The sequence below is a fragment of the Paractinoplanes ferrugineus genome (genome assembly GCF_016862195.1).
Taxonomy (GTDB): Bacteria; Actinomycetota; Actinomycetes; order Mycobacteriales; family Micromonosporaceae; genus Actinoplanes; species Actinoplanes ferrugineus.
Map to the genome: position 1 here is coordinate 1 of NZ_BOMM01000015.1, position 40,738 is coordinate 40,738.

37 protein-coding genes are annotated in these 40,738 nt (G+C 73.3%); 19 read left to right on the forward strand and 18 right to left on the reverse strand.

The features are described 5' to 3' along the window. From Afe05nite_RS10590 to Afe05nite_RS10600, 3 genes are all read right to left on the reverse strand, one after another. Window positions 1-2,073: serine/threonine-protein kinase (locus Afe05nite_RS10590; RefSeq protein WP_203816839.1), on the reverse strand; the 2,073-nt coding region annotated here is incomplete at its 3' end. 41 nt (window positions 2,074-2,114) lie between these two features. Next, window positions 2,115-2,858, reverse strand: a complete 744-nt coding sequence (locus Afe05nite_RS10595; RefSeq protein WP_203816840.1) for a sulfite exporter TauE/SafE family protein — start codon at window positions 2,856-2,858, stop codon at window positions 2,115-2,117. Between the two features lie 68 nt (window positions 2,859-2,926). After that, entirely contained in the window at window positions 2,927-4,219 is a 1,293-nt protein-coding gene (locus Afe05nite_RS10600) for a cytochrome P450 (RefSeq protein WP_203816841.1), read from the reverse strand. A gap of 292 nt (window positions 4,220-4,511) precedes the next feature. On the opposite strand from Afe05nite_RS10600, the gene Afe05nite_RS10605 reads away from it, so the two are divergent. Further along, complete coding sequence (locus tag Afe05nite_RS10605; protein ID WP_203816871.1) at window positions 4,512-5,909, forward strand: OFA family MFS transporter; 1,398 nt, start codon at window positions 4,512-4,514, stop codon at window positions 5,907-5,909. Next, a complete protein-coding gene (locus Afe05nite_RS45065; protein WP_438867919.1) occupies window positions 5,906-6,013 on the forward strand; it encodes an MFS transporter small subunit in 108 nt (35 codons plus the stop codon). The genes Afe05nite_RS10605 and Afe05nite_RS45065 overlap by 4 nt, the downstream gene beginning before the upstream one ends. Before the next feature lies 1 nt (window position 6,014). Here Afe05nite_RS45065 and Afe05nite_RS10610 read toward each other — a convergent pair whose 3' ends face one another. The 5 genes from Afe05nite_RS10610 to Afe05nite_RS44500 are packed head-to-tail and all read right to left on the reverse strand — an operon-like array spanning window position 6,015 to window position 8,276. After that, on the reverse strand, window positions 6,015-6,437 hold the full coding sequence (locus tag Afe05nite_RS10610) for a hypothetical protein (protein WP_203816842.1): 423 nt from the start codon (window positions 6,435-6,437) through the stop codon (window positions 6,015-6,017). Continuing rightward, window positions 6,434-7,279 (reverse strand): hypothetical protein, encoded by an 846-nt coding sequence (locus Afe05nite_RS10615; RefSeq protein WP_203816843.1) that lies wholly within the window; start codon window positions 7,277-7,279, stop codon window positions 6,434-6,436. Before Afe05nite_RS10615 ends, Afe05nite_RS10610 begins: the two co-directional genes overlap by 4 nt. Before the next feature lie 31 nt (window positions 7,280-7,310). Further along, window positions 7,311-7,505: an alpha/beta hydrolase gene (locus Afe05nite_RS44915; protein ID WP_203816844.1), complete on the reverse strand. Its 195-nt coding sequence runs from the start codon at window positions 7,503-7,505 to the stop codon at window positions 7,311-7,313. After that, window positions 7,474-8,181 (reverse strand): alpha/beta fold hydrolase, encoded by a 708-nt coding sequence (locus Afe05nite_RS10625; RefSeq protein ID WP_203816845.1) that lies wholly within the window; start codon window positions 8,179-8,181, stop codon window positions 7,474-7,476. The genes Afe05nite_RS44915 and Afe05nite_RS10625 overlap by 32 nt, the downstream gene beginning before the upstream one ends. Further along, window positions 8,154-8,276 carry a hypothetical protein gene (locus Afe05nite_RS44500; protein ID WP_275407461.1) on the reverse strand — a complete coding sequence of 41 codons (123 nt, stop codon included), beginning with the start codon at window positions 8,274-8,276 and terminating at the stop codon, window positions 8,154-8,156. The genes Afe05nite_RS10625 and Afe05nite_RS44500 overlap by 28 nt, the downstream gene beginning before the upstream one ends. A gap of 135 nt (window positions 8,277-8,411) precedes the next feature. On the opposite strand from Afe05nite_RS44500, the gene Afe05nite_RS10630 reads away from it, so the two are divergent. Both Afe05nite_RS10630 and Afe05nite_RS10635 read left to right on the forward strand, forming a co-directional pair. Next, window positions 8,412-8,780 (forward strand): hypothetical protein, encoded by a 369-nt coding sequence (locus Afe05nite_RS10630; protein ID WP_203816846.1) that lies wholly within the window; start codon window positions 8,412-8,414, stop codon window positions 8,778-8,780. Further along, entirely contained in the window at window positions 8,780-11,266 is a 2,487-nt protein-coding gene (locus tag Afe05nite_RS10635; protein WP_203816847.1) for a DUF4132 domain-containing protein, read from the forward strand. Before Afe05nite_RS10630 ends, Afe05nite_RS10635 begins: the two co-directional genes overlap by 1 nt. Before the next feature lie 143 nt (window positions 11,267-11,409). Here Afe05nite_RS10635 and Afe05nite_RS10640 read toward each other — a convergent pair whose 3' ends face one another. Then, window positions 11,410-12,303: a S1 family peptidase gene (locus Afe05nite_RS10640; RefSeq protein WP_239117714.1), complete on the reverse strand. Its 894-nt coding sequence runs from the start codon at window positions 12,301-12,303 to the stop codon at window positions 11,410-11,412. A 140-nt stretch (window positions 12,304-12,443) separates the two neighbouring features. Between Afe05nite_RS10640 and Afe05nite_RS10645 the strand changes: the two genes are divergently transcribed. Both Afe05nite_RS10645 and Afe05nite_RS10650 read left to right on the forward strand, forming a co-directional pair. Further along, a complete protein-coding gene (locus tag Afe05nite_RS10645) occupies window positions 12,444-13,103 on the forward strand; it encodes a response regulator transcription factor (protein WP_203816849.1) in 660 nt (219 codons plus the stop codon). Continuing rightward, complete coding sequence (locus tag Afe05nite_RS10650; protein WP_203816850.1) at window positions 13,100-14,173, forward strand: sensor histidine kinase; 1,074 nt, start codon at window positions 13,100-13,102, stop codon at window positions 14,171-14,173. Before Afe05nite_RS10645 ends, Afe05nite_RS10650 begins: the two co-directional genes overlap by 4 nt. A 240-nt stretch (window positions 14,174-14,413) precedes the next feature. Here the strand turns inward: Afe05nite_RS10650 and Afe05nite_RS10655 are convergent, their stop codons facing one another. Beyond that, entirely contained in the window at window positions 14,414-15,154 is a 741-nt protein-coding gene (locus tag Afe05nite_RS10655; protein WP_203816851.1) for a hypothetical protein, read from the reverse strand. Continuing rightward, the gene (locus Afe05nite_RS10660) at window positions 15,151-17,103 is read right to left on the reverse strand and encodes a peptidoglycan-binding domain-containing protein (RefSeq protein ID WP_203816852.1); all 1,953 of its coding nucleotides are present in this window, start codon (window positions 17,101-17,103) and stop codon (window positions 15,151-15,153) included. Before Afe05nite_RS10660 ends, Afe05nite_RS10655 begins: the two co-directional genes overlap by 4 nt. Before the next feature lie 167 nt (window positions 17,104-17,270). Between Afe05nite_RS10660 and Afe05nite_RS10665 the strand changes: the two genes are divergently transcribed. The 5 genes from Afe05nite_RS10665 (at window position 17,271) to Afe05nite_RS10685 (ending at window position 22,028) form a co-directional block, all read left to right on the forward strand. Beyond that, window positions 17,271-18,140, forward strand: coding sequence for an aldo/keto reductase (locus Afe05nite_RS10665; protein ID WP_203816853.1), 870 nt, complete (start codon window positions 17,271-17,273; stop codon window positions 18,138-18,140). A 112-nt stretch (window positions 18,141-18,252) separates the two neighbouring features. Then, complete coding sequence (locus Afe05nite_RS10670; RefSeq protein WP_203816854.1) at window positions 18,253-19,785, forward strand: cellulose binding domain-containing protein; 1,533 nt, start codon at window positions 18,253-18,255, stop codon at window positions 19,783-19,785. A gap of 40 nt (window positions 19,786-19,825) precedes the next feature. After that, complete coding sequence (locus tag Afe05nite_RS10675; RefSeq protein ID WP_203816855.1) at window positions 19,826-20,131, forward strand: type VII secretion target; 306 nt, start codon at window positions 19,826-19,828, stop codon at window positions 20,129-20,131. After that, window positions 20,128-21,705 (forward strand): cysteine peptidase family C39 domain-containing protein, encoded by a 1,578-nt coding sequence (locus tag Afe05nite_RS10680; RefSeq protein ID WP_203816856.1) that lies wholly within the window; start codon window positions 20,128-20,130, stop codon window positions 21,703-21,705. Before Afe05nite_RS10675 ends, Afe05nite_RS10680 begins: the two co-directional genes overlap by 4 nt. Then, the gene (locus Afe05nite_RS10685) at window positions 21,705-22,028 is read left to right on the forward strand and encodes a hypothetical protein (RefSeq protein ID WP_203816857.1); all 324 of its coding nucleotides are present in this window, start codon (window positions 21,705-21,707) and stop codon (window positions 22,026-22,028) included. Before Afe05nite_RS10680 ends, Afe05nite_RS10685 begins: the two co-directional genes overlap by 1 nt. Here the strand turns inward: Afe05nite_RS10685 and Afe05nite_RS10690 are convergent. Next, the gene (locus Afe05nite_RS10690; RefSeq protein WP_203816858.1) at window positions 22,015-22,461 is read right to left on the reverse strand and encodes a hypothetical protein; all 447 of its coding nucleotides are present in this window, start codon (window positions 22,459-22,461) and stop codon (window positions 22,015-22,017) included. The two genes, Afe05nite_RS10685 and Afe05nite_RS10690, sit on opposite strands and share 14 nt — an antisense overlap. Before the next feature lie 54 nt (window positions 22,462-22,515). On the opposite strand from Afe05nite_RS10690, the gene Afe05nite_RS10695 reads away from it, so the two are divergent. Both Afe05nite_RS10695 and Afe05nite_RS10700 read left to right on the forward strand, forming a co-directional pair. Then, window positions 22,516-23,280: an enoyl-CoA hydratase/isomerase family protein gene (locus tag Afe05nite_RS10695; protein ID WP_239117715.1), complete on the forward strand. Its 765-nt coding sequence runs from the start codon at window positions 22,516-22,518 to the stop codon at window positions 23,278-23,280. A 68-nt stretch (window positions 23,281-23,348) separates the two neighbouring features. Beyond that, entirely contained in the window at window positions 23,349-24,038 is a 690-nt protein-coding gene (locus Afe05nite_RS10700; protein WP_203816859.1) for a hypothetical protein, read from the forward strand. 30 nt (window positions 24,039-24,068) lie between these two features. On the opposite strand, the gene Afe05nite_RS10705 is transcribed toward Afe05nite_RS10700, so the two are convergent. From Afe05nite_RS10705 to Afe05nite_RS10725, 5 genes are all read right to left on the reverse strand, one after another. Continuing rightward, window positions 24,069-26,270 (reverse strand): putative bifunctional diguanylate cyclase/phosphodiesterase, encoded by a 2,202-nt coding sequence (locus tag Afe05nite_RS10705; RefSeq protein WP_203816860.1) that lies wholly within the window; start codon window positions 26,268-26,270, stop codon window positions 24,069-24,071. Between the two features lies 1 nt (window position 26,271). Continuing rightward, window positions 26,272-27,717 (reverse strand): GGDEF domain-containing protein, encoded by a 1,446-nt coding sequence (locus tag Afe05nite_RS10710; RefSeq protein WP_239117716.1) that lies wholly within the window; start codon window positions 27,715-27,717, stop codon window positions 26,272-26,274. 82 nt (window positions 27,718-27,799) lie between these two features. Next, complete coding sequence (locus tag Afe05nite_RS10715) at window positions 27,800-29,380, reverse strand: tRNA modification GTPase (protein WP_203816861.1); 1,581 nt, start codon at window positions 29,378-29,380, stop codon at window positions 27,800-27,802. 116 nt (window positions 29,381-29,496) lie between these two features. Beyond that, window positions 29,497-31,440 (reverse strand): dynamin family protein, encoded by a 1,944-nt coding sequence (locus Afe05nite_RS10720; RefSeq protein WP_203816862.1) that lies wholly within the window; start codon window positions 31,438-31,440, stop codon window positions 29,497-29,499. A 17-nt stretch (window positions 31,441-31,457) separates the two neighbouring features. Next, window positions 31,458-32,339: an IniB N-terminal domain-containing protein gene (locus Afe05nite_RS10725; protein ID WP_203816863.1), complete on the reverse strand. Its 882-nt coding sequence runs from the start codon at window positions 32,337-32,339 to the stop codon at window positions 31,458-31,460. A gap of 246 nt (window positions 32,340-32,585) precedes the next feature. Between Afe05nite_RS10725 and Afe05nite_RS10730 the strand changes: the two genes are divergently transcribed. Genes Afe05nite_RS10730 through Afe05nite_RS10755 form a run of 6 tightly spaced genes read left to right on the forward strand, consistent with a single transcriptional unit; the run spans window position 32,586 to window position 39,436 of the window. Then, window positions 32,586-33,701, forward strand: a complete 1,116-nt coding sequence (locus Afe05nite_RS10730) for a hypothetical protein (protein ID WP_203816864.1) — start codon at window positions 32,586-32,588, stop codon at window positions 33,699-33,701. Continuing rightward, a complete protein-coding gene (locus tag Afe05nite_RS44505) occupies window positions 33,698-36,226 on the forward strand; it encodes a helix-turn-helix transcriptional regulator (protein ID WP_203816865.1) in 2,529 nt (842 codons plus the stop codon). Before Afe05nite_RS10730 ends, Afe05nite_RS44505 begins: the two co-directional genes overlap by 4 nt. After that, on the forward strand, window positions 36,223-37,923 hold the full coding sequence (locus Afe05nite_RS10740) for a sensor histidine kinase (protein ID WP_203816866.1): 1,701 nt from the start codon (window positions 36,223-36,225) through the stop codon (window positions 37,921-37,923). Before Afe05nite_RS44505 ends, Afe05nite_RS10740 begins: the two co-directional genes overlap by 4 nt. Beyond that, on the forward strand, window positions 37,923-38,330 hold the full coding sequence (locus Afe05nite_RS10745; RefSeq protein ID WP_203816867.1) for a roadblock/LC7 domain-containing protein: 408 nt from the start codon (window positions 37,923-37,925) through the stop codon (window positions 38,328-38,330). Before Afe05nite_RS10740 ends, Afe05nite_RS10745 begins: the two co-directional genes overlap by 1 nt. Next, window positions 38,327-38,695, forward strand: coding sequence for a DUF742 domain-containing protein (locus tag Afe05nite_RS10750; RefSeq protein ID WP_203816868.1), 369 nt, complete (start codon window positions 38,327-38,329; stop codon window positions 38,693-38,695). Before Afe05nite_RS10745 ends, Afe05nite_RS10750 begins: the two co-directional genes overlap by 4 nt. A 15-nt stretch (window positions 38,696-38,710) precedes the next feature. Next, window positions 38,711-39,436 carry a cellulose binding domain-containing protein gene (locus Afe05nite_RS10755; protein ID WP_203816869.1) on the forward strand — a complete coding sequence of 242 codons (726 nt, stop codon included), beginning with the start codon at window positions 38,711-38,713 and terminating at the stop codon, window positions 39,434-39,436. A gap of 106 nt (window positions 39,437-39,542) precedes the next feature. Here the strand turns inward: Afe05nite_RS10755 and Afe05nite_RS10760 are convergent, their stop codons facing one another. Next, complete coding sequence (locus Afe05nite_RS10760; RefSeq protein WP_203816870.1) at window positions 39,543-40,562, reverse strand: NADPH:quinone reductase; 1,020 nt, start codon at window positions 40,560-40,562, stop codon at window positions 39,543-39,545. Window positions 40,563-40,738: the final 176 nt, after the last annotated feature.

Sequence of the window (40,738 nt, forward strand, 5' to 3'; positions counted from 1 at the left end):
GGGGGAGTACATCTCGGCGAGCCGGGTGACCACCCCGCCGCTCGTCGAGATCCCGATCAGCGCCTGCGGGTTCTCGCGCAGCCAACCGGTGAACTCGGGCTCCTTGATCGGGCAGGTTCCGCCCCCGGTCATGGTGCCGACGCAGCGCCCCTCCCCGTCGGCGTCCTCCCAGGTGGCGAAGGCCGGCTCGGCGCGCACCGGGATGCTGAGCCGCAGATGGCTCTCGACGATCGCGGTCTCCTGCTCGCACTTCTCGTCGTCGGACTTGAGCTTGAACAGGGTGCAGTAGTCGGGACCGGACAGATAGAGCACTGGTTCGACCACGGCGGCGTCCGCGGCCGAGTCGTACGAGTAGAGCTTGGCCGCCGACGTGACCGGCCCCTTGCCGAGCAGGTCGGCGAACTTCGGCGGCCGGCCCACCGTCGGTGACCGCAGCTCGGCGTCGGCGAACGCCGCCGACGACGAGCCGTCGTTGGCGTCGTTCAACGCACCGAACTGGACCCGGCCGGCCGCCAGCTGCGGGTCGGTGAGCGGCATGGTGAGCGCGGTCGTGCCGTCGACGGTCAGGTAGGCGGTGTCGCCCCGCACGGCGACTCCGGCCCGGTGCGTGCGTCCCGGCCGGAACGCGGCCGAGGCGGCTTTCCGCTCGCCCTTGACCTCGCCGTCGTCGTTCAGCCCGAGCCGGACGTCGGCCCGGCAGAACGACGCCTGGTAGCCGCTGGTGTCGACGACCCGGAACCAGATCATCGCGCAGGCGCCCTGGTCGAGCACGGTGGCGTCGACCTCGATCGTCTGCTCGCCGCCGAACGTCTCGGTCGGCCCGGTGCACTCGTAGACGCCGGACAGGTTGGTCGTCGCGACCATCCGGTTGTTCTTGAAGGAGCACCAGCCGGCGGCGTCCTCGTCCACCGGTGTCGGTTTCCACTGACCGGGGCGGTCGAGCCGGTCGATGAGCGTCGGCCGCTGAACCCCGGTCGCGGCGGCCACCGCCGGGGGCCTACCGGCGGTGCCGCTCGCGGCGGCCGCCGGCCCGCTCGAGGCGCCGTCCCGGAAACTGGCCGGGTCCGCCCGCAGGGTCGCCAGCATGTGCATGCCGAGCAGGCCACCGCCGACCAGTACGATCGCGGCCACCGCGGCGGCGACCAGGACCCGGCCGGGCCGGCGCCGGCCGGGCCGGGCATCGGTGCGCACCCGCTCGGCCGGCAGAGCCGCCACCGCGGACGCCGCGGCCTGCAGTTCGGGACGCCGGGCCAGTTCTCCGCTCGGCCCCGACGCCACCAGCCGGTCGAGCAGTTCGTGGGCGGTCGGGCGGTCCGCCGGCTCCTTCGCGAGGGCGCTCGCGACCAGCTCGCGCAACGGGCCGTCGAGGCCGGTCAGGTCGGGTGGCTGGGTGAGGATGCGGCCGGCGGTGGCGGCCGGCGAGTCACCGCGGAACGGGGTCCGGCCGGTGGCGGCGAAGGCGACCAGCACGCCCCAGGCGAAGACGTCGGCGGGCGGCCCGGAGTCCCGGTCGTCGAAGCGTTCCGGGGCCATGTAGCCGACCGTGCCCACCATCTGGTCGGTACGGGTGTGCCGGCTGGTCGCCTCGAGGGCACGGGCGATGCCGAAGTCGATCACCTTCGGGGTGCCGAGCGAGAAGAGGACGTTCTGCGGCTTGAGGTCGCGGTGGATCACTCCGGCGCCGTGGATGGCGGCGAGCGCGGTGGCCACCCCGACCGCGACGCTGTGCAGGGTGCCGCCGGACAGCGGGCCCTCCTGCTTGATCACCTCGTGCAGGCTGGGACCATCGACATATTCGACCACCAGGTAGGGCGTGGCGTGGTCGGGGTCGGCGTCCAGCACCGCCGCCGTGCAGAAGCCGGGAACCTCGCGAGCCCGGTTGACCTCACTGCGGAACCGGCCGCGGAACTCGGTGTCCCACGCGTACTCGGGCCGGATGACCTTGACCGCGACGAGTCGCCCACCGGGCCGGCGTCCCAGGTAGACGGCGCCCATGCCGCCTTCGCCGAGCCGGCCGAGCAACTCGTAGTCGCCGAGCCGGCGCGGATCGTTCGGCAGGAGGGCACGCGTCACGCGCAGCACGATACCGCTCGATCGATTCCAGCTCCGGGCCGCTAAGCCCGCCGGAACAACCAACCGGCCAGGCCGAGCGCGGCGACGGCGATCGCGACCCGCAGCGGCCGCTCCGGCAGCCGCCGCACCAGGATCGGCCCGACCCCGCTGCCGAGCAGGCAGCCGGCCGCCATCAGACCGGCCGCCACCCAGTTCACCGGTGCGACCACGGCGTAGATCACCGCCGCCGACAGGTTGGCGGCCCCGAGCGCGATGCTCTTGACGGCGTTGGTGACGGGAAGCGGCTCGGTCGCGGCCACCGACAGGATCGCGAGCATGAGTACGCCGGCGGCCGCCCCGAAGTAGCCCCCGTACACCCCGACGAGAAACACCGCCCCGCCCAGCACCGGCGCCGGCATCCTCCGGTGCCCGGCCCACTCCCGCAGCCGGTCCCGCAGCAGGAGCAGCACCGCACCGAGCGCCACCAGCACCGGCACGATCCGCTCGAACGCCGCCGAGGGGGTGACCAGCAGCAGGACCGAGCCGCCCAGCCCGCCGCCCGCGGCCACCGCCGCCAACCGCGCCAGCCGCCGCCCGTGGCCACGCAGCTCCGGCCGGGTCGACGCGGCGGTGCCCACGGTGTTGGACAGCAGAGCCACGGTGTTGGTGACGTTGGCGGCGATCGGCGAGATGCCCACCGCCAGCAGGGCCGGATAGGTGGCCAGCGAGGCGAGCCCGGCCATCGACCCGGTGAGCCCGCCGCCGACCCCGCCGAGCATCAGCACTGCTGCATCGCCCGGCCGCATCCGGCCACCGTACTGCCCCGGGCCGCCGCCGCACCGTGCGCCCGGCCGGCCTGCCGGCGTCGGGGTGCCTAGCCCGCCGCTCGGGCTCGGGCCGCCACGGTGAAGCGTTTCCCGGGGTTGGGGCCGGGCGTCGCGGTGATCCGCAGCGGGCGGGCCGGGGCGGTCAGATCCAGGTGGCGCAGCAGCATCGCGGTGGTGGCGACGGCAAGCACCTCGGTCATGCCCGCGCCCAGGCAGGTGTGACTGCCGACGGAGAACGGGGCGTACACCGACGCGCGCCGGCCCGCCGCGAAATCGCGGTCTATGTCGAACCGCTCCGGGTCGGCGAAGTGCTCGGGCAGCTGGTGCGGGACCGACGTGGCGACGAGCACCCGCCGGCCCCGCTCGATGCGAAATCCTTCGAAATCGAAGTCCGCCAGCACGGTACGGGCGGAGCCGGGCGCCGGTGGGTACACGCGCAGCGTCTCCAGCACGAGGCCGTGCAACGCCGGCAGGTCGCGCAGGCCGGTGAACGAGCCGTCCCAGGAGTCGGCCTCGGCCCGCACGCGTACTCGCACGTCGGCGTGCTGGGTCAGGGCGTACACCAGGAAGCTGTACAGGTAGGCGACGGTGTTGATGCCGGCGAAGTAGCCCTGGAGCGCCATCCCCGCGCGTACGTCGAGGGGGTAGATCTCGCCGTTCTCGTCCGTCGCCGCCAAGGCCCGGTCGAGCAGGTCGGGCGGCCCGGCCGTGGGATGGTCGGCCCGGTCCTGCAGGGCGGCCCTGGCGAAGGCGAGGATGTCGGCGCGAGCCCGGCGGTAGGCCGGCCACTGCAGCGTCGCGGCCGGCCACTTGCCGGCGATGGTCACGTCGAGGACCAGCTCGAACGCGGACCGCAGCTGTTCGAAACGGGCGGCCGAGCTCGCGCCGGTGAAGGCGATCGTCAGCTGGGCGGCGGCCAGGCGCTGGCAGCGGTCGACCACCGGCAGCGCCGACTGCCCCGCCCACTCCCCCAGCAGGCGGTCGGTCTCGGCGGTCACCCGCGCCCAGCGGGCCGCCAGCAGATCGCGGGAGAGGCCGGAGGCCAGCACTTTGCGCAGGTGGCGGTGGGGTCGGCCACGCAGGACGTGCACCCGCATGCCGAACTCGCGGTCGAGGCCGCCGAAGCTCTCCTCGCTGGAGAACACCTCGTCGCCGTGCTCGAGCAGGAAACGGTTGGCGCGCTCCCCGGCCATGATGACGAAGGCCTGGTTGAGAGCCCGCACCCGATAGACCGGGCCCATCTGCCGGTAGGTGTCGACCAGGAACTGCTGGACGTCGCCCATCATCCGCAGGGCGTTGCCGAGCACGGGCAGTCCGGGCGCTGCGGGAGGCGGGGTCACCGATCCATTCTGGACCGCCCGCCCCGGCGCGGCCATCGGTCTGTCGATCGGCGGCCCGAACGGACGGACCTATCGGCCCCTCAGTGCCGGGAGCAGCTGCCGATCATGAAAGCGTGATGACCGTTCTGCGCTCCCTGAGCATCCGGGTCAGCCTGCTGCTGTCCGCCGGGATCGCGCTCGCCGTGGCGCCGCCGTCGGCAACGCGTTCCGCTACTGAGCGGTTGCCGCGTCAAGCAACCGGGTTGATGATGGCCTTCAATGCCCGACGAAGGGTTGGGAGGCCGCAGTGTCCCTGCTCACCGCGCTCGACCGGAAGAACACCATCGCCCCGGCGGGCTACAGCCGCTGGCTGATCCCGCCGGCCGCGCTGGCCGTGCACCTGTGCATCGGTCAGGTCTACGCGACAAGCGTCTACAAGAACTCGTTCATCAAGCACTTCGACGCCAGCCAGACCTCGGTCGGCATCATCTTCAGCATCGCGATCGTCATGCTCGGCCTGTCCGCGGCGATCGGTGGCACCTGGGTCGAGGCCAACGGCCCGCGCAAGGCGATGTTCGTCTCCGCCTGCTTCTGGGCGGCCGGCTTCCTGATCGGCGCGCTCGGCATCGGCACGAAACAGTTGTGGCTGGTCTACCTCGGTTACGGCGTGATCGGCGGGATCGGGCTCGGCATCGGTTACATCTCCCCGGTGTCGACGCTCATCAAATGGTTCCCCGACCGGCCCGGCCTCGCCACCGGACTGGCGATCATGGGCTTCGGCGGCGGCGCGCTCATCGCGAGCCCCGCTTCGCGGCAACTTCTCTCGGCGTACGACCCGGGTTACGACCCCGGCGTGGCCACCTCGGTCGCCGACGGGCGGGCCCTGGTCATGCTGTTCGTGACCCTCGGTATCGCGTACTTCCTGATCATGATGTTCGGGGTGGCCAACATCCGGGTGCCGGCACCGGGGTGGCGCCCGGACGGCTGGGAACCGTCGAGCACGGCGGCGAAACCCCTGGTCACGACCGCTCAGGTGACGGCCGCGAACGCCATCCGTACCCGAAGCTTCTGGTTGTTGTGGATCGTGCTCTTCTGCAACGTGACGGCCGGCATCGGCATCCTCGAACAGGCCAGCCCGATGATCCAGGACTTCTTCCGCGAATCGGGCGGCGTCTCCGGTGTCAGCGTCGCGGCGGCGGGCGGCTTCGTCGGGGTGCTGTCACTGTTCAACATGGCCGGCCGGTTCGCCTGGTCGTCCACTTCCGACCTGATCGGCCGCAAACCGATATACCTGGTCTACCTGGGCGTCGGCATGGTTCTCTACCTGCTGCTCGCCACTGTCGGTGACGCGGCGACCGTACTCTTCGTGCTCCTGGCCGGGGTGATCCTGTCGTTCTACGGCGGCGGCTTCGCGACGGTGCCGGCCTACCTGCGCGACCTGTTCGGGACCTACCAGGTCGGCGCCATCCACGGCCGGCTGCTGACCGCCTGGTCGGCGGCGGGGGTGGCGGGGCCGCTCATCATCAACGGCTTCCTCGACGCCGAGGGCAAACCGGGCACACTGACGTCGTCGGCCTATCAGCCCGCCCTGTTCACCATGGTCGGGGTGCTCGCCGTCGGCTTCGTCGCCAACCTGCTGATCCGCCCGGTCCCCGATCGCTACCACGAGCCGCCCGCCACCGAGGCCGCACTCAAGGAGGCCGCCGCGTGAACACCCAGTCGATCCGTCTGCTCGTCTCGTGGCTGCTGGTCGCCGTCCTGCTCGGCTACGGCATCGTCCAGACCCTGATCACCGCCGCCAAACTTGTCGAGTAGTTCACAACCAGGTCAGGGCGCCGAAGCCGGCCGGAACGCGGTCGCGGGCGTCCGGCCGCCGCGCCGGGCCCCGGCCGATGACGTCGACGCCGGCCGGGGTCACCAGGGAACGCTCGAACGAGAGCACGACGAGGTCGCCGTCGTCGCTGACATGCTCGACCTTCCACCGGCTCGACAGGACCTTGAGCACACCCCGCCCGCGCCACGTGAACACCCCGGACCGCTCGTCGAGCCGGTCGACCCCGGCGATCCGCCGGGTCGCACCCTGCCTCGTCCGGTAGGTGACCACGTCGCTCAGCCGCAGCGGCTCGCCGGGCAGCGTCTCGTAAGTGAAGGTCGGGTCGAGACGCCGCCCGGACAGCCACATCGGAAACGTGGTGGCGAGCACCCGCCATCGACCGGGCAGCGTCTGCCGCAGCTTCACGCCACGAACCGGGTGCGGCGCCGGGCCACCAGGAAACCGACGAAGCCGAGCCCCACCAGCAGGACCCCGGCGCCGGCGAGGACGGCACTCTTCGAGCCGGTCAGCGCCAGGCCGCCGCCTTCCCCTCGGCCATCTTCGCCCTGGCCCTGTTGGCCTTCGCCCGGTTGGCCTTCGCCCTGTTGGTCGGGCCGGGCCGCGCTCGTGGTGGCCGGGGCACTCGTCGCGGTCGGGCTGGTCGTCGGGCTCACGAGTCGCAGGTAGGCCAGCCCGATCGCCCGTCCCGGTGTCGCGGACAGCTTCTCCACCGGCTCCAGGCTCAGCGTCGTGCCCGTGCCCCGCACCGGCGCCGCGCCGCCCCGATCGCTCGCCTTGGCCAGGCCCTCGATCCCGCCCCGGTCGGCGCCGTACTCCGGCCCGTACCACTGCGTGATCACCGAGCCGACCCGATCGGCGGTCGCGTCGGGCGTGGCCGCCACCTCGAAACCGGCCAGCCGGTAGAAGCCGTGCACGTCGATAGTCTGCTCCACCCGGCACCACGCACCGTCGAGATTGGAGTCGACGTAATACCAGCAGTTACCGAAGGTGCGCGGCAGATCAAGATCATTGAGCACATGCACCTGTACGACGGCACCCTTGACCGGGGCGATCCCGTTGCCCGACACCCCGAGCGTGACCGGCGCCGTCCCGCCGGCCCGGATGGGCACCGTCACGACCTTGCCGTCGGCGCCCACCAGGTCGGCCGGAATCGGCCGCGGCTCCACGGTCTCGGCCAGGGCCGCACCGGGCAGGGCGAGAACGCCCGCGACCAGCGCGACCCCGATCGCGCCCAGATATTTCCGCATGTCGAATTCCCCCGTGTCGATGAACAGCGGGTCATCCTACAGGTCTCGCACCGACCGACGACCGGTGAAGCCGGGCGTTGCCCAACTCCTGGGTCATGTGCTTGGCGAAGTCGTATCGGGTCGCCGGGTCGAAGGTCGGGTCGACCACGAGCACCGTGCTGGCGGTGTGGCGGTTCCACGGGCCGGTGTAGCGCTCATTGATCCTCGGCCGGCTGGCGCAGGCCACCTCGCCGAACGTCGGGTGGGCGCGCTCGAACCACCGGGCGATCGCCGGGTAGGCACCCGATCAGGGTGGACGGTGCGCTGCCGCCGCCGAGGTCGGACACGTCGGCCGGGCCCTGGCGGAGCCGGTCGCGCAGGGCGTCGAACTTCGGCCGGGCATTGCCGCTGAACGCACACCTCGCGCCGGCCTTGTCGCACTCGGGGTCGACGTTGCCGTCGATGACCAGGGCCCGGACGTTCTCCGGGAACAGGTTGGCGTAGGTGGCGCCGACCATGGTCCCGTACGAGAATCCGATGTAATTGATCTCGCGGTCGCCGACCGCCTTTCGCAGTTGATCCAGGTCTTTCGCCACGGTGAGCGTGCTCATGTGCTCGAGCACCGGACCGGCGTCGCGCACGCAGCCGGCCCCGATGCCGCGCGGGTCGAAGCCGACGATGTCGAAGCGGGCCCGCACCTCGGGCGGGACGAACTGGTCGGCGGCGGTGACCAGGCCGCGCCCGGCGCCACCCGGGCCGCCGGGGTTGACGAAGATGGTGCCGATCCGGCGGGCGGGGTCGTCGGCCGGGCGGCGGCCGGGCGCGATCGTGGTGGTGGCACCGCTCGGTCTGTCGTAGTCGAGCGGCACGTCGGCGGCCGCGCAGTCGAATCCGGTCAGGTCTTCCTCGGTGCGGCGGACCACCGCACGCCGGCCGCGGCGGCGGCGTCTGCGGGGACCGGCGCGGCGGTCACGGCGAGGGCGGCGGCGGCCGGGACGGCGAGCAGTTTGCGGAGCATTCTCCGGGCACGTCCTTCCGGTGGGAAGTGAGGACCAGCCGTCAGCCTGGTACGTATCGAAGTTGATCTTGATCCCGCCGATTCTTGTCGGAGGGGTGCGGCATCATTCGCCCATCAGTCGAACGGGGAGGATGCATGGCCGAGGTGATCGTGCGCGACGAGACAATGGCCGGTCGCGCCATCGACGAGTGGGTGCTGCCGGATCTGCCCGACCGGATCACCGCGCGTGAGCTGGTGCGCCTGCGGGTGCGCGAGGAGGTGGCGCGCCGCGACGCCGGTCCGGCGCGCCGTGACACGTTCCGCGGGTTGGTGCGCCCGGCCGACGGGTCCCGCTCCCGGCTCGACTGGGTGACCCAGGCCGAGATCGCCTGCGCCGGGTTCGCGAGCAACGCGTTCGTGATGATCGCCGGCGACCGCCAGGTGGCGGATCTCGACGAGGTCATCGACCTCGAGCGGGCGCACGCCGTGTCGTTCCTCCGGCTGACCCCGCTGGTCGGTGGCTGATGGACACCGACCAGTTGAAAGCGGCCGCCCAGGCGCTGGCCGACCGGATCATCGCGGGCGAGCCCGGCCGGGTGCTGGCCGGCGAACCGCCGCTGGTGCGCCGCCTCGCCCTGCTCTACGTCCACCGGTTCATCTACACGGAGGACTCCTCGCTGTTCGGTTACTTCGGGGCGGCCCTCACGGTCGCCGAGGACCTCGAGACCCCGTGGGCTCCCGACGACCTGCGGTGGTCGCTCGATCTGCTGCTGAAAGACCAGCCCGAACGCACCCTCACCGACGCGCTGTTCTGGGTGCCGGCACTGATCGCGACCCAGCTCGACCGGCCCTGCCCGGCGGGTCAGGAGGACCGGTTGCGGGCCGCGTTCGACGCCCTCAACCGCAACCCGATGATCTCCCCCAGCCGGCTGCAGCGGCTCGCCCGGCTCTACGGTGCGGCGCTCGGCCGCCTCGACGGAGGTGTGCCCGGTGACCTGATGATGGCCTTGACCCAGGCCCGCACGGACGGCGCCGCCCTGCTGCCGATGCTGGCCGAGCCCGAGGTCCAGGAGATCTGCCGGTACGCCGCCGACCTGGCCAAGGTCGTGCCGACCAGGACGTGGCTGCGCGCGGCCGACGAGAGACTGGCCGCCTCCCCGCGCGCCAAGGAGGCCGTGACTCGCCTGCTCACTCTCTATCGAGGTGGCGCCTACCCCGTGCCCGACCATGTGGACGCTCTGCTGCGCGGACTGGTCTGGTTGCAGTCCCGCGACCCGGCCGCCGAGAGCACAGCACTGCTCAGTGACGTCGCGACCGTGGTCGGCTCGCCCGCCCGGCGCGGCGGCGCCATGGTGGTCGCCGCCAAAGCCGCGGCCGCCGTCGTCGAGGTGCTGGCCACCCGCCCCGGCGACGCACCGGTGCGCGCGCTGGTGCGTCTGAGCCTGACCGTCCGCAGCAAGTCGCTGCTCCCCCGCGTCCGCGGCGCCGTCGAGCGGATCGGCCGCGAACGGGGCTGGCAGCCCGGCGAGGCCGCCGAACTCGCCGTCGACGACCACGGCCTCGACCCCGCCGGACGACGCATCTGGCCGCTGAGCAACCTCCCACCCGGCAGCCTCCCAGCCGGCAGTCCTCCGCCCGGCAACCTCCCACCCGGCGGCCTCCCACCCGGCGGCCTTCCGCCCGGCGATCTCCCAGCCGGCAGCCTCCCACCCGGCCGCCTTCCGCCCGGCGGGGATGACGGGCGTGGTGGTGCCGAGGGGGTCGTCGAGGTTGTCGGTGGCAAGGCTCGGCTGCGGGCCGTCCGCGCCGGCGTGCCGCTCAAGGTAGTGCCGACGGCCTGGAAGGGCGCCCTGGCCGAGGCCCGCGCGCAGGTCACCGGGATCAACAAGACGCTGGCCGTGGAGCGGCTGCGGATCGAGGGTCTGTTCTCCCAGGAGCGGATCTGGCAGTGGGACATCTGGCAGCGGCGATACCTCGAGCACCCGCTCACCGGGGCCACCGCCCGGCAGCTGATCTGGCAGGCGTCGCCGGACGGTTCGCGGTGGTGCTCCGGCCGGCCCGAACCGGCCGGCGACGGCTGGACGCTCTCCGGGCTGCCGGAGAAACCGGGCGCGGGCTGGCAGGTGCGGCTGTGGCATCCCGCACTCGCCGGCACCGCCGAGGTCGCCCGCTGGCGTGACCGGCTCGCCGCCGCCGAGCACAGTCAGCCGGTCAAGCAGGCGTTCCGGGAGGTCTACCCGCTGACCCCGGCCGAGGAGGAGACGCGGGTCTACTCCAACCGGTTCGCCGGGCACATCCTGCACTACCGGCAGACGAACGCCCTGATGCGCGAGCGCGGCTGGGCCGCCGACTACCTGGGCCAGTGGGACGGCGGCTACCACGGCGAGGCCAAGAAGGAGTTCGGCGGCGGCGAGTGGCAGGCGGTGTTCTTCCACGACTGGGTCGAGTCGAGCACCTGGGCGCAGCCGTTCTGCGCGACCGACCAGGTGCGCTTCGGCCGGCGCGACGGCCGGGCCTGGGCCATCACGCCGTTGGCCGAGGTGCCGCCGCTGGTGTTCAGCGAGGCGATGCGTGACGTCGACCTGTTCGTCGGCGTCACCTCGATCGCCGCCGACGACAACTGGCGCGACCGCGGCGAACACCGCGACTACTGGCGGAGCGCGGCGTTCGGCGCCCTGACCCCGCGCGGCGAGACCCGGCGCGACGCCCTCGCCCGGCTGCTGCCCCGCCTGGCCCTCGGCCGGTGCTCCGAGCTGCGGGAACGATTCCTGCGCGTCGAGGGCAAGCTCGGCGCCTACCGCATCCACCTCGGGTCGGCCAACATCCTGATGGAGCCGGACGACGCCTATCTCTGCATCGTCCCCGACCGCGGCCGGGCCGGGAAGCTCAGCCTTCCCTTCGACGACGACCCGGTGCTCTCCGTGATCCTGGCCAAAGCGATCCTGCTGGCCGCCGACGACAAGATCACCGACGAGACCATCACCCGCCAGCTGCACCGGAACCGGCTATGACAGGTTCCGGGCCACCGTTGCCGGCACGCTTCCGCCGGGCCCGCGCCCAGACCCGGGCCCGCGTCCCCACCCGGGCCCACGCCCACACCCGGGCCCGAGTCCGCGTCGGCGCCCGCGTCGGCGTCGGCCTCCGCGGGCCGCGGTCATCGGCCGGCCGGGGCGGAGTGGCTTCGGGCGGAGTGGCTTCGGGCCGCGCGGCGGCGGGCGGCCCACAGCGGTGCCAGGGCCGCCGCCAGCGCGGTCAGCACGGCGGCGAGCACCGCGGGCGCCAGCCAGCCCGGTTCGCCCCGGTCCGGCTCGGCGGTGATCGTGGCGGTGAGCCAGTTGCTGATGTTGTCGACCCGGGCGCTGTTGTCGCCGCCCGCGTGCGGGCAGCTCGGCCCGGAACTCACCACGGCGACCAGCACCGGCGGCTTGCCCCTGGGCTGGCGGAAGTACGGCCCGCCGGAGTCGTGCAGGCAGGGGCTGGTGTCGGTGTGCGGGGCCCGGCCGGCGGTCTCGATCAGGGAATCGCCGACCAGCCCGACCGTGAACTGGCCGGTCTGCAGCCGGGTCGCGTGGCTCGCCTCGTCGTCGGTAAGCAGGCCGAAGCCGGCCAGCCGCACCACCTCGCCGGGCGTCGGTGCCTCGATGCCGATCTGCAGCGGGGTGATGTCGGTGATCGCGGTGTCGAGCTCGGCGAGGGCGACGTCGGTGCGGTCCGACTGCTTGACGTCCACGACCTCGACCTCGTGGCCACCCGGGCCGGCCACCCGGGTGCGGCCGACGGTGGCGGTGGTGCGCTCGGCGACGGTCCGGCTGACCCGCTTGCCCGACCGGTCGCGGAAACAGTGCCCGGCGGTGATGACCCAGCGCGGTGCGACCAGTGCGCCGGAGCACGAGCTGTCCCGGGTGCCGTCACCGTCGGTCGGCAACCCGGTCATGGTGAGAAGAACCGCGAACGGATACGCTCCGTCACGCGCGTCCTGACCGTTCGCGATCGCCTCCGCCGGCCGGCCGGCCAGGGCCGTGATGCCGACGGTCACGAGCACGATCACCAGACACCTGTGCAGGACCCTGAACAAGGAACCCCTCCCGTAGGTCACGTTGCGGGGCCCCATGATCCGGTTGCGGGTGTCAGACCGCTGTTAGCGGCGTCCTTATGAATTCTTTATCCGCGTTGTGCCAGGGTGACGGCGTGCGGGTGCTGGTCGCTGAGGACGAGAAGCTGATGGCTGACACGATCGCCGAGGGGCTGCGCCGGCTTTCCATGGCCGTCGACGTGGTCTACGACGGTGACAGTGCCCTCGAACGGCTGGGTGTGAACCGTTACGACGTCGCGGTGCTCGACCGGGACATGCCCGGCCGGACCGGCGACGAGGTGTGCCGGTGGATGGCCTCGTCGGGGCTGACCACGAGGGTCCTGCTGCTGACCGCCGCGGCCGGCATCCGGGACCGGGTCGAGGGTCTGGGCCTGGGCGCCGACGACTACCTGACCAAGCCGTTCGCGTTCGCCGAGCTGGTGGCCCGGCTCCAGGCGCTGTCCCGGCGGTCCGCCCCGGCCCTGCCGCCCGTGCTGGAACAGGACGGCATCGTCCTCGACGTCACCCGGCACACCGCCGCGCGCGACGGCCGGGTGCTGTCTCTGTCGCCCAAGGAGTTCGCCGTGCTGCACGTGCTGCTGCGGGCCGGCGGCCGGGTGGTCAGCGCCGAGGAACTGCTCGAACAGGCGTGGGACGAGCACACCGACCCGTTCACCAACGCGGTCCGGATGACCGTCATGACGTTGCGCAAGAAGCTCGACGACCCGCCGGTCATCCACACCCTGCCGCGCACCGGATACCGGCTCGGCGCATGAGGCCCGCCCACCGGATCCTGCTGCTCTGCGCGGGCCTGCTGGCCGCCGCCCAGTTCGTGCGCCCGACGGCCGGCCTGCTGCTGGACATCTTCCGCGAGTTCGGGCCGTCCCTGTGCGGCCTCGACCCGTCGTTCGTCTGCGGGCGACCAAGCCTGGTGATGACTCTCGCCGTGCTCCCGCCGATGCTGCTCCTTCTCGGCGCGGCCTGGGCGGCGGTGAACTGGTGCGTGCGCCCGATCCGCGACCTGGCACCGCTGATCGCGAACGTCGGCCCGCAGAACCTCGGCCACCGCCTGCGCCCCGGTGCCGGCCGGGACGAGATGTCGGTGCTGGGCCGGGCCATCGACGACATGATGGACCGCATCGCGATCGGTTACGAGGCGCAGCGCCGGTTCGCCGCGGACGCGTCCCACGAGTTGCGCACGCCCCTGGCCGTACAGCGCATGCTGATCGAGGTGAGCATGGCCCGCGAGCTCACCGAGGAACAGTTGACGCTGCTCACCGCGCAGTTGCTGGAAACCAACGAACGTAACGAACGCCTCATCGAGGGCCTGCTGGTGCTCGCCGAGAGCGACCGGGGCCTGCTCGCTCGCGTGCCGATCCGGCTCGACCGGATCGTCGCCACCACCATCGAGAAACACCGGGCCGCCGCCGACGACAAGGGCGTGACGATCACCAGCCACCTCGAGCCGCGCATCGTCGTCGGCGAGCAGGTTCTGCTGGAACGCCTGGTCACCAACCTCGTCCAAAATGCCATAAAATATAACAGAGCTGACGGTACGGTCGAGATCGCCGTCGCCGAGGACCCGGCCCTCACCGTGGCGAACACCGGGGACGACGTCCCGCCGGACGAGGTGGCAGCCCTCTTCGAACCGTTCCGCCGCCGCACCGCCGCCCGCATCGACCACGGCGGCGGGGCCGGCCTGGGACTGGCGATCGCCCGCTCCATAACCCGCGCCCACGACGGCATCATCGCCGCGTCCTCCACCGGCCACGACGGCTTGCGCGTCCAGGTGTCCTTCCCCGCCGCGCCGCCCCACACCCTCGCGCCGACCTCCCCACCCCCGTAAACCGCCGGCCCAGCCCTCGCGCTCCGGTCCCGTCCGACCGGGCAGCCCAGCCCCAACCCGCGGCCCAGCCCCAAGCCGTGCCTCAGCCTCAACCCGCAGCCCAGCCCCCGAGCGCGGCCCAGCCCCGGGCCGCGGCTCGGCTTCAAGCCCGGACCGGACCTGCGGCCGGCTGGGACGGCAGGTCGGGGCGCGAGGCCGCCGGCCGCGTCGTTCGGGTCTGCTGGGCGGCGCGGAGTTCGCTTATTTCGGGACCGGCGTGAAGCGGGCCTGGACGGGCACTTTCGTCGAACCGCTCAGCACGGCGAAGTTGACTGCCAGGTGGACGGTCGTGTCGTCGGGGGCGCGCTCGATCGGGAGGTCGTAGGTCCATCCGGGTCCGGCTTCGACCTCGGCCGGGCCGGTGACCGGGCCGGTCCAGTCGCCGGCCGGCTCGTAGTAGCCCCGCCACGCGGTGACCCGCACCGCGACCGTGCCGAGGTCGAGACGAAGCGGGTCGGTGCCGCGGTGGACCAAGCGCGCGGTGGTCGGCGACGCGACGTCCACCGCGACCGCGGCCCGGGGGAAGTCGGTGAGCCGCTCGATCAACTGCCGCGATGCCTCAGCGAGCCGAGCCCACGCACCGGCGCCGTCGACGCCGCCGTCGAGGGAATCGGCGTCGGCCGGGGCAGAGGCGGGGGTGGGGGCAGGGGCAGAGGCGGGGGTGAGGCCGGCTATCGAGACGGGGCCGGTGGCGGGTAGCTCCAGCACCTCCTCGGCGGCGCCGGGGCGGGGAACGGGGTGTGGTGGGGAGGTGGGGGTGACGGCTTCGATCAGGGCCTGGAGGGCGGTCAGCTCGGGGGCGGGGAGCTTGCCGGTGAACCAGCCGACGCCGGCGGGGCTCACGCTGCGCCAGCCGGTCAGGGTGCCGTCGGCGGACAGTTCGACGCTTTCGGCGACGGCGGGGGTCTGCCGGCCGTCGGCGATCACGAGTCGCAGGATCATCGGCGTTTCGCCTCCCAGGTGCCGCCCAGTGCCCGGCCGAGGATAGCCATGAACTCTCCCAGGTGGCGCGGCTGGGCGCCGTGGTCGTGGGGGTCGGACACCCGGCTCTGGTCGCCCATGACGGAGCCGCTGGAGTAGCTGAGCACCTGGATCGTCTCGTAGCGGTCGGTGTCGTCGGGCAGGGCGGCGTTGAGGTCGAAGAGCAGGTCGCCGGTGAGCGTGACGGCCGGCTTGCCGGGCACCGAGGGTGGGCCGACGACTCCGGGGACGGCCGGCACGGTGGTGGTCGCGAGTGTGGCGTATTCCTGCACGATCCGCTGGGCGAACGCACCCGGTCTCACTCCGGCGGTGACGGTGGCGGCGAGGGCGCCGGCCGAGCTGCGGGCCACCATGGCGGTCTGCAACTGGGTGGCGATCGTGGCGGGGGTGGGCGCGGTGGCCGGGGCGGGGGCGCCGGCCGGGCCGGTGGTGTCACCGACCGGCGGTTCGTGGCCGGTGACGCGTACGTAATCGCCGGGGTGCAGTTGATATTCGTCCTGCAGGCCGATCAGGTGACCGAACTCGTGCGGGATGGTGTTCTTCGCGTCGGGGTCGGCGAGGTACCACTCGCCGGCGTTCGCCCGGCCGGAGCCGGTCAGCACCTTCACCTGGTTGGCGTCGCCACCGCCGCCGCTGGTCATCTGGAAGTCGATGGGCAGCGAGTTGCCGGAGGCGGCGTCCACCCCTTGGTATTGGTTCCAGGTCGCCGGCACATAGCCGAACCACGCCCCGGGCGGCGGCGGTCCGACGAAAGTGACCTTGGCGGTGACCAGCATCCGGGTCTTCTGGATCTCCCACGAGTAGTGCGAGCCCTCGGCGCCGACCATGCTGTAGGTCGCGCCGCCGACGACCTCCGTCCACTGCCTGTCGACCGCGCCGGTCAGGGAGCCGGGTGACGCCACGTCGAGGGCGTCCCAGGTGGCCTTGTCGGCGGTGCCGGTGGCGGGCAGCGGCGGCACCCGCCCGGTCTGGAAGGCGCGCAGCGCGGCCAGCGTCTTCGGGCCGAACGCGCCGTCGTCCTTGAGTGCCGGTGACGCCCCGGCGGTGTTCAGCTTCTGCTGCAACTCGTGGACGGCCGGCCCGCCGGTCAGCCCGCCGACGCCGGTGAAGGGGTGCAACGAGGTGCCGGCCACTTGCGTACCCAAGGAATTCGCCGTGCCGCTCGTGGTGTTCTGCTCGACCTGCGTGCCGCCGGCGCCTTCGGGCGCCAGGAAACCACCCTTTACCCCGGAATCCAGGGCGGTCCACATCGCGGCGTCGACGGTTGCGGTCGGGAAGCGGTGCAGGGCGGCGATCTCGTACGCGATGACCGCGCCGAGCATCGGTCCGTCGAAGATCGCGTTGATGATCAGCCGGGGGCTGGCCCCGACGGCGTTGAGTTTCTGTTGCGCGAACCCCACGTCGGTGCCGGTGGCGCCGCTGGCGAGGACCACCCGCACGGGTGCCGGCAGGGCGGCGAAGGCGGCGTCGATCTGCGCCTTGGTGACCGGGTCGGCGACCCCGGTGACCGGCACGATCCCGGCGCCGGTCTGGAAGTTGCGGACGGCGGCCTCGGTCAGCGGGCCGTACTTCCCGTCCTCGGTGAGCGGCGCCGCCGAGGCTTGCAGCCGGCTGAGCTCGACCTGGAGATCCTGCACGGAATCCCCGTGCGCTCCCGACGTGACGCCACCGCCGGGTGCCGGCGGCGCTCCCCCACCCGGCGCCGGCGGCTGCCCGACGAACCGCGCCACCTGCGCGTTCCCGGCGAACTGCCCGAGCTCGCCGAGCGCGGCCCCGGCCGGTGCCCCCGGCAGCATCCGGGCCATCGCGGCGTTGCCCGCGGCCAGCAGGATCCGCGGGTCGGGGCCGAGCGTGTTGACGTCGGGCGTGTCCTGCGGCTTCAGGACCCGCTGAGCAGCGATGTCGGACACGGCACGACCCCCGGGCGGTTGGGCGACACGTCGAGCTTCGACCGCCGGGCCGTGCCGGCCAAGGGCGTTCGGGCGGTCTTTCGCGCAGTCCGGTCCGGCGCGCACCGTTCGAGGGGGGTACAGCTGGTACCTCTCAACGCGGACGCCGTACCCATAGCGTCGTTCTCATGAACGAGGAACTGGTGCTCAACAACGGTGTCGTGATGCCCGCGCTCGGCTTCGGGGTGTTTCAGAGTCCGCCCGAGGAGACCGCGGCGGCCGTCGCGGAGGCGTTGCGGGTCGGCTATCGGCACGTCGACACGGCCGCCGCCTACGGCAACGAACGGCAGGTCGGCGAGGCGATCCGGGGTACGGATGTGTTCGTCGAGACCAAGATCTGGGTCAGCGACTACGGGTTCGACGAGACGCTGCACGCCTTCGACAAGGCCACCCGCAAGCTCGGCGTCGACCGCATCGACCTGCTGATCCTGCACCAGCCGGCGCCCGACCGGTTCGAGCGCACGATCGCGGCCTACCGGGCGCTGGAGAAGCTCCTCGCCGACGGCGGGGTGCGGGCGATCGGGGTCAGCAACTTCATGCGCCACCATCTGACGGAGCTGCTGGCGCGCGCCGACGTGGTGCCGGCGGTCAACCAGATCGAGCTGCACCCGTACTTCAGTCAGCCGGATGTGCAGAAGGCCGACGCCGAGCACGGCATCCTGACCCAGGCCTGGTCGCCGATCGGCGGGATCACCTTCTATCCGGGCTGGGGCGAACAGCGGCGCAGCGTCCTGCAGGACCCGGTGATCGGCGAGATCGCGGGTGCGCACGGCCGGACGCCGGCTCAGGTGATGCTGCGCTGGCAGTTGCAGCACGGCCGGTCGGCCATCCCGAAGTCGACGAACCCGGGCCGGATCGCGGAGAACTTCGACGTCTTCGGCTTCGAGCTCAGCGACGAGGAGATGGGCCGGATCGACGCCCTGGACCGGGGCGTCCGCAACGGGCCCGACCCGGAGGAGCCGCGCGACATCTTCGACCGGGTCATCCCCGAGGACTGAGCGGCGCGGCCGGCTCGGCGGGCACACGCGCGGCGCAGCGGTGGACGGGGACCGGCGAGGGGCGTACCTTAACCGGTTCAGGCATTGAATTTTATCGATCTTAGGGGTCGTCATGCGCCGAGCTGTTGCCGCCACCGCGACCGTTGCCGTCGCGGCCGGTGCCGTTCTCGTCAGCGCGATCGCCGCCCAGGCCGCCGCCGGCTGCCGGGTCAGCTACGCGGTGACCAGCCAGTGGCAGGGCGGGTTCGGGGCGACCGTCGACGTCACCAACCTCGGCGACGCCCTCAGCGGCTGGCGACTGACCTGGTCGTTCCCGGCCGGGCAGAAGGTCACCGCGCTGTGGAACGGGACGGTGAGCCAGTCCGGCACCCAGGTCACGGTCGGCAACGCGACCTGGAACGGCACGGTCGCGAGCGGCGGCAAGGCCTCGGTCGGCTTCAACGGCACGTGGACCGGCGCGAACCCGGCGCCGACCGACTTCGCGCTCAACGGCGTCGCCTGCGACGGGGGCACCGGTCCGACCCCGACCCCGACGACCAGCCCGACCGGCGGGCCGACGCCCACGCCCACCCCGACACCGAGCCTGTCGCCCACGCCGACGCCGACGCCCACCGGTGGGCCGGTGAAGGTCCTGGGCCAGGTGAGCACCGTCGGGCGGGTGCGGGACAACGGCACCTCGGTCCAGTTCACCTGGCCGGGCACCTACTTCGAAGGGCGCTTCCGCGGCACCGGCGTCGGCCTGGTCCTCAACGACTCCACCAACGACTACGTCGTGCAGGTCGACGGCGCGACGGTGGCCACCCTGGTGACGCCGGGGCGGACCACCTACTGGGTCCGTGGCCTGGCGAGCGGCGACCACACCGTACGCCTCGCGAAGCGCACCGAGAGCCCCTACGGCGCGGGTGAGTTCGGCGGGCTGGTGGCGGACAGCGGCGGGACGATCCTCGCGAAACCGGCGCTGCGCAGCCGGCAGATGGAGTTCATCGGCGACTCGTGGACGGCCGGCTACGGCGACATGTCGACGACGCGTGACTGCAACAGCAACGGCGGCGTCACCCGCAACACCAACGCCGACGTCGCGTTCGGGGCGCTCACCGCCAAGGGCTTCAACGCCGACTACCAGATCAACGCCTGGTCCGGCATGGGCATGGTGCGGAACTACAACGGCCAGGGCACCGACAATTTCCGTACGTACTACGACACCGACCTGCAGGCCGCCTACTCGAGTCAGGCGTGGCCGGTGCCGAGCACGTGGCGGCCCCAGGTGGTGGTCATCGGGCTCGGCATCAACGACTTCTCCACCGCGCTCAACGCCGGCGAGAAGTGGACCACGATCGACCAGCTGGCCGCCGACTACCGCACCGCCTACAACGGATTCCTCGACAAGCTGCGGGCGCGCTACGGGAGTTCGACCTACATCGTGCTGACCTACCCCGACCTGTCCTACCAGACGACCGCGTTCGCCGATTCCGTCCGGCGGATCGTGACCGACCGCAAGGACGCCCGGATCTCCGCGCTCTACTACGACAACAACGCCCTCGGCATGGACCTGCTGGGCTGCGACTGGCACCCGTCGCGGCACGACCACCAGATCCTCGCCGACGCGTTGACGCAGCACCTGAGGACACTGCCACTGGCCTGGTAGGACTACCATCCCTGACACTCGGTCGAGGTGGGGGACATCGATGACGGTGCAGGTGAAGTCCGACCATTTGCGGGTGGCGGCCCGCAAGCTGCGGGAGGAAGCCGCCGAAAGCCTGCGCCGGGCGGCGGAGCAGCTGGCGGTGCCGGAGAAGCAGTACGGCGTGGCGGCGGCCTTCGACCACTACACGACGGCCGCCGCCTACCGGGCGTACGCCACCGCGATGGAGGAGGAGTTCCGCCTGCTCGAACAGGCGTGCCGGCAACTGGCCGACGCCCTCGAGCAGACCGCCGGCGACTACGACCGGGCCGACAAGGCCTCGGCGCATCGGGTCGGTGGGGTGCGGTGAACGAGGAGAACATCGGCAAGCTCAAGCACGAGCAGGGCAACATCCACGCCGCGACCGGGGTCTGGGGCACCGACGAGCTGGCCGGCGGATGCGCCGCGGCGGCCGCGATCCCCGGTTTCGCCGGTGACTCGGGCACCGTCCACGACATCGCCGGCAACATCGGCAGGACGCACGAGATCGCGACCAAGGCGTGGGAGAGCATCCGGGCGGTCGGCTACGACGGTGGCGGCATCGGGGCGAGCTGGGTGGGTGACGCCCACGTGGCGGCGCAGGACGCGGTGCGGGCCCTGATGACCGACATCGACAGCCTGACCGACGCGATGCGAACGATGCCCGGCCGCCTCCGTGACTACGCGTCGGCGCTGGAGCAGCACACGCCCGCCGACAACGGCGCCGTCGACGAGCTGACCGACGTCGCCGAGCAGGCCTCGAGGATGACCGCCCTGGGTTTCCTCCCCGACTTCGCCGACTACGACGGTCAGAAGATGGCGGAGCTGCAATTCCGTGGAGCGCAGGCGGTCGACGCCCGGGTGACGGCCCACGAGCAGATCCGGGACCGGGGGCGCGACCTCGCCTCGGTGCTGCGCGACAACGCCGGCCTGGCCCGCGGCCGGCGGTTGCGGGACTCGCCGATGAGCGCCCTCGACGAGATCGTGGTGGCCGAGGCCGGCAACAATCCGCTGTTCCAGGGCAACGGCGTCCTCACCCTCGCCCAGGAGGAGCGGGCCGCCGCGGCGATGAGCGGGCTCGGCGACGCCGACCGGCAGCGGATGATGGGGCTGCTGGGTTCGTCGCAGTCACCGGAGCAGCGGGCCTACCTGATGAAGATGCTCGCCGCGGGCTACTCGGTCGACGACGTGGCGAAGTTCAACGGCATGATCGCGGCGCACGGCGCCGACCCGCGCTGGCTGGCCGAGCACCTGACCCCGTTCACCATGGATTCCGACAGGCGCACCGGCGCCGACGGCAAGCAGTGGAACACCTTCGACGGGGCCCAGTGGACCCAGGGTCAGTACCCGACGTGCGTGGCCTCGTCGACCGTGGCCGCGCGCGCCGCCGTCGACCCGCTCTACGCCCTGCAGCTGACCACCGGCGGCCACCCGGGTGATCCGGCCCTCGACAACCCCGACGCGTTCGCCCAGCGCCTGCGGGAGCAGCAGGAACAGGTCTACGACGACGGTCGCGGCTGGACCCAGAAGCTCCCGGTCATCGGGTCGGACGGCATGTCCAACGACCAGTCGGAGACGATCGCCGACGAGCAGATCGCCCCGCGCACCGGCGCGTCCTATCGGAACGTCGACATGGGCGGTTCGGACGCCCGCTACGACCGACTGCCGCAGATCGAGCAGGCGGTCGACGAGGGCTACCCGGTTCCGGTCTCGACCCGCGGCGACGAGGGCGGCCACCAGATGATGATCGTCGGCCACCAGGGCGACCAACTCCAGATCTACAACCCGTGGGGCTACACCTACTGGGTGAGCGAGGACGCGTTCATGGCCGGTGACATCAGCAACGGCACCGAGGGCCTGCCCGGCAAGCCGATGTCGGTGCGCCTTCCCACGGAGGTGAAGTGATGCGGTTCCGCACCGACGAGCAGGCCCTGCAGGACGACGTGGCCGCGCTGCTGGCGGCCGGCGACTTCACCGACTCGCTGGTGCCGGCCGCGCTGCAGGCCGACCGGCTCGGCGTCGACCCGCGCTCGCTGGCGTTCCTGGCCGAGGTCGTGCGCCGGGGCGGCCTGGACTACGCGGCCCGGCTGCCCGAACCGCTGCCGACGCCGGAGCAGACCGCCCTGGTGCGCCCGTGGCTGGCGATCGGGGCCGGCAGCGACCGCCTGGCCCGCTGGCTCGACGCGGTGGCCGCCGTGCTCGAGGCGCGCCACCTCAGCGGACGGTGACGTTCCAGGTCACGGTGCGTTTCCTGGCCTGCGTGGCGGGGTTGTCGCAGCCCTGGAAACAATAGGACAGCGTCACCGACGTGCTGCCGGCCTTCGACGCGTCGTACGTGAAGAACTTGGTGCCCTCGCCCCCGCCCAGCAGCGGGTCGCGCACCCGGTCGAGCAGGCCGTCGTGGCGTGTTCGCTCGGCCGGCGTGCCGAGCAGCCCGGCCGCGTCGCCCGCCGCGGTCCACGAGTCGCCGACCGATCCGCCGCTGGTCGGCACGGCCAGCGAGAACCGGTCGCCGGCGTCGACCGGGACGCTCAGTTGCGACTCGGCGAAGACCGCGCCGTAGACCTGGTGCCGGTAGACCGCGACGCCGGCCCAGGCCAGGCCGGCCAGCACGACGACGGCCACGACGGCCCGGACAATGACGCGCGCGAATCCAGCCACGACCGGCAACGATAGCGATCAGGCTCGAGACCGCGGTATGGCAGGGTTGGTCGGGTGTCGAGCGCAGAGCTTTCGGTGACGGTGACGGACGAGGTCGGCCTGCTGGAGATGACCAGGCCGCCGGCCAACCACATCGACGAGTCGCTGCTGGGCCGGCTCGTCGACGCCGCCGTGGAACTCGACGGCAAGTGCCGAGTGCTCGTGCTCGCCTCGACGGGCCGCCACTTCTGCGCGGGCGCCGACCTCGGCGAGGGCGATTTCGTGCGGGACCGGGCCGCCGCGGCGGCCGGGCTCTACCGGCACGGGAAAAGGCTTTTCGGCGTACGGACCCCGATCGTCGCCGCCGTGCAGGGCAGTGCCGTCGGGGGCGGGCTCGGGCTGGCCTGCGCCGCCGATTTCCGGGTCGCCGAGGCGTCGACCCGGTTCGTGGCGAACTTCGCGCGGCTCGGCTTCCACCAGGGCTTCGGGCTCAGCGTCACGCTGCCCGAGCTGGTCGGCCGCCAGTTCGCGACGGACATGCTGCTGACCGCCCGGCGGGTCGGCGGCGAGGAGGCGGTCCGAGTCGGGCTGGCCGACCGCCTCGCCGCGCCGGGCCGGGTGCGCGACACCGCCTTGGAACTGGCCGGGCAGATCGCCGCGTCGGCACCGCTGGCCGTACGTTCCATCCGTGGCACGCTGCGCGGTGACCTGGTCGAACGGGTCGGGGCGGCCCTCGACCACGAGCTCGCCGAGCAGCGGGTGCTGTGGGCGACCCGGGACAGCGCCGAGGGGATCGAAGCCAGCCTCGAGCGCCGGACCCCGGCCTTTCTCGGCGAATAGCGATGGCCGTCGGATCGCCGACGCCGCCCGGCCGCGGGTCCGGCCTACTATGGCGCCGAGGTGGACCGATGGAGAGAAGCTTTCTGCCGTCGAGGGACGGCTTCGCCTTCGCCAACAGGTGGCCGCGTCAGCCCGCGGTGTCCCTTTCGACGCCCTTCGGGCCGGTCGGGGTGGGTAACGCCGCCGGCGGGCTGTGCGGCGGAATGGTATTCGCGGCACTCGACTACTGGCACGCGGAAATCGCCACGCCCGCCGATCAACCGGGCGCGGATCATCCGCTCTACCGGTTCTTCGTCCATCGACTTGTCGATTCCTGGCATTTTCCGGCGGGCCTCGTCCAGTACTACCGATGGATGAACCTGCCGGACGCCGACGTCGGTTTCTCGGTGCGCGGCCGCCGTGTCCTGGTCGCGCGCGGCCTCCGCCGGCGCACCGTCGAGGTGCAGTGGGCACGGATCGCCAAGGACCTCGACCGCTCGGTGCCGGTGCCGCTGGGCGTGGTGACGGCGGCCTCGCGGGATCCGCGTGACCTGGCGCTCAACCACCAGGTGCTGGCGGTCGGTTACACCCGCGAGGCCGACCGGGTCATGGTGCGGGTGTACGACCCCAACCGGGGCCGGCGCGACGACACGTTCATCGCGTTCGACACCGGCACCCCCGGCCACGCGCGGACCTTCGACCACAACCTGGGCCTCGGCGACCGCCCGGTCCGGGGCTTCTTCCGCGCCGGGTACCGACCGCGCCGGATCCCCACCTGAGCGGGCCGCCGCTCCCGGCGTCCGGGGTGCTCAGGGCCGCAGCGCCGCCGTCGGGGTGCGCGGCATCGTGCCGGCCGGCCGGCCGAAGTAGTAGCCCTGGGCCAGCCGGTAGCCGAGCTGGTAGAGCACCTCGGCCTGGCCGGCGGTCTCGACACCCTCGGCCACCGCGGTCATCCCGAGGCCGTTGGCGATCTCGATGAGCCCGCCGGCGATGACCGCGGACTGGCCGCCCACGGTGATCTCGTCGACGAACGACTTGTCCACCTTCAGGACCTGCGCCGGGACGGTACGCAGCAGGGTCAGGGAGGAGTGCCCGGTGCCGAAGTCGTCGAGCGCGATCCGGATGCCGAGCGCCCGCAACTGATGCAGCGCCTCGATGGCCGGCCCGCCGTCGAACACGGCCGTCTCGGTGACCTCGATGGTGAGCCGCTCGGCCGGCAGACCGAACTCGGTGAGCGTATCGGCGATCGTCCGCACCAGGTCGGGGTGGGCGAGCTGGCGGGGCGAGACGTTGACGCTGATCCGCTCCGGGGAATGCGGGTCGGCGACCATCTCGCGGCATGCCTCGCGCAGGATCCAGGCGCCCAGCTCGACGATCAGGCCGTTGCGCTCGGCGATCGGGATGAAGACGGCGGGACTGACCGTGCCGAGCCGCGGGTGCTCCCAGCGCACCAGGGTCTCCACCGCGACCACCCGGCCGTGCGGCAGCTCGACGATCGGCTGGAAGACCAGCCGGAACTGCCCGTCCCGCAGGGCGGTGCGCAGTTCCGCGCCGACCGTCGCCTCCTCGTGCGCCAGGCGGTCGAGCTCCGGGGTGAAGTGGCGTGGCCGGCCGCTGCCGCGCGACGCGAACACCGCGAGGTCGGCCCGCCGGAGGATCTCCAGCGGCTCCGTGACGTCGCCCGCCTCGGCGACCCCGACGCTGGTGCGCACGAGCAGGTGGTGGCCGCCGGCCGCGACCGGTGCGTCGAAGCCGGCCACCAGTCGGTCGAGCACGTCCGCGGTGCGGCCGGCGTCGGGGAGCAGGACCGCGAACTCGTCGCCGCCGATCCGGGCGACCACCGCCGTCTCGCCGGCCAGCACGGCGATCTGGCCGCCGAGCCGGGCCAGCAGATGGTCGCCCACGGCGTGGCCCAGCTGGTCGTTGATGCGCTTGAAGTCGTTGACGTTGAGCCGGATCACCGCGGGCCGGCCGGCCGCGAGCGCCTGCTCGAGCCGCCGCAGGAAGTGCCGCCGGTTGGCCTGGCCGGTCAACTCGTCGTGCATCGCCAGGTCCTCGAGGCGGGCCGCCTGCTTCTGCACCCGGCGCACGAAACCCGCCATCCGGGCCGCGACCAGCAGGAAGAGCAGGATGGAACCCACTCCGACGGCGAAGCGGTCCACGCCTTTGCCCATCACGGCCGGCACGAACATCATGGCGGGCGCGAGGAGGGAGACCGCGGTCAGCGCGGCCAACCGGATCAGGCCCACCCGCGCCGGCCCGGACAAGGCCGCGGTGCCGGAACGGACGGCCATCGACGGGTGCAGGGCGGCCACACCCCACACCACGTACGACATCAGGAACGTCGCGTCGAGCAGATTGCCGCCCTCGTACGAGGAATACTGCGTCAGCACCGCGAACGCGATGTCGCCGATCAGCAGGAGCACCGCGGCGATGCCGAGCAGCCGTTCCGCGACGGTACGACGGGAGCTGCCGGTGTAGAGCCGGGCCACGATGATCAGAAGCACCGCGTCGGCCATCGGATAGGCGACGCTGATCAGCCATTCGAGGGTGGAGCCGTCCGAGGCGGCGGCGATCGGCTGGATCACGAAGAGCCCGAAGACCAGGCACAGGCCGGTGCCGACGATGGCGGTGTCGATCAGCGCGGACTCGTCGCGGCCGCGCCGCTCCCGGGTCAGCACGACCAGACCGGCCGCCAGCAGCGGATAGCAGCCGAGGTAGAGCACGTCGGCCGGGGAGGGATAGGGGCTGCGGTGCAGGACGTACTGGTAGACCTCCCAGACGACGTCACCGCCGACCGACATCAGCTGACCCGCGCTGAACAGGTACCACAGCACCGGGCGGGCCGGGCGGAACAGACGTACGCCGGCCACCATCGCCGCCGCGAAGACCAGCCCGATCGCGTTGTAGGCCAGGTTCTGGGCGAGGCCCTGCCGGGGCAGCAGGAAGTAGGCGCCGGTCGCGGTCGTACCGGCGGCCAGCGCGGCAACCCACAGACGGTCGCGGCCCATCTCAGACGACAGCCGGTTCGGGCCGGGCCTCGAGGATCCGGTTGCGACCCTCGTGCTTGGCGTCGTACAGGGCGGCGTCGGCGCGGGCGACCAGCGCGTCGGAGGACTCGGAGCCGTTCCAGAGCGCGAGCCCGGCCGAGAAGCTCTGGCCCAGCGGGGTGGCGAGCCGCATCCGGTCGATGATCTCGTGCGCCTCCCCGACGGTGGCGTCCGGCAACATCACGACGAACTCCTCGCCGCCGTAGCGGGCCAGGTGGTCGGCGGTGCGCAACTGGTCCTGCCAGGCCACGGCCGCTTCCTTGAGAAGCCGGTCGCCGACCGGATGGCCGTACGCGTCGTTGAACTGCTTGAAGCGGTCGAGGTCGAGGACCGCGACGGTGAGCGGATCGCCGGTGCGGCGCACCCGCTCGATCGTGCGGGGCAGTTCGGTGTTCCAGGCACGCCGGTTCGGCAGCCCGGTCAGCTCGTCGGTGACGGCCAGCTCGCGGACCTTCTCGGCCTGCGTGTCCAGTTGCCGGATCAACTGCGACATGCGCGTGACGACGAGCATGAACAACGTGCTGCAGCCGATCGCGATGGCCAGGCCGTCGGTGACCTGGTGGCGCAACGCCTCCAGGGCCAGCAGGGCCGGCCCGATCAGGGACGCCACGGTGAGCGCCGCCAGCAGCGGCCGGCTGATCCGCCCGCTCCGCGGCTCGGCGACCCGCGCCAGCGACCGCACGCTCGGGTGCACCGCGGCGGCCGCGAACAGCAGGTAGCCGACCAGGAAGATGTCCGCGAGGACCCGGTGCGCCGCCGGGCCCGGCTCCCAGCCGAACTGGTTGACCACGGCCCACGCGGCGTCCCCGGTCAGGAAGCTGAGCAGGGCCGCACAGAGCAGGCGGAACGAGATGTCGCGGCCGCTGCCGCTGAGCATCAGGCGGACGGTCATGGCCAGCAGGACGATGTCGCCGACCGGGTAGGCGACGCTGGCCACGTGCCCCAGCAGCCCGATCGACTCGTCCGAGGCGGCCGGCTTGATCAGGAAGATCCAGGCGAGCAGGCCCATGCCGGTCGTCAGCGTGGTCGCGTCGACCAGGCTCGACCAGTCGCGGTACGGCGCGCGCCGCCGCACGAGCAGGAACAGGGCGGCGGCAACGGCGGGATACAGCGAGAGGTACGCGATGTCGGCCGGCGACGGATAGTTCGGTTCGTCCTGGACAAGCAGCAGCAGCCGCTCGACGAGGATGCCACTCGAGTTCCCGGCGACGCCCAGCGCGATCAGCCACCAGGTGAGCGGCGCGGCCGGACGCCGGCGCCGGACCCCGACGACGATCATGGCGGCGGCCAGCCAGCCACAGGTGACCTGCCAGACCACCTGAAGGGTGCTGCCGTCGGGTACGGCGAGGAAACCTACAGCCGCCGACACCGCGACGACGAGGTAGGAACGTACCAACCGGTTGCCCATTTGATGCCACTGCTTCCGCCGACCTTGCTTACCGATGCGTAACATCGGCTGCCGATCGCCCGGCTGAAGAAGACCGGCCGGGTCAACCCAGGTCGTCGAGGATGGCGGTGCAGCTGCGCAGCACGACCTCGGCGGCGCGCCGGCCGGTCGCCGTGCCGGCCACCCGGGTCTGCTCATGCCATCGCCCGGCGGCGTCGACCGCGGCCGGCCACAATTCCTCCGGCGGGGCCTCGGCCGGCAACCCCAGCCGCTCGGCGTGCGCAGTGCCCGCACCCCCGGCCAGCCGGCGGGCCTCCACGGCAAGCTCGGCCGGGAGCGCGACCCGTCCGGTGCGCAACCCGGCCAGCACCCGCAACTCCCGTAACTCGTGCGCGCCCCCGACGAGCCGGTCCAGCTCGGCGGCAAGGTGCGCGGTCGGCGGCCCGCTCTCCGCCCGCACCAGCCGGTCGAGGGCGATCAGCGCGCTGCGCGCCTTGAGCGCCTCCCGCCGCGCGGTGAAAAGATCACTGACCGTCGCCTGCAGCTCGGTCAGCCCGCTCTGCCGCACCAGCTGAGCGCCGAGCGCGGTGCGGCTGCGAGCACCGGTCCGCACCAGAGTGACGGCGAGCCGCACCCCACCGAGCCCGAGCCGCCGGAGCAACGCCACCCGCCCGGCCGCCGACGCCGACCCGGTGAACCGATCGGTGGACAGCAGCTGCGCGTCCGCCTCCTCCCGAGGCAGCGCCGCCACCGCCGCAACCGTCGCGTACTCCTCCTCCCGCAGACTCCGCCCGACCAGCGCCATCTGCGCGGAAAGCGCAAGAACATCCTGGCAGAGCGCCGCGACCCGAGCCTCCTTGCGCCTGCGGCGAGCAATCTGCCGGGCGCCGAGCAGCGCATCGGCCCGCCCACCCGCCGTCTCATCGGCCCGGGACAAGACCACGATGACGTGTACGGGCAGAGCCCCCACCCCGCGCCCGGCACCCAACAGCTCCAGCGCTCCCAGATCGCCCTCCCCCAGATGCCGCGCCACATAGAGCACCGCATCCGCCTCCCCAGCCCCACCCCACCCGCCGCCGCCCAGCCCCGCGCCTGCGCCGCCGCCCGGCCCTGCGCCGCCGCCCAGCCCTGCGCCGCCGCCCAGCCCTGCGCCGCCGCCCGGCCCTGCGTCTGCGCCACCGCTCAGCACCGCGCCGGCGCCGCTCATCGGGCTCCCGTCCGCGCCGGCCAGGCTGCGGCCCGGCGCGGCGGTCGGGCTCGCGGGCAGGTCGAGCAGGCGGACGTGCCGCAGCGCCCGGCACGGCCACTCGGCCACCACCCGGGACACCTCGCCCCAGTCACCGCCCGAACCGGCGACCAGGTGGCCCCCCTCGGCAGCCCGCTCCATCGGGGCGGACCAGGGCGGCGCCCCGGTCCGGAACACCCAGGCGACCGGCTGCCGCCCGTCGTGGAACCACACCGGCACGTCCGGGGCGCCGGCCACCACGACCGGCGCCACCTCCTCGCCGAGCAGGGCGTTGACCACGGACGACTTCCCGGCCCGGGGCGGCCCCGTCACGGCCAGCCGCAACGGCTCCGACAATCGCTCGCGGTGGTGGCGCAGCCACGCCTCGGCCCGCTCGTGCCCCCGGAACACCCGCTCCGCCTCGTCCAGCAGCCGCGCCGCCCGCTCGATCGGCCCCATCCCACTCACCCCGACCCCCTCCCGCTCACCCCGGCCCGCTGCTTCACTCCGGCCCGCGCTGCTCACCCCGGCCCACCCTGCTGCCCGGCCCGCCCCTGCTGCCCGGCCCGCGCTGCTCAGCTCGGGCCCGGCAGCAGGGCAAGGGCCTGTTTCTGCAAGCCGGCCAGGCGGATCAGTTCCTGTTCGGTGCGGCGGAATCGGCTGTCGCGGACGGATGCCTCGCGTTCGGCGTCGGCCTTGGCACTGCGGAGTGACTCGATGATGGCTTCCTGCAGGTCCTCGGTGACGGCCGTGAAGTGGTCGCGGAGGGCACGCTGGATGCGGCGTACGGAATCCTTGGTGTCCTTGGCCAGGCCCACGAAGATCTCGTCGACGTGTTGGCGCACCGCGGCCCTGGCCGCGGCCTGCCGGCGACGCAGCAGTTGCTTGCCCTCCTCACGGATGCTCTTGCCGCCGAAGACCGCGCCGCCGCTCAGCGAGATCGGATTGATCAGCGACATGCCGGTGAGGCTGGTGACCAGGCCGACCATCAGCACGCCGCCGTAGGACCCGCGCAGGCCGGTGAAAAGTTTCTGGGTGACGGTGAAGCGTTCGACCTCGGGCGATTCGAGCTCGGTCACCCGCTCGCCGGGGTCGCCCTGCACGCCGGGCACCCAGGTGGGCAGGACGTCGCCCAGCTCGGCCGGGAACTCGGCGGCGACCGCCCGGGCCAGCCACTCGGCCCGGTCGCCGAGCCAGCCCAGGTTGGTCTGCGCCACCTCGAGCAGCGCCGCACGCAGCCACTGCTCGAACTCGTCCCACACCCGCAAGGGATCGGAGTCGGCGAACGTCTGGTCGGCCTTGGCGATCACCGCACGGGTGCGCTCGCGCAGGTCGTGCTCGATGTCCGACATCAGGTCGGCGACCTCGTCGGAGAGCCGGGTCTGCCAGCGCGTCGTGCATCTGCGCAGCTCGTCCATCCGGCGCTGGGTCTCGTGCAGGCGCTTGACGGCATGCGAGGTCTCGCTCTCGGCCCGCTGGGCGTCGAGGTCGTCACGCAGCGAGGCGGCGAGGCGTTCGGTGACTGTGCGGCCGAGCACGCCGACGGTGGCCCGGGCCAGCCGGTCGGGTTTGGCCGCCACCGTGGACTCGAGCAGGCCGATCAGCGCGGGGAAGCCGGACTCGCCGTTGAGCGCCGCGTCGCCGGTCTGCACGGCCCGGGTGCGCAGGGTGGCCGACAACGGTACGACCGTGGCCGGCACCCCCGCCTGCACCAGCCGCATCCGGCTCGCCTCCAGGTCGCGCCGCCAGTGCGCGGCGTAGTCGGTCTTGGTGTACGCCACCACCAGACTCGGGAACAGCCGCGCCAGGTCGGCCAGCACGGCCACCTCGGCGTCGCTGAGCTCGCGGCCCGCCTCGCAGGCGAACAGCACGAGGTCGGCCCGGCTGTCGGTGGCCAGCTCGCGCAGCCGGCCGACGGCGGCGGGGGCCGAGCCGGGCAGGCCGGGCAGCGGCGGGGTGTCGATGAGCTGCAGGCCGGCGGCGAGCAGCGCCCGGGGCACCCCCACGTCGGCGTGCAACCGGCCGAGGCTGGTCGCGGGCTGGATCGAGACGGTCTCGGCGAGCGCGTCGGCGAGCCGGTCGAGCGGGAGCGGGATGCTGTCCTGCCGCGCGGCGTCGGGCGTCCACGCGGTCTCCGCCGAGGCCCGCACGATCAGCTGGGCGGTCGGTGACTCGGTGTGCCGCACCACGGTCGGCACGGCGGTGCCCCGGTCTTCGCCGACGACGCAGACCGGGGCATTGATCAGGGCGTTGATAAGCTGGCTCTTGCCCTGCTTGGCCGCGCCGACCACGAGCACCCGCAGATGCGGGTGCAGCAGTTGGGCCCGGCGTTGCCAAAGCCAGGCCACCAGATCGGTACGTCCGTGCTCCTGACAGGTCCGGATCGTCGCGTCGAGGACATCCAGCCACAGCGATGCCGGAGCGCCGCCCGTGGCGAGGGCGCCGAGTTCCGTCCGGCCCGGCCGGACGGGGGAGGTCGGACCCGCATAGGCCGTGGGTCCGGCCTCCCATCTTTGCATCAGGCGCCTCTCCGAGGTCAGAAGTCCAGACCGGTCAATCCGCCGAGCAGGCCGTGCCCGTCCTGGCCGTGAGCCGGGTCGGTCGTGCCGGTCGCACCCGTGACACCACCGAGCACACCGGACACGGTGTGGTCGACGCCGGCGATGGTGCTGTGCACGGCACTGCCGTCGGGCAGAAGACCACCCGTCACGTCCGAGCCGAGCACGGGACCGACGATCGAAGAGGTTGCCCCGTGCACCCCGGAAACGTCAAGGTCGAACGAACCGGGCAAGCCGGTCACCGTGTTCACGGTGGCGTCCAGCGAGCCGCTCACCCCGGCCGACACGTGCGGAACGAGATTGTCGGTGCCGTACGTAACGTCGGTCACGGCGTGCTCGACAGGCGTGGTCAGTCCGCCGGTCACCCCGGCCGTCACGCCGCCGTGCACGACCGCGTCGAGCCCCGCCGCCGGGTCGTGGTCGACGGTCACGCCCCCGGTGCCGAACAGCCCGCCGGTGGATAGGCCGAGACCACCGTCGAGCACTCCGGACACCAGATGGTCGGCGGTGACCGTGACCGCGCCCGCCGCCGCGACGTTCAGATCACCGGTGACGTGCGAGGCCGTGCCGCCCAGCTGCGCCGTGATGGTCTGCAGGTGCGCAGCCGCTCCGGCGATGTCCAGGTTGGCCACCCCGGTGGTCAGGCTGTCGACCTGGGCCAGGCCGTCGATGCTGTGCAGCCCGTTGAGCGGGGCGAAGTCGAGCACCAGGGGCAGCACGTCCTGCACGTCCGCGGCGGTCACCTCACCGAGGCCGGCCTCCTGCAGGGTGCCGTGCGGGTCGATCTCGAACGCGTCCCGGGCGACCGGGTCGTAGATCAGGTTGAGGACGAAGTCCTGCAACGTCGGGGATGACTCCATGGGCGAGGTCTCCTAACTGGCACGAATAGCGTCCGGAGCGGCGGACCGCCCGGCGTGCCGATGACGTTATGGGCCGGCGACGGACCCGGGGATCGGGGATCGGTCCCCCTTTGGCGATTAGGGGATCGGTGCGGGACCCTCGTGCGGCGTTGGGGGATTAGGGGATCGAGGCGCGTGATTTTGGGGGAAGACCCCCACATGCCCGGTCTGGTACGAACATGACGTCCCTGAAACGAGGAGCTCCACGTGCCGTACCTGCTGGGTGTCGACATCGGATCCGGATCCACCCGGACCGCGGTGTGCCGACGTGCGTCCGACCTGGCCGGTTGGGGTCCACCCGAGCCGGTGCGGTCCGACGTGCCACCCGCCGTGGGCGGTTTGTTCCGCCGCTGCGGCGACGAGGTCCCGGTCTACACCGACGAGCTGTTCGTGACGCCGCAGGCCCTCCTCGTCGAACAGGCCCGCGCCGCCGCCGACGCGGTGTGGGCGCGCGAGCAGGAGGGGCCCGAGCGGTTCGCCCTGGCCTACCCGACGACCTGGGGCGCGGGCCGGCGGGGGCAGCTGCGCGCCGCGCTCGACGAGGCCGGCATGAGCGACGTGGTGCTGATGACCCGCGCCCGCGCCGTGGTCGAGCGCCACCGGGCCATCGGCCGGCGCCTCGACGAGGGCCGGCCGGTGGCGATCTGCCGCATCGGCGGGCTCGGCACCGAGGTCTCGGTGGTCATCCCGGGCGAGCCGGGCCGCCTCGAGCTGCTCGCCGCGACCGAGGACACCGAGGTCGGCGGCGACGACCTGGCCGAGGGCGGGCCGGCCGAGGGCCGCGCGGTCATGGCCGTGGTCCTCGACCAGCTGCGGCGCACCGCGCGCGCCGGCGGCGCCGACCTCGCCGACCTGGCCGCGGTGCTGCTGGCCGGCGGCGGCACGACCCGGCCGATCGTGACCGAGGTGCTGGCCGAGGCGGTGGCGGCGCCGGTGCTGCGCGACGACGACCCCCGGCAGACCATCGCGTGCGGCGCCGCAGCGTCGCTGCGACCCCCGTCCACCACCCCGAGACGGCCCGCGCCTCAGCCGCTCGCCCTGCCCACCGACCTCGTGCCGGCCCTCCGCGCCCCAGCCGGCCCGCCCCTCAACGGCGCAGCCGGACCGACCTCCCTCGCTGCGGCCGGGCCGACCTCTCGCGGCGCAGCCGGGCCGACCTCTCGCGGCGCAGCCGGGCCGACCTCTCGCGGCGCGGCCGGGCCGACCGTGAGCGGCGCGGCCGGGCCGATCGTGAGTGGGCCTGCCGACGCTGCCGCCGGGCCCGGTGCGCCGCCGCCCCGCCCGCCGCTGCACGTCGCGGGTCCGGAGATGAGGCAGCGATGAGCCAGGCCGGCGAGCTGCTGCGCGACGCCCGCGCCGAACCCACCGCGCCGATCACCGCCGCCGTCTGCGCGCCCGGCGGCTTCGGCAAGTCGACCCTGCTCGACGAGCTCGCCCAGGTCACCGACGCCCTCCTGGTCGACGACGCCCACCACCTCTGCGACCAGCGACTGCACGAGCTGATCGCGATCGCGGAGCGGCCCGGCGCGCGGCTGATCGTGGCCTACCGCCCCTGGCCGCGCCCCGCTCCCCTGGCCCGGCTCACCGAGCTGCTGCGACGCAGCCGGCCGGTCGTCACGCTCGCGCCGCTGACGGCCGACCGCATCCCCGACGTGCCGGCCGGGCTGGCCGAATTCGTCACCGCGTTCACCTGTGGCGTCCCGCGCTACGTCAGCCGACTCGTGTCCACCCTGACCGGCCCGCAGCCACCGGCCCGGGTGCCGGCCGCGGCCCTCGCCCCGTTCGCGCCGGAACTCGACGAGCTCGGCGCCGACCTGCGCACCCTGCTGCTGGCGGTCGAGGCCGGCGGCCACTTCGACCTGATCGCCGCCCTGCTCGGCCGCGACCAACAGTCGATGTCCGAGCTGGTCGTGGCCGCCCAGGCCACCGGCATGCTCACCGCCGACGGCCGCCTGGTGCCGCTCGCCCGCTACGCGATCGCCGCCCTGGGCCCGATCGGCCAGCGCGTCGGCGTCCGCAGTCGCATGGCCGAACTGCAGCTGGCCCGCGGCGGCCCCGTCCTCCCGCTGGTGCGCCACCTCCTCGCCGAGCCCCCGGCCGCGAGCCGGGCCCCCGAAGCCGCCGGCCCCGGCGCCTACCCCGGCCCCGGCCCCGCCGATGGTCACGGCCCCGGGACGGCGGGGGGTGCCGGGCTCGGGCAAACCGGCAACGCCGGACTCGGGCAGGTTGGCGGCGCCGGACTCGGGCAGGTTGGCGGCGCCGGACTCGGGCAGGTTGGCGGCGCCGGACTCGGGCCGGCCTTCGAGGCCGCCGGGGAGGAAGCGCTGCACGACGATCCGGCCCTGGCCGCGCGGCTCTTCGCGGCGGCTGCCGAGGCCGGGCGGCCCGCTGCCGCCCGGCGTGCGCTGGCCACCGCGCTCACCGGTGACCTCGACCAGGCGGCCCGGCTGGCCGATCAGACGGTGGCCACCGGTGCGCCGGCTCAGCAGGCCGAGGCCGCCTACGTCGCGGCTGTCGCGATGGCTCACCGTGGCCAGCTCGACCGGGCCGCCGACCTGCTGCGCTGGGCCGGTCCCGGGCCCGGCGCCGGCTTCCGCGCCGTCGCCCTCGCCGCGGTCGGGCGGCCCATCGACCCGGACGAGGCGCAGGACGGGCCGCCGACCCTGCTGCACTCCACGGCCGGGCTGATGGCCCGGGGCGTACGCGAATCACTCACCGACGCCCCAGCCGGCGCCTTGTCCACACTGGTCCAGGCGTCCGCCCTGCTGGAGCCGGCCGGTTCCGGGGTGCTGCTGCCGGACAGTCCGGCCGCCCTCGCCGCGCTGGTCGCCCTGCACGGTGCGGACCTCGACGTCGCCGAGGCCACGCTCGACCGCGCCCTGCGCACCGGCCTGGGCGGCCCGCTGCTGGTCCCCCGCCACCTGCTGCTGCACGCCTGGTGCCGCATGCTGCGCGGCCGGCTGTCCGCCGCCGGCCGGCTGGTCACCGAGGCGGCCGCACCGATCGGCCCGGAGCGCCACCCCGCGGCCGGTGGGCGGGATCGGCTCTTCGCCGCCGGCCTTCGGGTGGGGCTGGCCCGGCGGGACAGCGACCTCGTCGGGTTGCGCGCGATCTGGCCGGACGCCTGTCAGGTGCTGATCGGCCAGCCGGTCGACCTCTTCATGTTGCTGCCGCTCGGTGAGCTGGCCGTCGCGGCGGCGCGGCTGGGCGAGCACCGCCGGGTCGCCACCCACCTGACCGAGGCCGAGAGACTGCTCCGGCAGCTCGGTGAGCCGCCCCTGTGGAGCGCGCCGCTGCACTGGAGCCGGTTGCACGCGGCGATCCTGGCCGAGGAGACCGCCGAAGCGGAGCGCCACGCCGAGGCGCTGGACCGGTTAAGTGACGCCGGTCCATACCCGGCGGCGCTGGCCTCGGCCGCACATGGTTGGCTCGCTGTGCTCACCGAACGGATCGATGCCGGTCAGGTCGAGCCGGCCGCGCGTGGCCTCGCCGCGCTCGGGCTGGCTTGGGACGGGGCCCGGCTGGCCGGCCAGGCCGCGATCCGGACGACCGACCGCAAGGCGATGGCGCTGCTGCTCGACTGCGCCCGCGCCCTGCAGGGCCGGTCGTCCACGGCGGAGCCCGGGGAACCGGTGGAGCAGCTGCTCAGCGAACGAGAACGGGAGGTGGCCGCGCTGGTGCTGGCCGGCATGACCTACAAGCAGGTGGCGGACAAGCTGTACCTTTCGGCCAAGACCGTAGAACACCACATCGCCCGCATTCGGCAACGGCTCGGCTGCACCGACCGCCGGGAGTTGCTGGCACGCCTGCGCGAGTTGCTGGCCGAGACCCCGGGAGCAGTGGCATGAAACGCTGGGGCGCGGGCCTCGGGCTGCTCGTCCTGCTCTGGATCGCGGCCGCCACGCCCGCCGTGAGCGCTGCCCTCGACCAGATCCGGGAGCGGTCGACGGCCGGCGAGATCGGGCACGCGGTCGACGGCGTCGTGGTCGCGCTGCAGGCCGAGCGACGGCTGGCGGCCACGTTCCGGACCGGGGGTGACATCGCGCCGGGGACCGCGCAGCGTGGTCGCACCGATCAGGCACGTACGGCCCTGGCGAAGGCTCGCGACGGCCGGTTCGTCACCGCCGAGGCGGGCCGGGAGGTCGACGAGCTACTGCGCCGGCTCAGTGGCCTCGACCCGCTGCGCGCCCAGGTCGACGGGGGTCTCGCGGCACGGGCCGACGTCGTCGCCGGGTACACCCGGATCATCGCGGCCGGGCTCGGCGCACCGTGGCTGCCCTCGTCGCAGACCCTCGGGGCGCTCGGCCGGGCCCGGGAGGCGCTGTGCGAGGAGGACGCGCTGATCACCGGCGCGCTCGCGACGACCGGGGTCACCGAGACCGACCGGCTGCGGCTGGGTGCGCTCACCGGCGTACGTCAAGCGTGGCTGACCGACGCCGGAGCCGACGCCGATCTCGACGCCGCGGCCTACCGCCGGCTTCAGGCCGTGGAGCGGCAGATCCTGAAGCCCGCCCCGGTGACGCCGGCCGGCTGGACCGCCGCGGTCGACCCCGCGGTCGCCGACCTGCGTGCCGCCGAGTCCGGCGCGGACCGGGAGATGCTGGCCGCCACCAGCGGTTCCATCACCGCGATCCTCTACGCGGGGCTGATCGCCGGCGTCGGGTTGATCGCCGTGATCGGCGTGTTCCTGCTGGCTCGCCGCACCGCGCCGGAGCTGCGCCGGGCGCCCGCCGTCGCGCCGGCCCGCGCGGACGGCCGCCCGGCACGCGAGGAACTGCTGCTCGACCTGCATCGCCGCAGCCAGCGCCTGGTGCATCGGCAGCTGCGTCTGCTCGACACGATGGAGCGGCGGCAGTCCGACGACGAGACGCTCGGTGACCTGTTCCGGGCCGACAACCTCGCCACCCGCCTGCGGCGCAACGTGGAGAAGGCGATCACGCTGGCCGGTGGCACGCCGGGGCGGCGCTGGCGGCGGCCCATGCCGGTGGTCGAGGTGGTTCGCGGCGCCGCCGCCGAGATCGCCGATTACGTACGCGTGTCGACCGGCCGGGTGCAGCCGGCCGGGCTGGCCGGCAGCGCCGTGACCGACGTGATGCACCTGCTGGCCGAGTTGATCGAGAACGCCACCACCTACTCGCCGCCGGAGACGCGCGTGCGGGTCGGCGGTGTGCGGGACGACGACGGCGGTTACACGTTCACCGTCTCCGACGTGGGCCCGGGCATGAGTGATCTCGACCTGACGACCGCGGCCGGGGTGATGGCCGACGCGGAACCGCCGGCCGACGGGGTCTGGTGGGGTTTCCACGCGATCGGCCGGTTCGCGGCCCGGCAGAACATCGCGGTCCGGCTCCGGCCGGGCCCGGCGGGTGGCCTGATCGCCACCGTCACCCTGCCCGCCGATCTGATCACCGACCCCGCCGCCGCCGGCCCCGGACCGGACGCGCCGCCGCTGAGCCGGGTTGCCCGGATGCGCGCGCGGCTGAGCGATGTGACATCCCCGACCGTAGATCTTCCCGTGGTGGGCAGCAGACAGACGGAGGCATAGTGAACAGTCGTTTCCTCGCCGCGACGGGTGTCGGTCCGCTCCTCGACGAACTGGCCGCGGCGCTGCCCGGCACCGAGGCTGTCGTCCTGCTGTCCACCGACGGCCTGGAGCTGGCGATGGCGGCCTCCACCACCCCGGCGGCGGCCACCAATCTGGCCGCCGTGGCCGCGGGGCTGCACGCCGTGGCCGAGGCGGCCAACCGCAACAACGGTGGCCGGCGGGTCGACCAGAGCCTGGTCGAGACCGACTACCGCATGCTGGTCGTGCTTCCGGTGGCGCCGGGCGCGCTGCTCGCCGTGCTGTTCGACGCGGTCAGCGACCTCGACGGCACCCGCACCAAGATCGCCTGGTTCGCCGACCGGCTGGGCATCCGGATGACCCGAGCTGATCTGGTCCAGACGTCATGACCACCGAGGACGTCTGGTACGACGCGGAGGCCGGGCCGCTGGTCCGGTTGTACGCGCTCACCGGTGGGCGGGCCGAGGTGCCGGCCGGCGACTTCACCCTCAACGCGATCGTGCAGCGGGTGCCGGAGAGCAGACCCGGCGGCGAGCTGTCGCACGAGCAGCAGACCATCGTCGGGCTGATCGACCGGCCGGTGTCGGTGTCCGAGATCGCGGCCCGGCTGGGTCTGCCGCTCGGCACCGTCCGGGTGATCCTCAGCGACCTGCGCGACGCCGGACTCGTGGCCGTCCCGCGGGGCCGGGACGCCGCCGAGGTGCCCACCATGAACCAACTTCAGCGGCTGCTGGCCGGCCTGAACAGCCTGTGAACCGGAGGACCACCGATGACCCGCCGCTCCCCCTCGGTGGTGCTGCTGGACGCGATGCTCGGCTTCGCCACCCGCGTGCAGACGGCCAACCTGCCGGGCAGCGGTGGCGGTGAACGACGCGGCCGGGCCGCGATCGCCTGGCTGGTGGGCGGCACCCTGGTCGCGGTCGGCGGCACCGCGCTGCTGATCGGCGCCGTGCTGCGCGCCCCCGACGGTCTGACCGACCTGCCGCCCGGTGGCGTCGTGGCCGCGCCCGCGCCCAGCACCTCCGCGACCCCCGCGCCGCCGGTCGCCACCCGGTCGTCGGCCTCGGCCACGCCGAGCAGACCGGCCGGTTCCACGTCCGCGACGTCGCGCCCGCCGGAGAAAGCCGTGCCGAGCGTGCCCTCCGGTGGGCCGTCGGTGCCGGCCGGCGCCCATCTGAGCGCCGCCTTCTCGACTCCGGGCGGCCTGCTCGGCTATCGCGCCGAGGTGGAGGTGACCAGCGCGGGCCCGGCCACGGCGAACGGCTGGCAGCTGACCGTCACCATGCCGCGCTCGACCCTGCAACTGTCGCCGGTGAGCGGGGCGACGGTGAAGCAGAACGGCACCGTGTGGACGTTCACCCCGACCGACGACACCCGGCGGGTCCCGGCCGGTTCCACCGTGACGGTCGTCTTCGACGTGCTCGGCGCCACGCTGCTCGACGCGAAGCCGGCCGCGTGCGCCATCAACGGCGAAGCCTGCTCGGGCCTGACCTGACCGGGCGACCGGCGACCCGACCCGGCCGGCGGGCAGGACCGGCGCGGCGGACAAACCGGCGCGACGGACAAACCCGGCCGGCGGGTGGGCAGGACCGGCTTGAGCGTCACGGGGTGACGTCTACCAGGACCTTTCCGAGGGTGCCGGCTTCGACGGCTCGGTGGGCGTCGGCGGTGGCGGCCAGCGGGAACCGCACCAGCGGCAGGCCGTGTTCCTCGCCCACGGGCAGGGCGCCGGCGCGGACCGCGGCGGCCACGTCGGACGCGGCTGCGGCGAGTGCCTCCGGGCCCACGGTGTAGAGGACCAGGAACTGGAAGCGGGTGTTCAGGGTCATGTTCTGGCGTACGTCCAGTTGGACGGGCTTGGCGCCGTCGTTGGCGTACGTCGCGATGGTGCCGCGGGTGCGCAGCACGGCCAGGTCGAGGGCAAGGTTCGCGCCCAGCGCGACCTCCGCGACGATGTCGACGCCGTCGGGGGCGATGTCGCGGATGGCGGCGGCCGGGTCGCCCTCGCGGTAGTTGATCACGTGGTGGGCGCCGGCGGCGGTGGCCAGCCGGGCCTTCGCCGGGCCGCTGATCGTGCTGATCACGGTGGCGCCGGACCAGCGGGCCAGCTGGATGACGGCGTGCCCGACGGCACCCGCACCACCGGCGGCCAGCACCACCTTGCCGTCGAGCGTGCCCGGTCCGAGCCGGCGCGGCCCGTCCTCGGCGACGGTCAGTGCCCGGTGCGCGGTGAGCGCGGGCACGCCGAGTGAGGCCCCCAGGTCGAAGCTCGCCCCGTCGGGCAGCGGAACGGCCCGGTCGGCGTCCACCACGGTGAGCTCGGCGGCGGTGCCGGTGGGCCGGCCGGCGGTGGCCATGAACAGCCAGACACGCTCACCGACCCGGCTCGGGTCGACGCCCCCGCCGACGGCCTCGATCACGCCGGCGCCGTCGAGATGCGGGGTGACCTCGGGAAACTGCTTGGGGTTGGTCGCGCCGGACCGGGTCTTCCAGTCGGTCGGGTTGACGCCCGACACGGCGACCCGGACGAGCACCTCCCCCGCACCGGGCCGCGGATCGGCACGGTCGACAAGCTCGAGAACCCCGGGGTCGCCGTTGTCGCGGTAGATGATCGCCCTCATCCCCCGATTCTGTCAGGACCGGACGCCGGCGGCGCCGGGCGGCAGCCGGCCGGGGCCACGGAGCCGGAAGCCAGGGAGACGGGGGGCCAGGGAGACGGGGGGCCAGGGAGACGGGGCCAGGGAGGCGGGGCGTCAGGTAGGCGGAGGGTCAGGGAGGCGGCGTTCGCCGCGGGCGG

Bases quoted from the DNA above. Each gene is read 5' to 3' on its own strand.
- Afe05nite_RS10595 (WP_203816840.1), bottom strand. From the start codon at position 2,858: ATGCGGCCGGGCGATGCAGCAGTGCTGATGCTCGGCGGGGTCGGCGGC.
- Afe05nite_RS10615 (WP_203816843.1), bottom strand. From the start codon at position 7,279: ATGCGGAAATATCTGGGCGCGATCGGGGTCGCGCTGGTCGCGGGCGTT.
- Afe05nite_RS44500 (WP_275407461.1), bottom strand. From the start codon at position 8,276: ATGCTCCGCAAACTGCTCGCCGTCCCGGCCGCCGCCGCCCTCGCCGTG.
- Afe05nite_RS10630 (WP_203816846.1), top strand. From the start codon at position 8,412: ATGGCCGAGGTGATCGTGCGCGACGAGACAATGGCCGGTCGCGCCATC.
- Afe05nite_RS10635 (WP_203816847.1), top strand. From the start codon at position 8,780: ATGGACACCGACCAGTTGAAAGCGGCCGCCCAGGCGCTGGCCGACCGG.
- Afe05nite_RS10650 (WP_203816850.1), top strand. From the start codon at position 13,100: ATGAGGCCCGCCCACCGGATCCTGCTGCTCTGCGCGGGCCTGCTGGCC.
- Afe05nite_RS10655 (WP_203816851.1), bottom strand. From the start codon at position 15,154: ATGATCCTGCGACTCGTGATCGCCGACGGCCGGCAGACCCCCGCCGTC.
- Afe05nite_RS10665 (WP_203816853.1), top strand. From the start codon at position 17,271: ATGAACGAGGAACTGGTGCTCAACAACGGTGTCGTGATGCCCGCGCTC.
- Afe05nite_RS10670 (WP_203816854.1), top strand. From the start codon at position 18,253: ATGCGCCGAGCTGTTGCCGCCACCGCGACCGTTGCCGTCGCGGCCGGT.
- Afe05nite_RS10675 (WP_203816855.1), top strand. From the start codon at position 19,826: ATGACGGTGCAGGTGAAGTCCGACCATTTGCGGGTGGCGGCCCGCAAG.
- Afe05nite_RS10685 (WP_203816857.1), top strand. From the start codon at position 21,705: ATGCGGTTCCGCACCGACGAGCAGGCCCTGCAGGACGACGTGGCCGCG.
- Afe05nite_RS10700 (WP_203816859.1), top strand. From the start codon at position 23,349: ATGGAGAGAAGCTTTCTGCCGTCGAGGGACGGCTTCGCCTTCGCCAAC.
- Afe05nite_RS10705 (WP_203816860.1), bottom strand. From the start codon at position 26,270: ATGGGCCGCGACCGTCTGTGGGTTGCCGCGCTGGCCGCCGGTACGACC.
- Afe05nite_RS10710 (WP_239117716.1), bottom strand. From the start codon at position 27,717: ATGGGCAACCGGTTGGTACGTTCCTACCTCGTCGTCGCGGTGTCGGCG.
- Afe05nite_RS10715 (WP_203816861.1), bottom strand. From the start codon at position 29,380: ATGGGGCCGATCGAGCGGGCGGCGCGGCTGCTGGACGAGGCGGAGCGG.
- Afe05nite_RS10720 (WP_203816862.1), bottom strand. From the start codon at position 31,440: ATGCAAAGATGGGAGGCCGGACCCACGGCCTATGCGGGTCCGACCTCC.
- Afe05nite_RS10725 (WP_203816863.1), bottom strand. From the start codon at position 32,339: ATGGAGTCATCCCCGACGTTGCAGGACTTCGTCCTCAACCTGATCTAC.
- Afe05nite_RS44505 (WP_203816865.1), top strand. From the start codon at position 33,698: ATGAGCCAGGCCGGCGAGCTGCTGCGCGACGCCCGCGCCGAACCCACC.
- Afe05nite_RS10740 (WP_203816866.1), top strand. From the start codon at position 36,223: ATGAAACGCTGGGGCGCGGGCCTCGGGCTGCTCGTCCTGCTCTGGATC.
- Afe05nite_RS10750 (WP_203816868.1), top strand. From the start codon at position 38,327: ATGACCACCGAGGACGTCTGGTACGACGCGGAGGCCGGGCCGCTGGTC.
- Afe05nite_RS10755 (WP_203816869.1), top strand. From the start codon at position 38,711: ATGACCCGCCGCTCCCCCTCGGTGGTGCTGCTGGACGCGATGCTCGGC.
- Afe05nite_RS10760 (WP_203816870.1), bottom strand. From the start codon at position 40,562: ATGAGGGCGATCATCTACCGCGACAACGGCGACCCCGGGGTTCTCGAG.